At 53.5% G+C, this 57,671-nt stretch carries 54 protein-coding genes and 1 other RNA gene (1 of these 55 running past the window's edge); 19 read left to right on the plus strand and 36 right to left on the minus strand.

What is annotated here, in order from left to right:
• The 5 genes from JRI89_06200 to fdhF form a co-directional block, all read right to left on the minus strand.
• Nucleotides 1–837 (minus strand): glycosyltransferase family 1 protein (locus JRI89_06200; protein ID MBW2070832.1); only part of this gene is annotated, 837 nt, incomplete at its 3' end.
• 177 nt (nt 838–1,014) lie between these two features.
• Nucleotides 1,015–2,442, minus strand: a complete 1,428-nt coding sequence (pyk, locus tag JRI89_06205) for a pyruvate kinase (GenBank protein MBW2070833.1) — start codon at nt 2,440–2,442, stop codon at nt 1,015–1,017.
• Nucleotides 2,443–2,668: 226 nt separating this feature from the next.
• A complete protein-coding gene (locus JRI89_06210) occupies nt 2,669–4,417 on the minus strand; it encodes an aldehyde ferredoxin oxidoreductase (GenBank protein ID MBW2070834.1) in 1,749 nt (582 codons plus the stop codon).
• Nucleotides 4,414–4,866 (minus strand): 4Fe-4S binding protein, encoded by a 453-nt coding sequence (locus JRI89_06215; GenBank protein ID MBW2070835.1) that lies wholly within the window; start codon nt 4,864–4,866, stop codon nt 4,414–4,416. Before JRI89_06215 ends, JRI89_06210 begins: the two co-directional genes overlap by 4 nt.
• 149 nt (nt 4,867–5,015) lie before the next feature.
• Entirely contained in the window at nt 5,016–7,070 is a 2,055-nt protein-coding gene (fdhF, locus tag JRI89_06220) for a formate dehydrogenase subunit alpha (protein ID MBW2070836.1), read from the minus strand.
• Nucleotides 7,071–7,312: 242 nt separating this feature from the next.
• On the opposite strand from fdhF, the gene moaA reads away from it, so the two are divergent.
• Nucleotides 7,313–8,305: a GTP 3',8-cyclase MoaA gene (moaA, locus tag JRI89_06225; protein ID MBW2070837.1), complete on the plus strand. Its 993-nt coding sequence runs from the start codon at nt 7,313–7,315 to the stop codon at nt 8,303–8,305.
• 116 nt (nt 8,306–8,421) lie between these two features.
• A complete protein-coding gene (locus JRI89_06230) occupies nt 8,422–9,507 on the plus strand; it encodes a PAS domain S-box protein (protein ID MBW2070838.1) in 1,086 nt (361 codons plus the stop codon).
• A gap of 55 nt (nt 9,508–9,562) precedes the next feature.
• Here JRI89_06230 and JRI89_06235 read toward each other — a convergent pair whose 3' ends face one another.
• The 11 genes from JRI89_06235 to JRI89_06285 all read right to left on the minus strand — a co-directional run bounded on the left by JRI89_06235 (nt 9,563) and on the right by JRI89_06285 (nt 21,635).
• Complete coding sequence (locus JRI89_06235) at nt 9,563–10,150, minus strand: helix-hairpin-helix domain-containing protein (protein MBW2070839.1); 588 nt, start codon at nt 10,148–10,150, stop codon at nt 9,563–9,565.
• A gap of 234 nt (nt 10,151–10,384) precedes the next feature.
• Complete coding sequence (locus JRI89_06240) at nt 10,385–11,980, minus strand: citramalate synthase (protein ID MBW2070840.1); 1,596 nt, start codon at nt 11,978–11,980, stop codon at nt 10,385–10,387.
• A 103-nt stretch (nt 11,981–12,083) separates the two neighbouring features.
• A complete protein-coding gene (locus JRI89_06245; GenBank protein MBW2070841.1) occupies nt 12,084–13,325 on the minus strand; it encodes an aspartate kinase in 1,242 nt (413 codons plus the stop codon).
• 650 nt (nt 13,326–13,975) lie between these two features.
• Entirely contained in the window at nt 13,976–14,455 is a 480-nt protein-coding gene (tsaE, locus tag JRI89_06250) for a tRNA (adenosine(37)-N6)-threonylcarbamoyltransferase complex ATPase subunit type 1 TsaE (GenBank protein ID MBW2070842.1), read from the minus strand.
• 128 nt (nt 14,456–14,583) lie between these two features.
• Nucleotides 14,584–16,143 carry an NAD(P)H-hydrate dehydratase gene (locus JRI89_06255; protein MBW2070843.1) on the minus strand — a complete coding sequence of 520 codons (1,560 nt, stop codon included), beginning with the start codon at nt 16,141–16,143 and terminating at the stop codon, nt 14,584–14,586.
• A 6-nt stretch (nt 16,144–16,149) separates the two neighbouring features.
• Nucleotides 16,150–16,527, minus strand: coding sequence for a holo-ACP synthase (locus JRI89_06260; protein ID MBW2070844.1), 378 nt, complete (start codon nt 16,525–16,527; stop codon nt 16,150–16,152).
• Nucleotides 16,524–17,267 (minus strand): pyridoxine 5'-phosphate synthase, encoded by a 744-nt coding sequence (locus JRI89_06265; protein MBW2070845.1) that lies wholly within the window; start codon nt 17,265–17,267, stop codon nt 16,524–16,526. The genes JRI89_06260 and JRI89_06265 overlap by 4 nt, the downstream gene beginning before the upstream one ends.
• A 99-nt stretch (nt 17,268–17,366) precedes the next feature.
• Nucleotides 17,367–17,810, minus strand: coding sequence for an rRNA maturation RNase YbeY (gene ybeY, locus JRI89_06270; GenBank protein MBW2070846.1), 444 nt, complete (start codon nt 17,808–17,810; stop codon nt 17,367–17,369).
• Nucleotides 17,710–20,202, minus strand: a complete 2,493-nt coding sequence (locus tag JRI89_06275; protein ID MBW2070847.1) for an HDIG domain-containing protein — start codon at nt 20,200–20,202, stop codon at nt 17,710–17,712. Before JRI89_06275 ends, ybeY begins: the two co-directional genes overlap by 101 nt.
• On the minus strand, nt 20,199–21,164 hold the full coding sequence (locus tag JRI89_06280; protein ID MBW2070848.1) for a PhoH family protein: 966 nt from the start codon (nt 21,162–21,164) through the stop codon (nt 20,199–20,201). The genes JRI89_06275 and JRI89_06280 overlap by 4 nt, the downstream gene beginning before the upstream one ends.
• Before the next feature lie 39 nt (nt 21,165–21,203).
• A complete protein-coding gene (locus JRI89_06285) occupies nt 21,204–21,635 on the minus strand; it encodes a YjbQ family protein (GenBank protein ID MBW2070849.1) in 432 nt (143 codons plus the stop codon).
• A 345-nt stretch (nt 21,636–21,980) separates the two neighbouring features.
• Between JRI89_06285 and JRI89_06290 the strand changes: the two genes are divergently transcribed.
• Together JRI89_06290 and mazG are read left to right on the plus strand one after the other, a co-directional pair.
• A complete protein-coding gene (locus tag JRI89_06290) occupies nt 21,981–22,553 on the plus strand; it encodes a CvpA family protein (GenBank protein ID MBW2070850.1) in 573 nt (190 codons plus the stop codon).
• A 59-nt stretch (nt 22,554–22,612) separates the two neighbouring features.
• Nucleotides 22,613–23,365 (plus strand): nucleoside triphosphate pyrophosphohydrolase, encoded by a 753-nt coding sequence (gene mazG / locus JRI89_06295; protein ID MBW2070851.1) that lies wholly within the window; start codon nt 22,613–22,615, stop codon nt 23,363–23,365.
• Nucleotides 23,366–23,497: 132 nt separating this feature from the next.
• On the opposite strand, the gene ffs is transcribed toward mazG, so the two are convergent.
• The 5 genes from ffs to JRI89_06320 form a co-directional block, all read right to left on the minus strand.
• Nucleotides 23,498–23,758: signal recognition particle sRNA large type (gene ffs, locus JRI89_06300), an RNA gene on the minus strand.
• Nucleotides 23,759–23,856: 98 nt separating this feature from the next.
• Nucleotides 23,857–24,597, minus strand: coding sequence for a hypothetical protein (locus JRI89_06305; protein MBW2070852.1), 741 nt, complete (start codon nt 24,595–24,597; stop codon nt 23,857–23,859).
• A gap of 2 nt (nt 24,598–24,599) precedes the next feature.
• A complete protein-coding gene (locus tag JRI89_06310; GenBank protein MBW2070853.1) occupies nt 24,600–24,908 on the minus strand; it encodes a J domain-containing protein in 309 nt (102 codons plus the stop codon).
• Nucleotides 24,908–25,624 (minus strand): HAD family hydrolase, encoded by a 717-nt coding sequence (locus JRI89_06315; GenBank protein MBW2070854.1) that lies wholly within the window; start codon nt 25,622–25,624, stop codon nt 24,908–24,910. The genes JRI89_06310 and JRI89_06315 overlap by 1 nt, the downstream gene beginning before the upstream one ends.
• Nucleotides 25,617–25,916 (minus strand): hypothetical protein, encoded by a 300-nt coding sequence (locus tag JRI89_06320; protein ID MBW2070855.1) that lies wholly within the window; start codon nt 25,914–25,916, stop codon nt 25,617–25,619. The genes JRI89_06315 and JRI89_06320 overlap by 8 nt, the downstream gene beginning before the upstream one ends.
• A gap of 222 nt (nt 25,917–26,138) precedes the next feature.
• On the opposite strand from JRI89_06320, the gene nadB reads away from it, so the two are divergent.
• The gene (nadB, locus tag JRI89_06325; protein ID MBW2070856.1) at nt 26,139–27,767 is read left to right on the plus strand and encodes an L-aspartate oxidase; all 1,629 of its coding nucleotides are present in this window, start codon (nt 26,139–26,141) and stop codon (nt 27,765–27,767) included.
• Nucleotides 27,768–27,790: 23 nt separating this feature from the next.
• On the opposite strand, the gene nrfD is transcribed toward nadB, so the two are convergent.
• The 4 genes from nrfD to JRI89_06345 are packed head-to-tail and all read right to left on the minus strand — an operon-like array spanning nt 27,791 to nt 32,831.
• Nucleotides 27,791–29,023 (minus strand): polysulfide reductase NrfD, encoded by a 1,233-nt coding sequence (nrfD, locus tag JRI89_06330; protein MBW2070857.1) that lies wholly within the window; start codon nt 29,021–29,023, stop codon nt 27,791–27,793.
• 44 nt (nt 29,024–29,067) lie between these two features.
• A complete protein-coding gene (locus JRI89_06335; GenBank protein MBW2070858.1) occupies nt 29,068–29,817 on the minus strand; it encodes a 4Fe-4S dicluster domain-containing protein in 750 nt (249 codons plus the stop codon).
• An 8-nt stretch (nt 29,818–29,825) separates the two neighbouring features.
• Nucleotides 29,826–32,228: a molybdopterin-dependent oxidoreductase gene (locus tag JRI89_06340; GenBank protein ID MBW2070859.1), complete on the minus strand. Its 2,403-nt coding sequence runs from the start codon at nt 32,226–32,228 to the stop codon at nt 29,826–29,828.
• Between the two features lie 39 nt (nt 32,229–32,267).
• A complete protein-coding gene (locus JRI89_06345) occupies nt 32,268–32,831 on the minus strand; it encodes a cytochrome c3 family protein (protein ID MBW2070860.1) in 564 nt (187 codons plus the stop codon).
• 500 nt (nt 32,832–33,331) lie between these two features.
• On the opposite strand from JRI89_06345, the gene JRI89_06350 reads away from it, so the two are divergent.
• Nucleotides 33,332–34,207 carry a LysR family transcriptional regulator gene (locus tag JRI89_06350; GenBank protein ID MBW2070861.1) on the plus strand — a complete coding sequence of 292 codons (876 nt, stop codon included), beginning with the start codon at nt 33,332–33,334 and terminating at the stop codon, nt 34,205–34,207.
• A gap of 96 nt (nt 34,208–34,303) precedes the next feature.
• Here the strand turns inward: JRI89_06350 and JRI89_06355 are convergent, their stop codons facing one another.
• Together JRI89_06355 and JRI89_06360 are read right to left on the minus strand one after the other, a co-directional pair.
• Nucleotides 34,304–35,179, minus strand: coding sequence for a DUF89 family protein (locus JRI89_06355; protein ID MBW2070862.1), 876 nt, complete (start codon nt 35,177–35,179; stop codon nt 34,304–34,306).
• 66 nt (nt 35,180–35,245) lie between these two features.
• Complete coding sequence (locus JRI89_06360; protein MBW2070863.1) at nt 35,246–35,695, minus strand: iron-sulfur cluster assembly scaffold protein; 450 nt, start codon at nt 35,693–35,695, stop codon at nt 35,246–35,248.
• A gap of 386 nt (nt 35,696–36,081) precedes the next feature.
• On the opposite strand from JRI89_06360, the gene JRI89_06365 reads away from it, so the two are divergent.
• From JRI89_06365 to rsmG, 8 genes are all read left to right on the plus strand, one after another.
• Nucleotides 36,082–37,053, plus strand: a complete 972-nt coding sequence (locus tag JRI89_06365; protein MBW2070864.1) for a hypothetical protein — start codon at nt 36,082–36,084, stop codon at nt 37,051–37,053.
• A 357-nt stretch (nt 37,054–37,410) separates the two neighbouring features.
• Complete coding sequence (gene rpmH, locus JRI89_06370) at nt 37,411–37,545, plus strand: 50S ribosomal protein L34 (GenBank protein MBW2070865.1); 135 nt, start codon at nt 37,411–37,413, stop codon at nt 37,543–37,545.
• Nucleotides 37,546–37,571: 26 nt separating this feature from the next.
• A complete protein-coding gene (gene rnpA / locus JRI89_06375; GenBank protein MBW2070866.1) occupies nt 37,572–37,970 on the plus strand; it encodes a ribonuclease P protein component in 399 nt (132 codons plus the stop codon).
• Entirely contained in the window at nt 37,963–38,190 is a 228-nt protein-coding gene (gene yidD / locus JRI89_06380) for a membrane protein insertion efficiency factor YidD (protein MBW2070867.1), read from the plus strand. The genes rnpA and yidD overlap by 8 nt, the downstream gene beginning before the upstream one ends.
• 121 nt (nt 38,191–38,311) lie before the next feature.
• A complete protein-coding gene (gene yidC, locus JRI89_06385) occupies nt 38,312–39,985 on the plus strand; it encodes a membrane protein insertase YidC (protein MBW2070868.1) in 1,674 nt (557 codons plus the stop codon).
• A gap of 59 nt (nt 39,986–40,044) precedes the next feature.
• Complete coding sequence (locus tag JRI89_06390; protein ID MBW2070869.1) at nt 40,045–40,719, plus strand: protein jag; 675 nt, start codon at nt 40,045–40,047, stop codon at nt 40,717–40,719.
• A gap of 80 nt (nt 40,720–40,799) precedes the next feature.
• A complete protein-coding gene (gene mnmE / locus JRI89_06395; GenBank protein ID MBW2070870.1) occupies nt 40,800–42,221 on the plus strand; it encodes a tRNA uridine-5-carboxymethylaminomethyl(34) synthesis GTPase MnmE in 1,422 nt (473 codons plus the stop codon).
• A gap of 1 nt (nt 42,222) precedes the next feature.
• Nucleotides 42,223–42,879: a 16S rRNA (guanine(527)-N(7))-methyltransferase RsmG gene (rsmG, locus tag JRI89_06400; protein MBW2070871.1), complete on the plus strand. Its 657-nt coding sequence runs from the start codon at nt 42,223–42,225 to the stop codon at nt 42,877–42,879.
• On the opposite strand, the gene xth is transcribed toward rsmG, so the two are convergent.
• The 5 genes from xth to JRI89_06425 form a co-directional block, all read right to left on the minus strand.
• Nucleotides 42,876–43,661: an exodeoxyribonuclease III gene (xth, locus tag JRI89_06405; protein MBW2070872.1), complete on the minus strand. Its 786-nt coding sequence runs from the start codon at nt 43,659–43,661 to the stop codon at nt 42,876–42,878. The two genes, rsmG and xth, sit on opposite strands and share 4 nt — an antisense overlap.
• Nucleotides 43,662–45,305: an AAA family ATPase gene (locus JRI89_06410; protein MBW2070873.1), complete on the minus strand. Its 1,644-nt coding sequence runs from the start codon at nt 45,303–45,305 to the stop codon at nt 43,662–43,664.
• Nucleotides 45,306–45,567: 262 nt separating this feature from the next.
• A complete protein-coding gene (locus tag JRI89_06415; protein ID MBW2070874.1) occupies nt 45,568–45,954 on the minus strand; it encodes a type II toxin-antitoxin system VapC family toxin in 387 nt (128 codons plus the stop codon).
• Nucleotides 45,951–46,196 (minus strand): type II toxin-antitoxin system Phd/YefM family antitoxin, encoded by a 246-nt coding sequence (locus JRI89_06420; protein MBW2070875.1) that lies wholly within the window; start codon nt 46,194–46,196, stop codon nt 45,951–45,953. The genes JRI89_06415 and JRI89_06420 overlap by 4 nt, the downstream gene beginning before the upstream one ends.
• Nucleotides 46,197–46,454: 258 nt before the next feature.
• The gene (locus JRI89_06425) at nt 46,455–47,645 is read right to left on the minus strand and encodes a DUF4388 domain-containing protein (GenBank protein MBW2070876.1); all 1,191 of its coding nucleotides are present in this window, start codon (nt 47,643–47,645) and stop codon (nt 46,455–46,457) included.
• A gap of 225 nt (nt 47,646–47,870) precedes the next feature.
• Between JRI89_06425 and JRI89_06430 the strand changes: the two genes are divergently transcribed.
• Nucleotides 47,871–48,815 carry a hypothetical protein gene (locus tag JRI89_06430; GenBank protein MBW2070877.1) on the plus strand — a complete coding sequence of 315 codons (945 nt, stop codon included), beginning with the start codon at nt 47,871–47,873 and terminating at the stop codon, nt 48,813–48,815.
• A gap of 66 nt (nt 48,816–48,881) precedes the next feature.
• Here the strand turns inward: JRI89_06430 and JRI89_06435 are convergent, their stop codons facing one another.
• Nucleotides 48,882–49,697, minus strand: coding sequence for a hypothetical protein (locus JRI89_06435; protein ID MBW2070878.1), 816 nt, complete (start codon nt 49,695–49,697; stop codon nt 48,882–48,884).
• A 220-nt stretch (nt 49,698–49,917) separates the two neighbouring features.
• Here JRI89_06435 and JRI89_06440 point away from each other — a divergent pair, with 220 nt between their 5' ends.
• On the plus strand, nt 49,918–50,172 hold the full coding sequence (locus tag JRI89_06440) for a hypothetical protein (GenBank protein ID MBW2070879.1): 255 nt from the start codon (nt 49,918–49,920) through the stop codon (nt 50,170–50,172).
• Between the two features lie 400 nt (nt 50,173–50,572).
• On the opposite strand, the gene clpB is transcribed toward JRI89_06440, so the two are convergent.
• The 3 genes from clpB to JRI89_06455 all read right to left on the minus strand — a co-directional run bounded on the left by clpB (nt 50,573) and on the right by JRI89_06455 (nt 54,587).
• Nucleotides 50,573–53,227 (minus strand): ATP-dependent chaperone ClpB, encoded by a 2,655-nt coding sequence (clpB, locus tag JRI89_06445; GenBank protein MBW2070880.1) that lies wholly within the window; start codon nt 53,225–53,227, stop codon nt 50,573–50,575.
• A gap of 49 nt (nt 53,228–53,276) precedes the next feature.
• The gene (locus tag JRI89_06450) at nt 53,277–53,513 is read right to left on the minus strand and encodes a hypothetical protein (GenBank protein MBW2070881.1); all 237 of its coding nucleotides are present in this window, start codon (nt 53,511–53,513) and stop codon (nt 53,277–53,279) included.
• 105 nt (nt 53,514–53,618) lie between these two features.
• Nucleotides 53,619–54,587 carry a DnaJ domain-containing protein gene (locus JRI89_06455; protein ID MBW2070882.1) on the minus strand — a complete coding sequence of 323 codons (969 nt, stop codon included), beginning with the start codon at nt 54,585–54,587 and terminating at the stop codon, nt 53,619–53,621.
• A gap of 510 nt (nt 54,588–55,097) precedes the next feature.
• On the opposite strand from JRI89_06455, the gene JRI89_06460 reads away from it, so the two are divergent.
• The 3 genes in view from JRI89_06460 to JRI89_06470 are tightly spaced (at most 26 nt apart) and all read left to right on the plus strand, a layout consistent with a single transcriptional unit that may run on beyond the window.
• Nucleotides 55,098–56,372 (plus strand): hypothetical protein, encoded by a 1,275-nt coding sequence (locus JRI89_06460; protein MBW2070883.1) that lies wholly within the window; start codon nt 55,098–55,100, stop codon nt 56,370–56,372.
• Nucleotides 56,373–56,398: 26 nt separating this feature from the next.
• Entirely contained in the window at nt 56,399–57,091 is a 693-nt protein-coding gene (locus JRI89_06465) for a hypothetical protein (GenBank protein ID MBW2070884.1), read from the plus strand.
• A protein-coding gene (locus JRI89_06470) for a cytochrome b/b6 domain-containing protein (GenBank protein ID MBW2070885.1) crosses the window boundary here: on the plus strand, nt 57,069–57,671 show its 5' portion. It continues 234 nt past the right edge of the window; only the first 603 of its 837 coding nucleotides appear in the window; its start codon is at nt 57,069–57,071; its stop codon lies off the right edge, out of view. Before JRI89_06465 ends, JRI89_06470 begins: the two co-directional genes overlap by 23 nt.

Raw genomic sequence — 57,671 nt, forward strand, 5'->3', positions numbered from 1 at the left:
CCGCCTCTGGTATTCGTAGCCTTCATCGCCGGCATCGTGGGAAATAACAAGCTTGGCTTTCATCCCCAGCCTGCAAACCAGTTCGATGGCATGTTCAATACCCTTGCGGTGGACGATCCTGGTAGGCTGCAATATAAAGAGCTCGTCATCCTTTATTCCCAGGGCCTGCCGCACGTCAGAAGAATAATCATCTGGAGGTGGCGGGGGATTGTCGAAATCCATTATGTTCGGTGCAACCCGTGCTGAAATACCGGTGCGAAAAGAGAGCTGCTCATTTGCATAGGAATTGATCACCACATGACGAATTGATGGCAGGTTTGCAGGAAAGGCCATATTGAGGTAATCGGAGACACTGTTTATCAGGAAGCGGTCCCTTTCCCAGTAGAAGTCGTGATGATGAGCCACCGTGGTTATATTTGTTTCAGCTATCAGTTCCGTGAGAGCCAGACCGAGGGGAATATTCATCGGAATAGTCAGAGCATTTTCTACTAGAAGTAGACCTATGTCGAATTTTTCGATGAAATTGTAAAGGTGTTCTTTGAGCTTATAGGCAAGTCGATGTATCTGGCGAGTCACAGAGTGGTGACGTGTGGTTGTGCCGAAGCATTGCCTCTGGATATCCACTATCTCCGGGTGAGTGAAGTGAGCCTCCTCGGCCAGATATGACCTTTCTGGAGGCCGCTCCAGTTCTCCGGCAAAATAGAAGCAGGTGAAGCCATGCTTTTCGAAAACAGTGGCCCATTTTTCCGCCTCCAGGGAAACCCCGTCCGTTCCAGCAAGCCTGGTTGAAATTATTCCCCAGTGCGCCAGGTTGCGCTCATTATTCATTGCAGCCATTCATCCCTCCTCGAAGATTGTTGTATCTCGCCGCCTGTATTCGCCCGATGGCTCGAGCGGCTTTCCAGTGTATCACGCTTCCATTAATTTTCTGATTCCTATTAGACTTTTGCAGCATAAGCAGACGATCTGAACTGACTTCTCGATAATCAACCTCGAGATCCGCAGCCTCTACTCCTAACGATTCAGATCAATTATTTCGATACGGTGATTGGCTTCGGGATATTTCGGCGAAGGCCCGGTAGACAGCACCACGAGATTGCCCTGCAGCTCAGCCGACTGCAGCCAGTTGCGAGCGTACCCCTTCCAGTCGTCTGGCTGCTCCGGCTCGTGCACCGGCCAGATGCCATAAGAGAACATCAGCTGCTGACAAACCTTTTCCCTGGTGCTGACAGCTGCTATCCAGACTGGCAGCCTGAAACGGGTGATGCTCCTGGCTGTCGCACCACTGATGCTCGGCACCAGCACCAAGGCGGGTGCAACTCGGTCTATCAGAGTTTCTACACTCAGGGTAAGAAGGTCCCGCATGCTGAAATCGACTTTGCCGTCGAAGGTTCTGAGAATTTCGCGCACTTTGTGGCCTGGACGAGTCGGTTCGGTAGCTGCGGCAATCTTGGCCAGCATGGCAGCAGCATCAACCGGATATTTTCCCATGGCCGACTCTTCTGAGAGCATGACGCAGTCCGTGCCGTCGAGGATGGCATTGGCCACATCAGTGGCTTCTGCCCTGGTGGGACGCCGGTTGTCGGTCATGGACTCCAACATCTGCGTGGCGGTGATTACCGGCTTGCCCAGCAGGTTTGCCCGCCTGATGATCTCTTTTTGGGCAACAGCGATCCACTCTATGGGGATTTCCACCCCCAGGTCGCCGCGCGCCACCATGATCCCGTCCGCAGCGTCCAGGATGCCGTCCAAATGCTCGCGAGCGCTGGATCTTTCCAGCTTGGCAATGATGAACGGCTCGTGTCCGAGAGAGGCGGCTGCCTGGCGAACAGCACGTATGTCCGCCGCAGACTCTACAAATGACTGGCTTATCGCATCTACCCCCTTTTCCATGGCAAATCTCAGACACTGCTGATCACGCTCGGTAAAGGCGCCGATGCCGAGATCAATGTCCGGCAGATTGAGCCCCTTGCGGGAGCGCAGTTCACCTCCCACAACAACACGGCAGTGAACCTCTGTTCCGACCGCCTTTTCCACCTCGAGCTGAATGAGACCGTCATTGAGAAAAAGGGTATCTCCCGCTTTGACTACCTGCGGCAGTCTGGGAAAACTCATGGAAACTCGTTCCTTGCTGCCGAGGATCTCTTCACTTGTCAAAGTGAGAGGGTCGCCAGGATTCAATTGCACAGGCTCTTCAGCCAGTTGACCGATGCGCATTTTAGGCCCTGGAAGATCGCCCATAATGGCCACCCGCCGGCCGGTGGCGCGGGCCGCAGTACGGATATTGGCAATGACTTTCTCATGGCTGTCGAAATCAGCGTGGGAGAAATTGATGCGGGCAATATTCATGCCCGCCTCAATCAACTGTTTCAACACTTCAACAGATTCGGAAGCAGGCCCTATGGTGCAAACAATCTTTGTCTTGTTAGCAGGAAGCCTCATGGCATTTCCCTTCTCTTTTCAGCAAGAAGTACCCCCAGAGCGCAACATGTACCGGCCATTGCCCTGGCCACGCTTGGCAATGGCCTGACCGACCATCTCTGGCAAACTGGCTATTTCGACAATTCTAACTCCCCAGATGGCGACCTGCGCAGAGCAGTACCGGTAAATCAACCTCGAGACAGACTATCACATGGGCAGTACGCGCCGCAAACAATCCTGTGACTGGTTAATCCTCTTCTGCTCTGCCCAGTTCGACAATCCGTTTACCGTACTCCTTTTGAAGAGTGTTGAGATAATTCTCGTCGATCTCGCCTTTCCAGGTGATTATTTCTTTGAATCTTTTTGGAATCTTCACGCCCCTGGGGTCAAAACCGCTGGCCAACCGGAGCTGCCAGCGCATCTTTTGGATATGCTGGGCCACCTCATTCATATTGTCGGCCAAATACCTGTAACCCAGGCAATTCAAACACTCGGCCAGCAGTTGTTCCTTGTAAATTTCCCGGGCAAAAAGGCAGGAAACCATTGATGTCAACAGAACTCGCCCCTGTTCGTCCTTCAGCAAGAACTCCACCGCTTTTTGAGGATCCTTGTCTTTCTGCTTCTGATCATATGAATAGCCGCCCGCATCCAGGTGGGAATGCCTGAAACCCAGTGCCTGCGAGGTAAAAAAGACCTCACCGGTAGCGTAGCCAGCCATCTCTTGACCGAGGACGCAGGCGAAATCTTCTCCACCATAGTGTTCCACCGCTTTCATGGTTCCCTGGCCGAGGAGTCGGTAGAAATCGTTGCTCATTGAGCCAAGATGGAGTATAGCCTCCTTGTAACCGTCGGCATCACCAAATTTCAAGGGAACCAGCGTTTCTTTCTCCGAAATGACACCCCTTGCCAGCGCCTCTGTGGCCCAGGCCAGGGCGACTCCCGCTGACATCACGTCCAGTCCCATCTTTTCCACCATGTCAATAATGGCAAGCACCTTGAACGCATTGGTCATCCCCAGCATTGAACCTGTGGCAAAGATAGGCTCGTGGTCATAGGAGATCTGCCGGTAGAGATACTGATTGGGTTCCATGAATTTTTCTCGCACAAAGCCGATGTGTATGCAGCCCACAGGGCAACCGGCGCAGGCGGTGTTGCGCAGCAAAGTATCATTGGCAAAGGTTTCACCGCTGATGCCTTCGATGTCAGGATCGGTGGTCTGCTGGAGATTTCTGATTGGCAGGGCCTTCAGTCCGTTGAGAATAGCCACGTTCACTGGAGTGCCCAGATTATGATACTTATCCATCATGTCGGTGGTAGTAAGCTGCTGATAGACTGCTTCGAAGAGATTCCTGTACGTCTTACCTTCCGGGAGATCGAAGATACCATCTCCCAGAATGGCCACGGCCTTGAGATTCTTTGCTCCCATCACAGCACCGCCGCCGAGTCTGCCGAAATGGCGGTAGGTATCCACAGTGATGCAGGCCATGGGCAGAAGGTTCTCGCCTGCGGGACCTATGCGCAGAATGGACCGGTGGCCGGCGCCGCCAATCATTTTACGAAGCATCTTGCCGGATTTTTGCAGGTCAATCCCCTTCATGTAATGCACATCTTTGAGCTCCAGTTGCCGGGAGCCAATTATTAGACAGCTCAATGCCGGGGCCCTGCCAATAATGACCAGGCCGTCGTAGCCGGCAAAGCGAAGAGAAAGGGCCGAACGGCCGCCAGCGTGACTTTCGGCATACTGATCATGATAGGGCGACTTGAAACTGCACACGGTCTTGCTCATAAGAGGAAAATATCCGGTGAGCGGTCCGATGGTGAAAATAAGAGGCTGCGACGGCTCGGTCCAGGCCTTGTCAACATGACCGTATTTCTTGAAGAGAGCTGCAGCCAGGCCGCTGCCACCCAGGTGTCTATCCCGACCATCCATCTTGACCACCTTGCCTTTGCCTGTGGCAAGGTTCACCACGAGCACTCTGAAATAGTCTCTGCTCATGAAGCCACCTCCTTCCCCTCTGCAGCAGGGGCAGCCCCTAGCGACATCTCCACCATTTCCAGGCAATGATGGGGGCAGAATGCTACACACTGACCGCAGTGGATGCAGACGAACGGCTCCCAAGTAGGGGCAAGATAAATGGCATCGACAGGACAGGCCTCAGCGCAATCGCCGCACTGGATGCACAGTTTCCTCTTGACGAGCACACCTCCACCCCGACGCTGGGAAAAAGCCCCGGTGGGGCAGGCAAGGGCGCAGGGCGCCGGATCACAGGCCAGACATGACTTGGCCTCGAAGCCTGTGGACAGACCACCGGAAGAGACAATGCGGATGCCGGCCGTATCCCAGGACAATTTTTTGTACACCAGCCGAGCGCAGGCCAACGAACAGGAGTGGCAGCCGATGCAGCGCTCCATATGAGGAGTTGTCAGAATTTTAGCTTTTTTCATAAGGTTTCCTCATCTGAATAGATCCATAGGGGATCGGCAAGATGGTCTGTCCTGCCATTTAGACATTGAATAATTCTGTCCCACGGATGGGCCGCTTTCAGGATCCGCCCAGTACCAGGACCAATATTTGTCTCGTACATTAGAGCAACTCAACAGACGTACCGTTCGATCTTTACCGGAATCACCTTTAGGGCCGGCATTCGTGCTTGGGGATCCAGAGGCACGGCGCTCATCAGTGTGTTAACGTTAGGGGTCTCGTAGTGGATAGGCATAAAAACATATCCTGGCGCTATCTTATCAGTAACTTTCAGTTCGGACAAGACGCTTCCATACGGACTGGTAAGGCGCAACGACTCTCCTGCAGACAGACCTGCCCGATCAGCATCCTCAGGGTGCATCTCCACAAATGACCTGGGGGCGACCTTCATGAGTCTCTTGGAGCGCCGTGACATCTCACCTGTGTTGAAGTGAGCGAGCAGCCGACCAGTAATGAGCACCAGAGGATAGTCCTGCGTTGGTTTTATCAAGCTTCTGGGAAGAGATGGGGGAATAAACCTTGCCCGTCTGTCGCTGAAGGCAAAACCATCATCGTACAATCCTGGCGTACCGGGATGAGATTCATGGTAGCATGGCCAGCAAATTCCTTCCATTTCCTGCAACCTGCCGTAGGTCACCCCCGCGAAAATGGGTGCGGCCCGGCGTATCTCTTCCCAGATTACTTCGGTTGAGCCGTATTGCCAGTCATATCCCATGGCTCTGGCAATATTCTGAAATATCAGCCAGTCCGCTCTGGCTTCGCCCGGAGGTCTGAGCCCTGCGGAGGTGTGCTGAATTCTCCTGCTGGCGTTAGTAAAAGTTCCCTCCTTCTCCCCTATCATAGCAGCCGGCAGTACAATGTTTGCATGTTTGGCGGTTTCCGTAAGGAATACGTCCTGAACGATAAGGAGCTCCAAGCGATCCATCATCCAGGAAACGAAAGTGGACTGGGGCTCCGACATCACAGGATTCTCACCCACTACATAAAGGGCGCGTATCTTGCCGGATGCAATTTCATGGATCATTTCCGGAGCAGCAAGACCAGGCTTGCCTGGCACCTCGCATCCCCATATGGCTCCCAGGTGAATCCTGGCCGCCTCGTCATCAAGAAGCATGTGTCCGGGAAGAAGATTGGGCATTGCCCCCAGGTCACAGGCGCCCTGGACATTATTCTGTCCCCGCAGAGGAGCCACGCCGCAGCCTTCCCTGCCAACATTGCCGGTTAATAGGGCCAGGTCTATGAGGGCAGACACATTGTCCGTACCATGAGCATGTTGTGTCAGCCCCATACCCCACAAGAAAATAGTTTTTCTGCCGTGGATCAGTTCAGCTGCTCTGTGCAGATCCTCTCGAAAAATTCCTGCCATTTCGCAGGCAGAGTCTATATCGACCTCTTCCAGAGCTTTCTGCATAGCCTCGAAGCCAATGGTACGCTCTCGGCAGAACCTCTCATCGTGCCAGCCCTGCAAATAGATTATCTTGCTAAGAGCCTTCAGCCAAAAGATATCCGCACCCGGTTTCACCTTGAGATGAACCTGGGCGTATTTTGCCAGGCCTGTGGTCCGGGGGTCCACCAGAACAAGGCTAATTTCTCCTTTACTGGCCCTCTTTTTGAGTCGCTGCCAGATAATCGGATGAGTGGTACTGGTGTGAGCCCCCACTATCACTATGGTTTCCGTGGCCATGCCGTCCCTGTAAAAGGTGCTGACTGCTCCATATCCCAGCTGCTTCTTGAGCGCCACCTCTGAGGGTCCGTGACAGAGGCGAGCACAGTTGTCCAGGTTGTTATTGCCAATTACAACCCGCTGAAACTTCTGGCTGAGATAGATTTCTTCATTGAGAACCTTGCTGCTGGCAAGCATTCCCACGCTTTCCCGGCCGTAAGTTTTCATAACCCTTTGTAAACTCTCGGCTGCCTGGTCGATGGCTTCTTCCCAGGCAGCTTTCTCTAGAGTGCCATGGCGGCGCACAAGGGGATGAGTAAGTCGTTCTTGACTGCTCACAAGTTCATGGATGGAGAGGCCCTTGACGCAAAGGTACTTGTCGTTGACCGTCTTGTTTCTACCCGAGGCCCTGCTTTTCACGGGAACGCCTTTGTCGTCGAGCTCCAACTCCAGATTGCAACCCACCCCGCAGTAAGGACAGATGATGTGAATTTGTTCCAGCATAATTACTCCTTTGGCTTGGAAGGTATGTTTCGCCGATCAATCCCTGTGTGCTTGGTGGAACATCTGATGTGGGGCACCTTTGCACCTACCTGACAGAATGTAAGTTTTCCTGAGGCCATTCTTCCCCTTGACATCAGGACTGCTCTTTTTTATTATGGGATAGTTGTCATAACAAGATGCCATTGCAACTTCAATCGACATCACTCCTCCTCAAGGAAATATTCTGGCTCGAGTGCATCATAATGACACCTCCCATAGACCATTATCACCGCCCCATCGACTACTTGCGGGTGTCCATCACTGACCGCTGCAATCTTCGTTGTGTATACTGTGTGCCAGCCACCGGCGTCCACAAACTCAGCCACCACGATATCCTCACCTATGAAGAGCTGCTTCGCCTTACACGCATTGCCCTGGATATGGGTATTTCCAAAGTGCGCTTGACTGGTGGCGAACCCTTAGTACGTAAAGGGGTGATCGATTTTTGTCAGCGGTTGGCCCGCCTCCCAGGCCTTGACAGCCTCAGCCTGACAACAAACGGGGTACTCCTGGAGCAGTTCTGCAGCGATCTCTACCATGCTGGTATGCGACGCATCAATATCAGCCTAGACACTCTGCAGCCGGAAAAATTTGCCAGGATTACCCGCTTCGATCTCTTCGAGCAAGTATGGCGGGGCATCAGAGCCGCTGAACAGATTGGCTTTGCCCCGATAAAACTCAATGTTGTAGTCATGCGGGGCATTAATGACGACGAAATCGTAGAGCTTGCCCAACTGACCACCAGGCACGCCTTCCATGTCCGTTTCATCGAGTTCATGCCCCTCACTACTGACGACACCTGGGTCAGACGCCACTACGTCAGTGCCGATGAAATCCTGGCAACGCTTTCCGGGAGAGGGCCGCTGGAAAAGATTACCGTCGAACACACCAATGGCCCGGCTCGCCATTTCCGCTGGGCCGATGCGCCCGGGGTCATTGGCATTATTAGTCCCATCAGCCACCATTTTTGTCCTTCCTGCAACCGCATAAGGCTCACCGCCGACGGCAACCTGAGAAACTGCCTGTTCTCTGATCACGAAGTGGACATCAAATCCGCCATGCGCCAGGGCGCCACCGACAGCGAACTTGCCGCCATTTTGAGGCAGTCCATTGCTGAAAAGCCTAAAAACCATTTTCTGCAGTCAGACCTCTTTCACAAGTGTCACAGCCGTCCCATGGTTGCCATAGGGGGTTAGCAACAAGCAGTTTTCGCCTGGCACTCCTGTCCCAGTTGACGGAATGAACTTTGCATTCTAGAATCAGTCCCGAATTGAATGCCGTGGCCATTACCTTGCCATATTGGACACACACCATGCCCGATAAGCTGCTCACTCATCTGCCCCTGCTGCAGGCAATTCTCAAGTCTATGCCTCATGGCTTGCTGCTGTTCAACCCTGATGGCATCGTGCTCTTCGCCAATGACAGTGCAGAATCTATGCTCGGCTACAACTCCGGGTCCTTGGCTGGTAGTAACATCGGGCAAATTTTCATAAAAGATGACTGCAGGATCCTCCTGCCTAACATCATAAAACTGACTATGTCCGAGGGACAGTTCAGTGGTGAGGTCCTCCTGTGCGGCAAGAAGGGCCGCATCTTTGCCCACATCCGCACTCGGCTTTTTAAAGAGAAAGACTCACAACTCATTGTAGCTCACATCGAAGACATCAGCCCATTCAAGACCTTGCAGAAGAGTTCCCGAGAGGCGGACCGCGTTCTCTGCCTCGGCAAAGTAGTGGATCGGATGGCGCATCACATAAGAAATCCCATTGCAGCTATAGGAGGTTTTGCCGCCCGCCTTATGAAAGAGGGTGTCGCAGAAGAGCACAAACGATTGTACCAGGAAATCATTTATCAGGAAGCGAGCCGTTTGGAAAGTCTGCTCAGGAGTCTCGCCGACTTTACTTCGCTGCCTTATCCCTCCCTTGCCAACACATCTCTGGACAAACTCATGGCGAGAATCAGAGAACTGCTGCCGGAAGAGTTGCAGGAACGAGCCTCTGCCTGGCACGTTCCCTCACCAGAAATCTGTCGCTCCCTGCACGCCATTATGGATCTGGAGCTCATGTCTCAAGGCATCGCCAATGTGCTCACCAACGCACTCGAAGCAGCGAATCCAACCGTGGCTATTGCTATAGAGGCATTTTCACAAGATGGCAGCCTGCAGCTCAGCGTTAAAGACACTGGAACGGGCATTTCTGCTGAGGACCTCCCCTTTGTGTTCGACCCGCTTTTTACTACCAAGACACATCACGTGGGGCTCGGGCTGACAATCAGTCAACGCATCATTGAAGACCATGGCGGTAGCATCGATATTAAAAGCACACCAGGCCAGGGCACCACAGTAACAGTGGCAGTGCCTGTGGAGAGAAGAAGAGCAATTCGTTTGAGGAGGCTTTGATCAGGGCATCTCCTAGATCATGCCCTGGCCATCTCCGAAAGCATCCAGCCCAGAGCTAGTGATTTCCGTACCCAACGCTGCCCACCGTGAGATGCGGCCGCACCTTTTTCAGAGTCTTGGGGCCCACACCTTTCACCTTGAGCAATTCTTCCAGATGTCGATAACCTCCACAGCGTTGGCGTTCTTTCACAATGCGCTCGGCCACTGGACGGCTGATACCGGGAAGACGCGCCAGTTCAGCCTTGCTCAGTCGATTTACATCCACCTTGCTCCCTAGAGCCAGCAAAAAGCCAACCATCATTCTTTCCACTCGGAGCCGTGGTTGGCCGTTTCTATTGAGGCTCACTCGCAACCAGTCTCCATTCTTGAGTTTTCTGCAGCTCCAGAGATCTTGGATCTCGCCGCCCGAGTCCAGACCGCCCGCCCTCTTTATTGCGCGCTGGATTGATACCGGCTCTGGAAAAGAAAAGATGCCTGGATTGCGAACATGACCTCCCACCTGGATAAATGTAGGAGTTGGCCTGCAGGTCCCTGGTTTTCCCCCTGTGTCCCACGGCAACCACTCCTGCAACAGGTGGTAGGTTACCAGGAGAAAGGCGAACAGTAACACCACCGCTAATTGACGACGAAGGAAAAATTTCATAGCATTTTTGGCCGCTTACCCTTGAGAGATGGCCATAGTCTATGATTGGCACCCCTTCGGCAGCATCAAATGGTGGGTTGTCCCTGAGTAGGCAGCGCCATGCAGGTCATCAGGCAGGACAGCGCCAACAGAAACTATATCAGTGCCCCCGGTGATTCTCTATCACGTTCATGCCTGCAGCAGACAATAGATCCTGAAGCAGCCTCTGACCCTATCTAGGGATCAGGTTCAGCATCAGCTCTCTGAGGCCCTGTCGCGTTCCTTCTCGTCTTTGAACAGCTTGTAATTGACGCTATCCACCAGCGCCAGCCAACTTGCCTCCAGGATGTCCTGAGATACGCCTACGGTACCCCAGGTACTGGTAGAATCGGCAGATTCAATGAGGACTCTCACTTTGGCAGCAGTTCCTCTGTCACCAGGCAGGACCCTCACCTTGTAGTCGCTCAAACGCATGTGAGCGATTTCTGGATAGAAACGCTCCAGGGCCTTGCGCAGGGCCTTGTCCAGGGCGTGGACCGGCCCCACACCTGTGGCCGCCGTATGTTCTACCTTACCGCCAACCTTGAGCATTACTGTTGCTTCCGCCACAGATGGCTGGTTTTCCTGGATCTTGGAGACCAGTACTCGGAAGCCGATAAATTCGAAGTAACGCTTTACCTGGCCTACGGCTCGGTGCAGAAGGATCTCGAAAGATCCCTCAGCAGCTTCGTACTGGAAGCCTTCATTTTCAAGCTCTTTGAGTTCTTCCAGTATCTGCATGGCAACCGGATCTTTAGTGGAAATTTCGATGCCATATTGCTTCGCCTTGCGCTTGATGGTGCTCCTGCCGGAGAGGTCAGAAACCAGAATCCGTTGCATGTTGCCAACGAGTTCTGGTCGGATGTGTTCATAGGTCTCCGGGTTTCGCTGCACAGCACTGACGTGGATGCCGCCTTTATGCGCAAAAGCGCTTCGCCCCACGTAGGGCTGATATTGATTTGGCCTGATATTGGCAACCTCCAGAATATAGCGAGACGTCTCGCGCAAGAGAGCAAGCTGGGCATCGCTTATGCAATCCATGTTCAACTTCAGCTTTATAGCCGGTATGATGCTGCAGAGATTGGCATTGCCGCAGCGCTCTCCCACACCGTTCATTGTACCCTGGACATGATTCGCCCCCATTTCTACTGCAGCCAGGGAGTTTGCCACCGCCAGCTCAGCATCGTTGTGAGTATGGATGCCGAGAGCAGCCTCGGGAAATTCTTTTTTTACCTTCCTGATAATCTCGCGCAGCTCGCTGGTAAGTGTGCCACCGTTGGTATCACAGAGAACCAGACATTCTGCACCGCCCTCGATAGCCGCCTTTAGGGTTGCCAGAGCATAGGTAGCATCATCTTTGAACCCGTCAAAAAAGTGTTCGGCATCATAGAAAAGTGTAGCCACGTGAGGTCTCAGAAAGGCAAGCGAGTCGCGAATTATTTCCAGATTCCTTGCAGGACTGGTGCGCAGGGCGTCACGTACGTGAACCGTCCAACTCTTGCCGAATATGGTAATGACCTCAGTCTTGGCCTGGAGCAGTGCTGCAAGATTCTTGTCTTTTTCCGCTGAACTCCGGGGATTGTGTGTACTGCCAAAGGCGGCAATCTTGGCGTGTTTCAGTCTGTAGTTCTGAATCTCTTTGAAATAGCGCACATCCTTGGGATTAGATCCTGGCCAGCCGCCCTCTAGATAATGGATGCCTAATTCATCCAGTTTTAGAGAAATGCGGATTTTGTCCTCGAGAGAAAGATTAAATTCCTCAGCCTGAGTGCCGTCTCTTAAGGTCGTATCATAGATTTCTATTTTTCTCATCGTCTGATCCTATTCTGTTATGGTTTGCTCATTCCATCCATTACGGTGAAAAACACTTTTTTTAACCACTGTTGACTAATTTCGCTGGCAGCAAGGTCACTTATTACTTGGGAATCTCGTGCTGCAAAGGTTTGTCGAGAGCAAAGGCATCGTGCAAGACTCTCACTGCCTTTGCTGTGTAACGATCGTCGATGACGCAGGAAACTTTGATCTCAGAGGTGCTTATCATATGTATGTTGATATGCTCTGCTGCCAGGGCCTGAAACATTTTGGCTGCCACACCGGCATGGTGTCGCATTCCTACCCCTATAACGGAGACCTTGGCAATGTTTTCGTCACTGGAGATTTCCAGATGGGGCCAGTCTGCCTTCATGGCCTGGAGAATCTTGATGGCGGCGTTCCGATCAGGACGGGGTACCGTAAAACTGAGACTGGCATTGTCGGTCTCTCCAGTGCCCCCCTGAATTATCATATCCACAACAATACCTTCCCTGGCGATTTCTGAAAAGATCCGCGCAGCCACGCCTGGGACATCAGGAAGTCCTGCCAGGGTGATCCGAGCGTCGCTGTCTGAATAGGTGACGCCAGAAACCAACACCTTTTCCATGCTTTTGTCCTCCTTCACCACCATGGTGCCTTGTTCGTCCACGAAAGAGGAGCGCACGTGGATGGGAACATTGTACTTCATTGCGAACTCTACTGAGCGGATGTGCAATATCTTGGCACCTGTGCTGGCCATCTCCAGCATTTCCTCGTAGGAGATCCGCTGCAGCTTTCTGGCCCGCTCACACAGGTTGGGGTCTGTGGTATACACTCCAGCCACGTCGGTATAAATTTCGCAGACATCAGCACTGAGAGCAGCTGCCACTGCCACAGCAGTAGTGTCTGAGCCCCCTCGGCCCAGGGTGGTGATATTTCCCTTCTCGTCAAGACCCTGGAATCCGGCAATTACAGGAATGCGGTCTTTATAGAGATTGTGCCAGATGGGCTCTGTCCGTATCTCGCTGATTCGAGCCCGACCATACGAGTGATCCGTAAAAATCCTGGCTTGATGACCAAGCAGTGACTGTGCTTCATAACCCATGCACTTCACCGCGATACTGAAAAGAGCAATGGTCACCTGTTCACCAGTAGCGAGCAGCACGTCCAGTTCTCTCGGATCAGGCTCATCCGTAAGCTCGTGGGCCATCTGGATGAGCTTGTCTGTCTGGCCGGCCATGGCTGACAGTATAACCACCACATCGTGACCGGCCTGGCGCGTCTTTATCACCCGCTCGGCAACCGCCTTGATCCGTTCGATATTGGCCACAGAAGTGCCGCCATATTTTTGCACAATCAGGCTCACTGAGATACCAAGCTCCCGACTTTACTCATATTGTCGCGCTCAAGGATGCCGGCTAAACATCCCTGCAGAGACAAGCGCCTCTATTCTTCAGTCCATCCTGGAGTGAACTGAGTTCACTGTTTGATAAAACATATAGCATGACCTAGAGTATTAAAACTGTCAATCAAAAAAGAACTGCTCTTTTCGGTGCAGGGTTGATGGCAAAATGAAAGTGCACCCCTTTCACTAGCCGATTGCTGGCGGCCAACCTGAAGAGTGAGTCAGCGGCCAGCATTACAATGGCGCCATGGTGCAATTGCTCGCCGGAATAGATATCAACACAGGACAACGCAGGCTGAAGCCTGCGGCTACCAACTCCTTGTCGTGCCTCCAATCCCCTGTCACGCCTACCTGACGATACTGGTTATCAGGTGCACTTTCATTTTGCCATCAACCATCTTTCCGGTGCAGCATTAGTATCATTGTCTTATCCGCCCTCTTGATGGGGCCGAGCTCCGCATCAGTCCACACTCGCCTTGCATATCCAGGCAGCTACAGAGCGGCACGCCAAAAAATCTTGCTTTGTTCACGCAGCTCACTGACGGCGGCAGGATACCATTTCTCCAGGAAAGAGCTTTCCCGGGCAGCTCTCTAGCGAATCTATGCCTGGATCATCCGTGTTTGTGGACAAATGCCAGGAGTTTCTGAAGCCTCTGTTCCGCCCGCCGCCCTCGGGCAATAATGATGATGTTGCGGCTGCTCTCATCTGCAAAGGAAAGCTGAACTTCCAGGTATTCCTCCGGCAGCTCCTTTGTTATACGCTCCGGCCACTCAATGGCTACTGCGCCCTGCCCGTAAAGAATCTCCACCAGGCCGAGCTCTTCAACCTCTGTATCGCCTGCAACCCGGTAGAGGTCAATGTGATAAAAGGGAATTCTTCCAGGATATTCATTGACTATGCTGAAAGTGGGACTGGTAATATAGTACGACTCTGGCACCTGCAGCCCTCTGGCCAATCCCTGGGCAAATACAGTCTTGCCGCTGCCGAGTTCCCCGAACAGGGCGATCACGTCCCCGGGCTGCAGCAAGCTTCCCAGAATCTCGGCAAGCCGCCGGGTATCCTCTGGACTGGCTGTACATGTCTTCCACATGGCCGCCTTGCACCAACTATATCAGCAAGCACCTGGATCATTAGTATGGGGAAAAGGGAGGAATGGCAAGATCTGCCAGGCTGGGGAAACTCAACAAAGTCAAAGTTCACCCAAAACAGCTCCTCTGCTCAAACATCAATTTCAGCCAACCTGCTCAACACCTTCGGAATCTGCTCCAGCAAATCAGTGGCAATCATCCCCTGGCAGCCAAGATGCTCCTTTGCCTGGTCAGCTGCTGCCCCGTGGCAGAACACTCCAAGACACGCCGCTTCAAAGGCAGCCAACCCCTGGGCCAGAAATCCGGCGATCAGTCCAGTAAGCACGTCACCGCTGCCACCGCTGGCGAGTCCCGGGTTGCCGTTCACGTTTATTGCCACCCTGCCGTCCCTGTGAGCAACAATGGTGCGGGCGCCCTTGAGCACCAGGGTCACTCCGTACTTGCGGCTGAAGGATCTGCTGAGCTCGAGCCGCTGCTCCTGTACTGCCGCAGCCTCGAGACCCACGAGTCGGCCCATTTCTCCAGGGTGAGGAGTAAGAACCAGCGGGGCTTGAGCCCTTTCGAGCACTGCCAATTGGCCTGCTAGACTGTTGACTCCGTCGGCATCAACTACCAGAGGGCAGCCACCTTGCTCCACTAGCTTGCAGACGAGGCTTCTGGTCTCCTCGTGCATTGAAAGGCCGGGGCCCAGAGCCAGCGCCTGTTTGTTGGCCAAAAGTTGTTGCAGCCTGGCCCAGGCTGCCTCGCTGATGGTCTGCGCAGGAGTCTCCGGCAACGGCTCGGTCATCACCTCGGTAAGCTTGACCTCCAGGACTGGATTGAGGGAGGCTGGAACAGCCACAGTTACCAGACCAGCACCAGCACGGGCCGCCCCCAGGCCCGTCATGGCAGCAGCACCGCTTTTGCCCACCGAGCCTGCCACCACCAGCACGTGTCCAAACGAGCCTTTGTGTGATGTCATGGGCCTTGGCTGCACCAGCGATGCAACTTCGGCTTCGTCGAGCACAACCATTGGCGGAGGAGCAGCCTCGGTCACACTCCTGGGCAGACCGATGTCTACCACCTGCAAATCTCCCACAAATGTGCAGCCTGGAGTAATCAGCTGCCCCACCTTGGCAAGACCAAAGGTGGCAGTAACATCTGCCCGGATACACACTCCTAGAGGCAGGCCAGTGCTGGCGTGCAAGCCAGAAGGCAGATCCACGGCAAGCACTGCCGCTGCCGCCCCATTTATCAATTCAATTACATCCCGGTAGTAGCCGCGTACGGGTGCATTCAATCCAGTGCCAAAAATTGCATCGACAATCAGATCAGCAGACTCCACCAGCGGCCTCAGGGCAGTGATCCCATCAGCGCGAGTCCGCACCTCGATTGGTACGCCAAGCCTCTGGATGATTGTCAGATTTGTCCTGGCGTCTCCTCGGTATGCCTCCGGCTCTTTCAGACAGCACACCACCACGTCCAACCGCTGCTGCCATAGATGGCGGGCAATGACAAAACCGTCGCCGCCATTGTTCCCTCCCCCGGCAACCACCAGCAGCCGCTTGCCCTCGAGATGCGGAAAGTGGTTTTGCAGCACTTCCGCCGCTCCTTTGCCGGCATTTTCCATGAGGACAACCCCAGGAATGCCGAGGGTGTCTATAGCAGCCCGATCCATAGCGGTCATTTCTTCTGCAGTCACCACCCTCATGACATACTACTCCTCCAGTACCACAACAGCTACGGCAAGATTGGTCTCATCTGAAAGGCTGAGCCACACCTTCCTGGCACCCACGGTTTTCAGCAATCTATGGGCCTGATCGTATAGATGCAGCACCGGCTTGCCGAGTTCATCATTGCTTACCTCGATATCTCGCCATCTGAGTCCTTGCTGCAACCCAATGCCGAGAGCCTTGGCAAATGCCTCTTTAGCCGCGAAACGGAGGGCCAGACATGAGGCTGGCCGCTGCCTCTTGAGACAGAGTTCTATTTCTGCCTCAGTAAAAATCCTTTTCAGAAAGCGCTCCCCCCACATGGCTACAGCCCTTTCCATCCGGCCCACATCAACCATGTCGATTCCCAATCCACGCATCATCTCTCTGCCCGCGGCCATGCGCCTCCACCACCGATCAGCTCAACCATATCGCGCACTGCCCTCTCAAACCCCACCAGCACAGCCCTGGCAATAATAGCAAAGCCAATATTGAACGACTCTATCTCTACCAGATCTACCAGCCAGCCAATGTTGTGGTAGTCTAGACCATGGCCGGCACTCACGCCCAAGCCGACTTTATGGGCCACTTTAACCGTGTTGTAGATCTTGTCGTACTCTTCTTGCCGTTGTCGCAGGGTACGGGCTGCACAAAAAGGACCGGTGTGCACCTCTATGAAATCAGCCTCGAGCCATTGTGCCGCCCGTATCTGATCCAGGTCCGGGTTTATGAAGACGCTAACCGCAATGTCTGCATCTCTTAACAGCCGAATCGGTTTTTTCAGTTTTTCCTTGTTGAGGTGAACCTCAAGAGCTCCCTCGGTGGTAATCTCTTCGCGGCGCTCCGGCACGAAAGTCACCATATCTGGCTTGACGCTGAGGGCAATCTTGAGCATCTCTTTGGTGGGAGCCATCTGCAGGTTGAGCCTGCTCTTCACCGTGTGTTGCAGTACGTTCAAATCACGCTCCTGGATATGGCGACGGTCTTCACGCAGATGGATGACAATGCCGTGTGCCCCGCCTAGCTCCGCCAGCACCGCCGCAGCCACTGGATCCGGCACTGATGCCTGGCGCGTCTGTCTGAGAGTCGCCACATGATCTATCTTGACTGCAAGTTTGGCCACACCATCCTCCTCTTTTTCAGGAGCCCCCCATTTGCGGGACCACCAAGCTGGTATCGCTGTAGAGTGTGTAGCGGATTGTCTGCACCTCTGCCGCGGTTGTCACTCCATGGCTGCCAACCTTTCCAGGAGTTCTCTAGTCTTTTCGGCCATCTGCCTCTCAGAATCCTCGTCCCCCTCATGGTCAAAACCCAGAAGATGCAAAATCCCGTGAACCAACAGCCGGGACAGCATGGCATCCAGAGAAATACCAGCCTCCACCGCCTGTCTCGCTGCTGTGGGCAAAGAGATCACCACGTCTCCCAACAGTTGTGGAGACACATCGCCAAACTCACCTTCCCGCATGGCAAAAGAGAGGACATTGGTTGCTCCTTTTCGCCGGCGATACTCCCAGTTGAGAGAGCTCATCCTCTCATCGTCAACGAGGGCTATACTGAGCTCTGCTTCACGACATGCCAAGACGTCTAAGATCTTCCTTGCTTTTGCCTTGATCTTCTCTAGATCCGTTCTGATCTCTCGCTGCAGGTCTACTACCCTGATCTCCATCTTTTCGCACCTTCCCCTCAGCACCTTTGGCGGCAGCCTCTGGGTATTCGATCCGCTGGTGAAAAATGCCGGAGAGAATTTGATTGAAATTCTTGGCAATCTGATGCAGGTCCTTGAGAGTCAATTCACACTCGTCGAGCTGGCCGTCTGAAAATATTTTGTTGATGATTTTCTGCACCAGCCCCTGAAGCCTCGCAGTGGTGGGTTCTGCCAAGGTGCGAGAGGCAGCCTCAACTGCGTCGGCCAACATTACCAGGCCAGCCTCCTTGGTCTGCGGCTTTGGTCCCGGGTAGCGGTAGTCTTCCACCAGCACCGAAGATGTCTCGGCTGACCTGGTATTTCTAGTCTTGTCGTGCTGTTCAAGTGCCTTCTGATAAAAGTATGAGATTACGCTGGTGCCGTGATGTTGTTGAATGATATCCTCTATAGCCTGTCCGAGCCGATGTTTCTTGGCCAGTTCTACGCCTTCCTTCACATGGGAAATCAGGATAAGGCTGCTCATTGAAGGCGCCAGCCGTTCATGTCTGTTCTCGTTAGCCCTCTGATTCTCAACAAAATAGGCGGGTTTGTTGATCTTGCCAATGTCGTGGTAATAGGCTGCCACCCTGGCGAGCAGAGAGTTGGCGCCAATAGATTTGGCCGCTGCCTCGACCATGTTGCCAACGATCAAGCTGTGGTGATAGGAGCCCGGAGCCTGCACCATCAGCTGGCGCAGCAGAGGCTGATCCATACTTGCCAGCTCCAGGAGCCTGACGTCCGTGGTGTAGCCGAAAATCATTTCCACCAGAGGTAACAGACCGGTAGTAGTTACCCCACTCAATAACCCTCCGGTAACACCGAAAACAAGGGCAACCCCAGTGCGAACGCTGAACATCTGTTCGTTCACCATAGTTAGAATGATGATCACCACAGCGTTGGCCAGGCTGACTGTAAGGCCAGCCTTCAGTGGTGTACTCCGATCCCGGCATTGTTCCACCCCATGAATGGCGACCAGGGAGCCAATGAGATAGAAAAAAAGCAGGCTCAACTGCTTTTCGAGCACCAGTGTTACCAGCAATGACTGCACGAAGGCGAAGAGCATGCCAGTGGCTGGATTGAAGAAAATCGTCACCAGCATTGCCCCTGAGGCCAGGGGGAGCAAATAGAATATCGCCTCTCGTGACACCAGAGGGAAAGCACTGCTCAAGGCCTCTGCCACGCCCATGGAAATCTTGCCGATTCCCAGGAAAAGGCAGACTATGACAGCGAGAAACAGCAAATCTTTACTTTTTTGCGGGAATTGCCTGATGTACCTGTCTCCCACGTACACGCTCACCCAGATAATAAGACACCCCAGCAGGGCCACCCCAATGGTGGTAAATATGGCAGCCCATTCCACCTTTCCCTGAGCCTGCATTTTCAGTTTCAGCAGCTCTTCTTCACCGAGACGCTGACCCTCCCGAACAATCATCTCCCCTTTTTTCACCTGGAAAAGTACTGGCTTGACTGCCTCGATCGCCTGCTGTCTTCGCAGTTCCGTCTCACTGCGATTGAAGGTAATATTCGGCTGCAGCATTTTCAAAGTGAGATGGACGACAGCGTCTCTGAGAGCCCGAGGCTCGTTGTCGAGAAGCATTGTTGCTCGCAAGCGAATCTGCTGCTTGGCCTCCTCGAGACTTAGAAACCTGGTTGGGTCCGTTATATGAGACTCGGTGCCGGTCTGAACGCTCCGCAGCAGGATTCCCTTCTGGACCTGACTCAACACCAACGATTTATTGCCGACAACGCCAGAGGACAGTACAGCTTCAGCGAGCCGCACCACTTCCTGCTGCACTCGGCCATCAAACTGCGCCTTTACCAAGGCGGCGAAATCCTTGCTGGACACCGAAATACCGAGCAAGGCTTCGAACTGCTTCTTCGCTTGCGGTATAGCTTCCAAAGGAGATTTGTACTCGGCTTCTATATTGCCACTGGCACCATCTTGCTCATTGCCTGCTGTTTCCAGTGGAGTCTGCATCATGGTGCGCATTGTTTCAAAGGCAGGCGCCAATCGTTCTTTCAACTTTTGCACCGCCTCCTCATCGAGGTCATAAACAGCCAGCGATTTTCTTGCCGCCTCTTCCCTTTTCCTGGCTGTAGCAGCTTCATCCGTGACCAGGAAGTCCTTGCTCGCCTTGATGTCTCGATCAACCACATCTCCAAGTTCATAACGGGCAGGCAGTCCCAGGTATCCGGGGGTTACCAGCAAGGCCAACACCAGGCTCACCCCGATAAGAATCAAGGCCCTCTTCCAGCGTGCTTCAGCTGCTGACTCGGAGCTGCCGCCCCTTTCCAGAGGTATGGTTCGCTTTTTGGCCGCCTCACTGGAACGACGGCGAACCTTTTTCAAGATTTCCGTGGTCTGCCTTGTCATGCTCTGTCGCCGCTATCCTCTTCTGCTTTATCATATGCCTTGATAATGTCCTGCACGAGACGGTGTCTGATCACGTCTCTTTCACTGAAGTAGACGAATTTCAACCCTTCGATACCCACCAGAATTTCTCTAGCCACAACCAGGCCCGAGCGAACACCATTAGGCAGATCAATCTGAGTAATATCACCGGTTATTACTGCCTTGGAACTGATGCCTAACCTGGTGAGAAACATTTTCATCTGTTCCGAGGTAGTATTTTGCGCCTCATCGAGTATGACAAAAGAATCATTCAAAGTTCGCCCCCGCATGAAGGCCAGCGGCGCAACTTCAATTACTCCCCGTTCCAGCCACTTGGACGTTTGACCAAAATCTATCATGTCATGCAGTGCATCATAGAGGGGCCTCAGATACGGGTTCACCTTTTCCACTAGGTCTCCTGGGAGAAAACCCAGTTTCTCCCCAGCTTCAACCGCCGGCCGCACCAGAATTATGCGATTTACCTGCCCAGCATTGAGCCAGGAAACTGCCATGGCCATAGCTAGATATGTCTTGCCTGTGCCTGCCGGGCCAATGCCAAAAACAATGTCATAGTTGCGCATAGCGTCAATGTACTCTTTCTGGGCGATACTTTTGGGAGCAATAAGCCGTCTCTTGGCTGTGATGTAAACTGCGTCCAGAAAGATATCGCGCAGACTGGCCCGGTAATTGCTGCTGAGAATCTGAATGGCGTGAGTAATATCGCTGGGATACAGGGGGTAGCCTTCCTGGAGGAGGCCGTAAAGTTCTTCCAGGAGCCGCCGAGCCAATTTGACGCCGGCCTCGTCCCCAACCACTGTGATGGTATTTCCCCGAAGGCTGAGTTTTACCTGCAGGGCTCCCTCAACGGCCTTGAGATGAGCGTTGCGACTGCCGCAAAGACTTAGAAGCAGGCTGTTGTCGTCGAACCGGAGCACAGTCTCCATCAACTGTTCCGAACCTACCTGGGCGGCTGCGGCCAAATCTTACTCCCTTTCCCCAATAACCTGCAAGATCAGGCGGCGACGTCTGGGACGATTGTCAAAATCCAGCAAAACCACCTGTTGCCAGGTACCGAGACACAATCGGCCATCTACCACAGGAATATGAAGGGAAGGACCCAACAGCGCAGCTCGAACGTGCGAATAGCCGTTGCCGTCTCCCCAGCGCCGGTCGTGGGCATAGACAATGTCACGAGGGGCCATCCGTTCGATGGCATCCCTGAGGTCCTGGAGCACACCGCTCTCATATTCGATAGTTGTGAGGGCCCCTGTAGACCCGGGTACAAAAAGAATCATAGCACCATGCCGCACCTTACTTTCAGCAAGGTGATCAGCAACTATCCGAGTGATATCCACAATATCAGTGCCGCCGGTTGTCTCCAGTTCAGCCGTTGTCGTCAACACTGTGGTGGGCATTTTATCACTCCCTGGCCGCCAGGTGCTGAGGCAAGCTATAAGAAGTTTGCCGCCAGCGACCTTTTCTTCATCTCTTTCGCTAGAGCGCCCGTTGACAACTGCCCTAGAATAGCTTGGACTTGTAACATAAACAGGCTTTTGCTGCAAGTCCGGCAGCCGTCAACACTTGGTTTCCTTATCTGCTCCCTTCACCCAACTGGTGCCCCTGCAACTCATTATTGCTCTTGACGCCTCGGCAATAATCTGCTAGCTGATTGCTTAGCAAGCATAGCACAAAGCAATGAAATAGTTTTTCGCCTTCGTTGACTGCCGATCTGACAATTCAGCAGGTGCGGGACATACACAATGCAGATGCCTCATTTTATTGCCAACCTGAACATTCTCGACGTCTTGCTTTTCTCCCTGCTCGCCATCTCTGTAGTCCGAGGATTTATGCTCGGCATGATTCGCCAGGTTGTCTCTCTTCTGGGAATTCTGGCTGCTTTTTTTGCTGCTGGCCGTTATTACAAAGTATTTGCTGTTGCAATGGCTGCCCACCTGCCTGCCCTGCCCTATGGTTCTTATATAAGCTATGCGCTGCTCTTTGTTGCCAGCTGGCTTCTGGTGGTTCTCCTCGGGTCCCTACTGGGACGATTTACCCGGGCGGCTTTAATGGGTTGGGCAGATCGCTTGCTTGGAACTGCCATGGGACTGGTCAAAGGAGTTCTCGTTGTGGTGGTAGTGGTAACGGTTCTCACACTATTTTTGCCGGCCCGCTCCCGGATCCTTACCACCTCACATTTGGTGCCCCGCATCCAATATATTGGCTATTACCTGGTACGACTCACGCCCACCGAGGTACGCCACCTCTATCAGAAGCGCTCTACTGCACTTTATCGTTACCTCTCTCGCCAAAAATTGAGCAAAGCTTTCCAATAGCGGCTTGCCTTGCACTCTGCCGTGAACCCTAAGCACGCATCACCTGGAGCTCTAAACCCATGATTGAGAAACTGCAGGAGATTGTTCAGAGGTTGCGAGCAGCTGACGGCTGCCCCTGGGACCGCCAACAAACGCCAGAAAGCATAAAAAACTACATCCTGGAAGAGGCCTACGAGGTGGCAGATGCCGTGGAAAACAAATCGCCTCCCCAGGTGGCTGAAGAATTGGGTGATCTGCTCTTCATGGCTGTTTTTCTGGCTAATCTGTACATGGAAAAGCACTGTTTCTCCCTGGACGACGTGCTGCAGGGAGCAAAGGACAAGATGATTCGCAGACATCCGCACGTGTTCGGTGAACAACGCCTGGAGTCCAGCGAAGAAGTAAGGGAAAATTGGGAAAAAATCAAACAACGAGAACGAGCAGATAAAACGCTGGCCTCTGCCCTGGAGGCTGTGCCGCGCACTTTGCCTGCATTGATGCGGACCCACCGAGTGCTGGCTAAATTCCGCAGGGCACTCCACCGGCCCCTCGGCAGGGAGCTTCTTGCGCAGGAACTGGCCGAGGCCGTCGCAGCAATAACAGCATCAACCACTCATGAGAGCAGTAGCCCAGCAAAGCTATTAGGGAAGGCTCTCTTTCTGGCAGTGGCATTACACCTGGAAGCAAAAATCAAGGCTGAAGAAGCACTCAGCAAGACGGTCAGCGGCTTTTCGAAACGGATTGGCCAACTGGAAGTCAAGTTGCAGGAGAGCGGCAGAACTTGGCAGGATTTTTCAGAAAAAGAAGAGAAAGATCTTTGGCACAGTTTGTAGGTTACTGATCTTCACAGAAGCACAGTTAATTAGAAGCACCGGGCTTTGGTGCAAGGCACAGGACGAAACGATCCTCTTAAGCCGTCCAGCATAACCAGTGACCGACAACCGCAAACAAAATAAGATCCTTGACCGTGCACCCTCCCTCGAATTCTGCCAGTGCCGGAACTGACAGCCTGGAAGCCATGATTAGAGAGAACTGCGACACAGACTGCAATACTTACCGCTGCTTCCTCCCGGACCTGACGGGGTTCGTATCCGTCTGTTGCGCAGTGTCCAACCAGATCCAAGGACTGCCAGACTCCGACATTGCATGGACCCTCAGGAGGGGATTCAACCCCGCATAAGCGGCTTTCGGGTTACAGGGCACCGCTAGCTCCCCGTCTAGCACGGCCAAGGAATCCTCAATTTTGTCGATGTGCATAGCATAACACAAAACTCAGCTGAATCTCAAAGCATCTTTGCTGGCGAGCGTTCTTGCAGAGCCCCTATCACGCAGGGAGCTCTTCCCCGGTTGACAACAACACCCTTCTGGGCTCAAGGTGGAGGAGGCGCTCATAAAGTGTATCAGCCGCTGTAGGGTGCAGCAGATGCTCCCAGCCTCCCACATGCAGTAAGCAGCCAGAGTTCAACTGTCTGAACACCAGCTCCACTGCAGCAGCCATGCGGGCTTCCCTCTCTTGCCAGGTAGAGTCAGCCTGGCAGCCTCTACTATAGAAGTATGACAGCGGACCTCCCTGCCCATTGAGCAATTTCCCAGCAAGATGGTATTCCTGCCGCACCTTCGAGGGCATATCCTCAGGCTCTTCACCGAGCAACGCCTCTATGTTTCTGCTGCTGAACAGTTGCGGCCACTGTGAGCTGATCAACCTTCTGCTCCATTCCGAGGAGTCCACGCACTGGATGATCGCCCCATAGTCGTGGCCGTATTTCTCTGCCGCCTCATATTCAAATGGCACCTCGATTTGAACCAGCATAGCCTGAATCTGTCCCCACGCGCGCCAACACTTCCCTAGAGCTTCTGCCAGCTTCTTTGCTCTTGCCTGCACGATTCTAGCCTGGCGCCGACCGTACCTTTGCCGGTACCAGAGACCATAGGGACTCAGTTCCACTGTCACGGCAGCAGGACGCACTTTCTCGAGCAGACGGCGCAGCTTGCCTGCTCCGTCTGGATCACGATGCACCGTACCTACGAGCAAGAGCCCTTTGCCCCTGAGTCCCGTAGCAGCCATTTTCACTCGCGCGAGCGGATATTGTTCCCGAAACGTCGGAACCACCACTTTTCAGGATCAAACTTTTCAACTTTCTCCTGGACGAAAGAACATGGATAGAGCTGACAGTAATCGAGAAGCAAACGGTAGGCTGCATTCAGATCCTGCATTTTGGCCACGCTGGCTCGCTGGCTCCTCTGCCGGTCAGGATGCCATTCCTTGCAGAGTCGGCGATAGGCTGCCTTTATCTCTCTGATGCTGGCCCTCTCTTCCAGGCCTAGAAGTCTTCGAGCTCGGTCTATGTCAGCAAAACTGAAAGGTAACTGCTTCATTATTCCTCTACAGTGCCCGGGCTGCTGCTCAGCTTGCCTTTTCCAGGCTGAAAAGCCATGCGCTCCAACAGCGGCACAAGCTGCGAAAAATGACTCAGGTGGTAGTCGGCCTGCAGTTCTCTATTCCGATAGGCAATAAAGCATACGCCTGCCCGGAGGGCTGTTTCCTGGTCAACAGCCGAATCTCCCACATAACAGGCTTCCTGTCTGTCGATTTGGAAAAAAGATATGATCTTATCTATAGATTCGGGATGAGGTTTGGGCTGCGAAACATCCAAAGAGGTGACAACCATGTCGAAGTAGGGTTCGAGGGCAAAGCGGCGCAGCAAGCCTTTCATGGTGGTAGTTCGATTGGTGGCCACAGCAATGTGGTAGTTGCCATGCAGCTGCCGCAAACACTCTCGCAGCCCAGGTTGCAAAGTCAGCAGCGCCAGGATCGGCCCATAGTCCATATTTTGCCAATACTGCAAGGCCTGCTGGCGATGAGCGCTGTCTTTGAAAAGGAAAGCCAGGGACTGCTCCAGTGTGTGGGAGTGTACATAGGAAAGCTCCTCCTCGGTGAGAGGCTCCCTGTTGAAGTGGGAGAGAATCGTGTTATAAAAGGCAGCGTTTGCTTGCCGTGATTCAACGAGTACGCCGTCACAATCGAATATCACCGCGCGTATTCTCGAGCTCCCCCTGCCATGCTGCTCTTCCAACATCCTGTGGTCAGCCATCCTCCCCCGTGATTTTTTCCTGTCTGACGCTTTCTATGAAACGTTGATTGCTGCGCCGATTTCGCTTCACCTGAGCCAGAAATTTCCTCATCTCTCTGTCAGGAAACATGGCATTCAAGTCAAGTTCCGACTCACCAAAAACTCTATTGAGATCAATGGCATCCGCCTCGCAGTCGCTCTCCGCCTCCTGTGGCACATGTGGCTGCTGTTCCTCCATCTCACCTCTCGCCTGGCTGTTTCCCGAGGCAACATTTTCGCCAACCTCTCGAGGGGTCGAACATCTGATCGCCACTGTCAACGCTCCTCTTTTCTAGGCAGTAATTAAGACCATTCACTTGATCTCCTACCACATTCCCACAAAAGTTACTTTTCTTATTTCAACAAGTTAGTCACGAAGAACATTCTCCTTCTTTTATCCGCCGACTAATATATAATATCATCCAGAATGTCAAGCATTGCAGAGCTCCACAAACGACTCTAGGGAGGCAGTGAAGTGGCTCGGCCTGAAACTGAAATATTCGACATCCTGGTCATCGGCAGCGGCATAGCAGGACTCAGTTTTGCTCTCAAAGTGGCAGAAGAGTGCCGGGTTGCCGTGGTCACCAAGAAAGAAAAAGTGGAAACCAGCACCAACTATGCCCAGGGAGGCATAGCCTCCGTGCTGGGTCCGGATGATTCCTTCGATCTTCACATTCAGGACACCATTCAATCAGGCGACGGTCTGTGCCATGCAGATGTGGTGGAGATGGTAGTAAAAAACGGCCCGGCCCGCATCCAGGAACTGGCAGAGATGGGGGTTCACTTCAACATGGGCAAACGCGCCAACAGCTCCTTTGACCTCGGCCGGGAAGGAGGCCATTCCCGCAGCCGAATCGTCCATGCCCATGACATGACCGGCAGAGAAGTGGAAAGAGTTCTGGTGGCTATGGCCGAGGAGCATCCAAACATCGAGATTTTCGAAAATCACATTGCCATTGATCTTATTACTGAATGCCACTTCTTCAAGCGCGGCCTTCTAACCACCAGACGGAGGGTGCGGTGTTGGGGCGCCCATATCCTGGATATTCAGGGAAACAGAATCGTCACCTTCCTCGCCCAGAACACTCTGCTCTGCACCGGAGGTGCCGGCAAAGTTTACATTTACACCAGCAACCCTGACGTGGCCACCGGCGACGGTGTGGCCATGGCCTATCGCGCCGGGGCACTGATCGCCAACATGGAATTCGTCCAGTTTCATCCAACCTGTCTCTATCATCCCCACGCCAAGAACTTTCTCATTTCCGAAGCTCTGCGGGGCGAAGGCGGGCGGTTAATCGACAGACGCGGCCACCGCTTCATGGATAAATACCATCCCCTCGGGGATCTGGCCTGCCGCGACGTGGTGGCCCGGGCGATCGATACGGAAATGAAGCAGAGCGGCGATGATTGTGTCTACCTTGACATCAGCCATCGCGAGGCTGATTTCCTCGAGAAGCGTTTTCCCAATATCTATGATAAATGTCTATCGCTGGGAATCGATATGACAAGAGAACCGATTCCCGTAGTCCCTGCAGCTCACTATATGTGCGGCGGTATCCTTACTGACAAACAGGGCCGCACAAGCATCGAGCATCTCTATGCTCTTGGAGAGTCAGCCTGCACTGGCCTCCACGGCGCTAACCGCCTGGCGAGCAACTCCCTGCTCGAAGCCCTGGTATTCGCTCACAATGCTGCCCTGGATATCAACAGGCGAACTGAGACCGCAAAGAAAGAGCCGTTGCCCGAAATTCCACCGCTGGAGATGGACTTTCTCAGCAACAGGAGTGAGATGGTGCTCATTGCCTACAACTGGGACATAATTAGGCGCCTGATGTGGAATTATGTGGGTATCGTCCGCACAAACAATCGCTTGCGGCTGGCTCAGAACCACCTTGTCCAGATCCACCGGGAGATAAATGAACACTACCCAAATATCAGTCTCAACAGCGATCTCATAGAACTGCGGAACCTGGCAACGGTGGCACAAATCATCGTCACCTGTGCCCGGAGCCGCACCGAGAGTCGCGGTCTGCACTATAACCTCGATCATCCGCGCAAAGACGACGAGCATTGGCTGCACGACACCGTCACTCGCCTGGGGGACCAGCAAATGTTCTCGGGATAACAGCCTCCTCAGGAAATAAGGGCTCAGTCGCTCGGATTGAGCTCCTTTTCCCTGGGAAACATTGGCAGGTAACGATAGGAAAGAGAAATAAGCAGCGCCCCATATGCCACCAGGGCTACCGTGGGGGCCCACTCCTGCCAGGTGGGGATGTAGACCTGCCACTGATCAAAGGGCAGCACCGGTACAGCCAGGGTCTGCACGGTAAAGACGAAACGATTGAGCAAAATTCCGGTGCAGTCGAGCACACAGGCAGTAAGCAACCAGACGTCATCTTCCCTGCACCACGGACAGAGCAGCATCAGGGCCGGGAGCACGCCACAGACGCCGAGCTCGGCAACCAGCAGCCATTTGCCATAGGGCGACATGTAGAAATCACTGAGGTTGAACCCCTCACTCGGCGCCAGCTGACTGGCCCAGTACCAGGTGTCAGCGATCTTGACCACCATGTAGAAGGCCAACAAGTATCCGGTGATTCTGGCCAACTCAGAAAGAACTTCACGCCGGACCAGCTTCTTGCGGGTGATCTCCTGCAGCAGATAGCAAACCAGAATGGTGAGCGCCGGCCCTGAGGCTATGGCAGAGGCCACAAACAGGAAGAAAGTCCAGGGCCAGATAAAAAAGCCCTCACGGAAGGCAAAAGGCCTGCCGAACAGCACGCCGTACAATCCTCCCAGGGACCCCTGGTGGAAGAAGCTCAAAAAAGTCCCGGTGGCTGCAAACACCACCATGATCTCGTGCAGATTGTGACTGAAGTAGTGGAATTCAGGCACCCGATCCAGGACTCTGTTTTCCAGAATTAACGGCAGGTATTCAATAACGAGCACAATAGTGTAGCAGGTGATGCAAAAGACCACTTCCGTGAGCATGGAGTGGACATTTGGATGCCAGAATGTGAACCAGCCGCGCAGTGGTTGGCCGATGTCCAGGAGAAGTACGAGCTGGGCTCCAGTGTAGCAGATAAAGCCAATCACCACTGCCAGGTTAATGATGTCCTTCAGTTCCTTCTTGCCGATGACGTACGTGAGAAAGCCGGTAAAGAATGCCCCTGCTCCCAAGGCAATAATGCCAAGATCAGCCGTTATCCACAGGCCGAAGCCGAAATAATCATTCAGGCCGGTCTGATTGAGGCCTTTCCATAGGACCAAGAAGCCCGCCAGCAACCCCCAGCCGAGGAAAGCGAGAATCACCAGTACCCAGAGGGCGAACTTCTTGAACGAACAGCGTCTAACTCCCTCAGGAATGAGTGCAGAGTCCATGCTTATCCTCTCTTCTCCGTGGTATTTTGCCAACCGTTATCGACTCATATAAAGTTATCAGCCTGCTTGCGAATCCAATCCTGCTTGCTCAGATAGATTATCTTGGGGTGCGTCCCCAGCTTGGCCAGAAGCCGAAAAGCGTGAGGGCTCTTGGCCAGTTTGGCCACCTCACTGTGCGGGTCGTGAAGATTGCCGAAGGTCATTGCTTTTGTGGGGCAGGCCTCCACACAGGCAGGTACGTATTCTCCCTCCTCCAACTCGCGTCGTCCTTCCATAAATGCCTTGTCTTTAGCTCTCTGAAGCCTGTGGACACACATGGTGCATTTTTCCACCACACCCCGCATCCGTGGTGACACATCAGGCGTAAGCATCTGCTCCATCGGTTTCGGCCACTTCGGGTCCCACCAGTTGAAATAGCGGGCATGATAAGGACAGGCGGCCATGCAGTAACGACAGCCGATACAACGTACCGGGATCTGGTTGACAAGCCCATTTGCCTCGTCCCTTTTGGTTGCGTTCACCGGGCAGACAATGGTGCACGGGGAGTCATGTGGTGAGTCACAATGCTGACATGGCCTCGGCAAATACGCCTGTCGATGCTCAGGGTAAGGCTTGCCATTGTCCAGGTAAAACACCCTCAGCCAGGTGATGGAACGCAGCTTGTTACTCTCGTCCTCCCTGAAAGAAATGTTGTTTTCCTGCTGGCAAGCAACAGCACAGGCCATGCACCCGGTACATTTGTCGAGATCAATGACCATGCCGTAACGAACTCCACCTGTCTTGTGTTCGCTCATTTCTTACCTCACGCTCTGGAGATTTTTACTGGCGTTCCCCACCAGCTTGCAAGCCCGGTTAACGGCTCTTGCAGAACAGCGAGAACCTCATTGGCGTTCGCACCTTTGCCCCGGATGTACCTATCGAAGGCAGAGTGACCCAGTCCGAGCGGTATGAAAATTACCCCGGGTCTGGCAGACTCTGTCAGATGGAGGCGAACCTTGACAGAACCGATTGCCGTGGTCAGCTCCACGCGGTCACCCTCTCTGAGGCCCACTTCTTTTGCTGTTTTGGGGTTGATTTCAACGAAACTGTCTCTGCCCTTCAGCTCAAAATCAAACAGCATCTTGGTCATAAACGGCTGGTTTGCCAGAGGGCCATTCTCGATAATCATGACCTCATAGGGCATGAGCAGGTAAGGATATTCTTCTTTTCCTCCTGGAAGGTCAGCTGGCTGATAGTGCGGCAGATAGGTCGAATCCGAGCCAGTCACCCCAGCCTCTTTCAGAGCCTGGCAATAGAACTCGAACTTGCCGGAAGGAGTCTTGAAGGCAGAAGACAGGGAAGGCATGCTCTGAGAGGTGTCATACCAGCAGCCATGCTCCTGGAGCATTTCCCAGAGTTCATCTGCGGAGCCATAGTTAGGCGCAAGCCGCTCACCCAGGTGGCTCCATGGCTGCAGACCTGGCTCATCCGCCACCCTGCCGCTAGGAGCCGCAGCCAGTCCCTGAATTCTCGCCTGCAGCGCTTCTTCATAGTTGTCCCAGGGAAAACTGGCGGCCACACTGCCACCGAGCATTTTGGCAAGTTTGATTAGGACATCACCTGGATGGCGACACTCGAATCGGGGCTGCAGCACCGGCCGGCTCAAACCGAAGTAGGCGTACTGGAGCCCCCTGTCACCTGATACATCTTCGAAACGTTCCAGAAAGGTTGGTGCTGGCAAGATCAGATCGGCCATGACTGTGGTCTCATCCATAAAGGAGGAAAACGATACTACAGTGTCGATCTTTTCGAGGGCCTTGACAAAGAGATTCACATCGGCCAGATCATGCGCGGGGTTCGCCTCGTACACCCAGAGCATCTTTGTTGGATAGGGCTTCCCCTTGGGCACATTCTCGAGAAAATTGTACAGGAGGTGGCCTCCCAGAGGAAGGTCTGGTCCCCCGGAGCCGTCAAGCCTTTCTGAGCGCAGGCCATTACGGCTGGTACTATCCTGAACCACCTTGGGCCACGGTGCCAGCGGTGGCGTCACTGCCCAGCTCACACCACCTGGTCGATGCACACTTCCCACCAGTGCATTCAGACTCAGGACAGCAAGAAACTCATAGAGGCTGCCGTCCATCTTGCCCTGACCCCGGCCGCTCACTGCCAGAGCCGGCTTTGTCAAAGCAAAGTTCCGGGCCAGTTCAACTATTTTTTCCTGCTGAACACCGGTAATTTCGGCAACTCGAGCGGGGGTATACTCCTCGAGAAGCATAGACTTGAACCCCTGGTGGCGGCGACCCTGGCTGTCAGTCCAGTCATCGAAACCATGGGTGTAATTATCTACAAAAGCCCTGTCATAAATCTTCTCGCGGACAATTACATGGGCAAGACCCAGAGCGAGAGCAGCTTCTGTTCCAGGTGCTACGGCAAGCCATTCGTCTGCCTGGGAAGCGGTCAGTGAGCCGCGCGTTTCTATTTGAACCAGCCGGGTTTTCTGGCTGCCGCTCTTACTGCGCCACAGCCTGAACGCGCTCATCATTCGGCAGGGAGCACCCCATCCTTCTATAAGGTCAGCACCAAAACTCAATATCATTCTGGCATTTTCAAAATCATATGAAAGGGGAGTTCTCACACCCTGGCTCAGAAACACTCCAAGAGATTCCGCCTGCGCCGCAGCAGGCATGGTCAGGTAATTCGGCGACCCATAGGCTTCGAGGAAGCGGGAGAAAAACTCACTGACAGTTCCGTTCTGCTTGCCGCTCAGGCATACCAATCCTTGGGGTTGCGCCCGTAAGGATTTCAGTTTGGCTGCAAGCAGTGCCACTGCTTCGTCCCAGGTGATGGGCTCCAGGGTTTTCACCTCTCCCCGGGTACCTTTCTGTTTGAGGGGACTCTCTATACGGCTGATGCCGTAGTGGTATTGCAGGCCGGTGGCACCCAGAGGGCATATGCCTCCCTGATTGAGAGGATTGTTGGGATTGCCGTCTAGCCGTACAGCCCGTTTGCCATTGATAAGTCGAACTCTGATGCCGCAACCGCCAGGACAGAGTTGACAGACAGTATTGACCATAGTGGCCTCGCCCCGTTCAGGCGAAGGCCGCCAGGACCAGTTTTGTGACCAGATGGCAGAATCATCAGCCAGCTTCCACGGCAATGGTGACAGTAAAGTCCCCCCAATACCGCCAGCAATCAACTTGACAAAGGCCCTTCTGTCTACTTTCATGAGTAGCTTCCCCTTGAGCGATTGACCTTGTTCGTTCGTCTACTTATGACAGACGTCACAGCCGTTGTGCACACTTGCACGCGCATGGCAGTCCTCGCACTTATACATCTTCATAATCCCCTTGGGATATCCGGTGAGGCGATTCACCTGCACTGGTGGCGTCTCTTCCTCCTGGGAGGCGTCCCGGTGACAGGAGGTACACTCCATTTCGGCCATGAGCACATGAGCAGCGTGAGAAAAAAATACGTTATCCGGCTGCCTGGTATAGGAAAGCCAGGGGATCTCCTTGCCTGGCTCGACAAATTCTGTCACCAGTTTTGCTTCAGCCTCACTCTCGGTCATGGGCTCCTCGTGACATTCAGCACACTTCTCCACCTGGGGGATACCCACGTATGAGCCGTCCTCCCTGAAGCCATGGCAGTCTTCACAGGCCATGTCATTCTCCATGTGGACGGCGTGGTTAAAATTCAATGGCTGCTGCTGGGTAGAGTAGAGCAGCTTTGGGAAAACGACCCAGCCCACAAACAAGGCACCCACGAAGCCAACAACAAAGAGGGTCCAACCCAGTGCACCAGACTCCCGCTGTGTATGCTCTCCGCTCATGAAACGCCTCTATTCTCTATTTGATGTTGTAGGGTGAATGGATTGTCAACGCGCGTGATTTTCCGGGTCACGGTCAGCAGCACCCGGCACCACTCTTGAAAAAGCTTTTTTTCACAAATTAAACTGCTCCCTTTCTAGCGTGTTCATTTTCCTTTGTCAAGTGAAAATGTGTGCAATATCTTTATGCTATAGGTTTTTTCTTCTGTAAGGCCGCCGAACTTGACAGAGGAGGCATTGCTTTCTAAGCTGCACTGGACTTCTTGCCTCAAAGCCAGCAAGCAAAGCCCTTGCTGTGAATGACTATTTTCAGCAGCAGCGGCCTGCCAGGTGGTCGGCCTCTGCCATAGTTGGTATGATCACATAGAAAAAATCGCCGAGCGGCCGAGTAAAAGAGGCGCGGTTCAATTCGGAGCTCAGACAGTTTACTCATCGTCCTGCTGTTTCTAGCATGATCGTACCCCCAGCAACATTCCCCATTCCGCATTTGAAAGGTTTTGCCCATGGATCTCCACAAACTAGAGATCTTTTGTAAGGTTCTGGAATTGAAGAGTTTTTCCAAGGCAGCCGAAGCATGCCTTCGCTCTCAGCCCACGGTGAGTGAGCACATTCGCTACCTGGAAAATCTTTTAGCAGTGAGACTTTTTGATCGTTCAGGACGCGAGGTGACTGCCACAGCCGCAGGTGAAATCCTTTACACTTACGCCCGCAAAATGCTCAACGTCAAGCGTCAGGCCGAGAGGGCACTGCAACTTCACCGGGGCAAAATGGCCGGCACACTGGAGGTCGGAGGCAGTACTATACCTGGCCAGTATGTTTTGCCTGCCATTATTGGTCGTTTCAAGAAACAGTATGCAGAGATCCGCATCAAACTGCTGATCGATGATACCATGAAGATCAGCCAATTAGTTCTCGATGGCACTGTCGAACTGGGAGTGGTGGGTGCAAGAGTCAACAACGGCAAACTAGTCTTCAAAAAACTTTTTGAAGACGAGATGGTCCTGGCTGTGCCGCCTGGACATGCCTGGGAAGGGCAAACCTCAGTGAAACTCGAGCAGCTCACTGCTGCCCCTTTTATTCTGCGGGAGCCTGGCTCGGGCACCAGGATCATGACCGTGAAACTACTCGAAGATGCCGGCTTCGGCACTGATGCCACTCGTCAGGGCATAAAAGCAGGGGTAGGAGTATCAATCCTCTCAAAGATGGCCATCCGTGACGATGTACGCTTTGGTCTCATTGCGCAGGTGCCGATCAGAGGACTAGACCTGCGCCGCAGTTTCTATCTTGTAACACACAAGAGACGTTCACTTTCCCCACTTGGACAGGCATTCGTTGACTTTCTCTTTGAAATTCCCCAGGGAAGCGATATGTTTCCCTGAAAGGAGATTGCCCAGGAGCAGACCTCTCGAGGCGTCAGGTAGCGGCAACAGATCTCTTCTTCACCCGGCCATCTTGCCTGGCCTCTCCCCAGCGCTTTACTCAGAACCATGATCAGCCCTGTCGGTGCTGACAATGACCTGCTCCCCCATCTGCCGCCCGAGGCGCCGGGCAATCACTGGACACTTCACCTTTAACAGGAAAAACACGGGCGCCGCAACGTCACACAGTGTTTCGTAGTTTCCCTGGCCCTTGGCTATTATTAGATCTGCTCGCCAGAACAGTTCCTGGAAAGATGGCGAACAGAATTCCAGAATAGTGCCGGGCGCATTCGAGCCGTTGTCAACCACCTTTACCAGTTGCTGCAGCCCTGCTGCCTCGGCATCCTCTATGGTAGCATCGTTCAACACCGGCCCGCCGCGAACAACAAAGACTGTTTTTTCCGGAACCATTTGCTCGATGAGCAGCCGGTCGAAGACTATCTCGCCTGCATTGTCTCCCAGATAAACTATCCTTTTTGCTCGGGCGACAGCAGAGCGCAGAGAAGCAAGCATTGCAGTCGGCAGCTGCTGCACCATGGCCTGTTTGATTCCCTCCACCACCTGCTGCCTCTCAGGGGTGTAGCCCTGGCCAAAGTCTATGATGTTGCCGGCAATAGCCAACCGCACCGCGGTCTCAAAAGGATCAGCTGAATCATTTACCTGCTGCCGCATCTGTTCATACAACTCGAGGGCCAGCAGGTTGGACCTCTTTTTCACCTCTCTGTAAGGGTCTTCGCTACCAAGTTCCTGGCGAATCTCTGCGTGGATAATAGTGGCCAGTCGAGGCGGCGACTGCTGGAAGCTCACCTCGGCCAGCCGCAATAATACCTTCCTGAGTATCCTCTCCTGATCCCCCTCATCCACCTTTGCCAATCGCACCACTTCCATGGTTTGCCGCAGGAAGCAAGGGATACACTCCAGAGTCATGTTCATGAGAACCCCACCGTGGCCGGCTTGTAGCCCAAAGTCCTGATTGTTGGCGGTCTCCTGCCACAATGTTCAGTGCCTTTTCTGATGAGCTACATTTTTAATCATCCAGTTGTGAATAGCAGCCTGCAGCGTTTCTGCCGCCAGAGAAGCACAATGACGCTCTTCTGCTGGCATACCTTCGAGAACCGCAAGTATGGTATCGGCCGCAATTTGCGCCGCTTCATCTAGGTCTTTACCCGTGGCAAGTTCAGCAGCTACTGAACCACAGATCATGCTCGAGGCGCAGCCGTCTGTATAGCAACGGGCCTCCAAAATGTGGTCGTCTCTGATCTGCAGATACATTTCCATGGTATCACCGCAAGAACCCTTCAATCGAGCAAAGCTCGAGGCATTTTCAATTTTCCCCAGATGACTAGGGTGCAGCCATCTTTCCACAGCGGCCGCTCCATAGGTCTTCTTCGCTTGGGCAATTATCTCCTGTTGCAAATGTTCGGCAAATTCATCCAATGATCCACTCATGGCACTTCTCCTTCTCTTCCAGCAGCAACTTTTTTCCTTCTCAGATCAGACCTGACCCTCATGGCTGGGCGGCAAAATGCCGCTGTCATGGCCTGCGCAAACAATCGCGCCTTTCATGTTATGACGCCCCTCTTACAGATTACCCGCAAAGAGCTACCTCAACAGCGGCAGTATGCTCTTGTGCCTAATTTAACAATTGCCTTCCCTGTAAGCAACCATCTAGTTGTGACCAGCAGCATGGCATGGACCTACATCTTCTAAGCCTGGATGTCTAGTGGCCTGGCTAATTTCTATATTTACATTCCTACAAACTGTGATGTATTGTGCTTTTGGCTGTATCCGAAGTCTCGTTCAACAGGAAAGTTTGAGGAATGATGCCCTTCCGTATGAAAACCATGCTTTTTGTTTGCGCCGTGTTCCTTGCGGTCATGTCTTTGCAGGCCTTGGCCAACGCCGAAGGCGTGATCATCGACCACAACTGCACCGATCTGGGCAAAATCCCCTCCTACTGGATCGCCAAGGCCAAAACAGATCTTCACATTGCTTACCAGCATACATCTCATGGTAGCCAGTTGATCACTGGCATGAATGCACTGGAGAACTATCCTCTGTTTGGAAACAGCTACGATTGGGAGGACGATGGCTTGCCGCAGGAAGCACTTGACCTTGATGATTATGGTATCCCCGGCTGCCCTGATCTCAGCCAGGGGGACTATATTGACGAACATGGAGTAACCCCCTGGGTAACTGCCACGCGCAAATTGCTGGACAACCCGGCCAACAGCCACATCAATGTGGTGATGTGGTCCTGGTGCAGCATTAATTTGCACAATGCGCAAAGATACATCAATAACATGGAGATCCTCATTTCTGAATACGCGAATGTCACCTTTGTTTTCATGACAGGCCATGCCGAGGGACAGGGTGAAAACCTTTACGATGATCCCCAATCCGACGGGAGCGGTCACGTGCATTATAACAACGAGCTCATTCGCAATCACTGTCGAGCGAACCACCGGCTGCTTTTCGATTTCGCTGACATCGAGGCGTATGATCCCAATGGCGCCTATTTCTGGGACAAGGCTATGCTCGACAATTTGAATTATTCCGGAGGCAACTGGGCCGTACAGTGGATTGCTGCAAACAGAGGCTCTGAATTGGAAAGACTTACCACGGGAAATGACGTTTCAGGATACGATGGCTGCACAGGCTGTGCCCATTCGAGCACACCTCATGAGGCAAACATCAATTGCATCTTGAAGGCTAGAGCTGCCTGGTGGATGTTCGCACGGATCGCTGGCTGGCTTAGGCCTAACAGCTCTTCCCCAGCCGTTCTGCAAATCCTTCTATCCGAGTAACCTCTCTGCTACCTGTCATTGCCTTTGTCAACGCTAACATCCTCATGCACATGCGCTTCTCCCTGGAACGCTTGCGGACGCCGGCCCACACCGTCTCCAGCCATCTTCTGCAAACGAGACAGCTGGGAGAGGCGGCACCGAGACAGTGATGAACAACCTGGTTTACAAAGGCAGCTTTAATCTCTCCACTGAAAAAATGGCAAAGGGATTGCTTGTTTGATCTTGACAAATGACGGCGGTTATGTTTAATAATACCGCCTTTATGGACTATGATTTTTCTGCATCTCATAAACAACACAAAATTCTAACCCAACCTGTGAGCAGATAAGGGAGCGGCTCACATAGGAACGAGAGCAGATGAAACGTACCTATCAACCAAGCAACACCCGGAGGAAAAGAACTCACGGCTTTCTTGTGCGGATGCGATCCAAATCGGGTCGCAAGGTCATCAGCCGCAGACGGGCGAAAGGGAGAAAAAGGCTGGCTGTTTGAAGCAAGTTGACGAATAGGCAAGACGATTGAAAAAAAGAATCCTACCGGGTTCAGAGGTGCCGGGATCGAGTGGCAAAAAGAGATATTCTTTTAGCAAAGATGAGAGGTTACGCCGGCGCAACGATTTCCAGATTGTATTTCGCCAGGGAAGACGCCGCTATAGCAAGCATTTCATAGTCATTACGCGGCCAAATGAATTGCAGTTTTCACGTCTGGGCATCGCGGTCGGCAAAAAGGTGGGAAAGGCTGTAAAGAGAAATCGTCTGAAAAGGTGCCTGCGGGAATTTTATCGCCTTCACAAGCATGTATTGCCTGCCTCTCATGATCTGGTCATTATCGCGAAACAGGGTTCCGCAGAATTGCGCTACCATGAAATTCGCGAGGAGTTAACGTCCATTTTATTGGACGACAATAATCATGCTTAAGGATCTTTTACTCGGATGTATTCGGGTCTATCAGCTGGTAATCTCGCCATGGATCCCCCCGGCCTGCCGTTTCACCCCGACGTGTTCTGAGTTTGCCCGTCAGGCCATTCAGGCTTTTGGTGTGAGACGAGGCCTCGCCCTTGCCTTCTTTCGTCTCCTTCGCTGCCACCCACTTCACCCCGGCGGCTATGACCCAGTGGAAAATCATCGTAGGTCCTAGTGTTGCTCTCTTTTTTGCCCACGGAACCCGAGAAACAAGGTGCGCCGGACAGAGCATATCGCCGCAGGCTTTCTGTAGATGAGGACGCTCTTCATGCTGCCCGGCTCAGGAGTTTTTCATAATGGACAAACGAGCTTTCCTTGCTGTCATACTCTGCCTGTTGGTGCTCGTCCTGTGGCAGGCATTCTTTGCGCCCAAGCCTCCTCCACCAGCAGCAAAGAAGGGTCCTGCCGCGGAAAAGGTGGCCAAAAGAGCTCCCGTGCCAAAGGAAGAAAAGGTTGCCCCACAAGCGAGCCCTCGGGTTGACAATGCCCGAATGGCGCCTCCTGGCCTGCCCGCCGCCGCCAAGCAGACGAGCCGCGACATCACCGTTGAAACGCCACTTTATCGGGCGGTCTTCACTGAGACAGGCGGACGTCTCAAGAGCTATACCTTGAAACGCTATCGCGAAACTATTGCCAAAGATTCGCCCGGCATGCAGTTGGTAAGAAACCAGAAAATCGAGGAGCTGCCCCTTGCCTTCAACTTCCTCAGTCATCCGGTGGCAGCCCTGAATCTGGCTCACTTTTCCGCCGATCAGACAACTTTGAAAATCAGTGAGGAAGGCAAACCCAAGAAGCTCACCTTTACCTACGAGGCCCCTGGCTGGTTGAGGATTGTCCGAGAATATCTCTTCCATCCGGACAGTTACCTCATAGAGTTGAACATCGCAGTAACCAACCTGGGATCTCAACCGTGGGAAGATTCCCCCACCCTCAGCCTGGTGAACGTGCCATTTTCCGAGAAGGCCGGGCGGTACAGCTTTCAGGGGCCTGCTTTGCTAGTGGACAATAAACTGGATGAAATCAAAGTCAAAAAGATAGAGGGCGAAAAGGTCATTCCCGGACCGGTAGAGTGGGTGGCTTATACCAATCAATACTTCATTATGGCGGTGGTTCCTCAAGAACAAGCGCCAAATCATGCCCTCCTCAAAATCTTGGAGCCAGCCACGCACATGGTTGAAAGCACCTTCGTCGGCCCCAAAAGTTTGATTCAGCCAGGTGCCAGCAAATCTTTCCACTACACCCTTTATATGGGGCCAAAAGATGTAAAAACCCTGAAAGCGGCCAACCTAAAATTGGAAAAGGCGGTGAACTTCGGCTGGTTCGATGTCATTGCGCAGCCTTTACTGGTATGCCTGAAATTCTTCAACCGTTTTACGCACAATTATGGTGTCGCCATCATTCTGTTGACAATCTTGATAAAAGTACTGTTCTGGCCTCTCACCCGGAAGAGCTACGAGTCCATGCAGGCCATGAAAAAATTGCAGCCCAAGATGGCGAAAATACGGGAGAAGTATAAAGACGACAAGGAACGAATGAATCAGGAAATAATGCAGCTCTATCGTACTCATAAAGTCAATCCTCTGGGTGGCTGCCTGCCGATGGTGCTGCAGATACCGGTATTCTTCGCTCTTTATCGGGTGCTCTATAGCTCGATCGCCTTGCGACATGCACCATTCATGTTGTGGATCAACGACCTGTCAGCACCTGATCGCTTGAACATAGGCTTCCAGATCCCCTATCTCGGTGGTCTGCCTGTATTAACCTTGCTCATGGGAGTCTCCATGTTCGTCCAACAAAAGATGACCCCCACAACAGGCGACCCCCGACAGGAAAAAATGATGCTTATGATGCCCGTTGTTTTCACCTTCTTGTTTGTCAACTTTCCCAGTGGCTTGGTGCTTTACTGGTTGGTAAACAACATTCTCCAGATCGGGCAGCAATACTTTATTAACAAAAAAGCACAGACCTGATGAGGAATTGTGGCTGAGCCCCGACTCCAATGCCGCCAGTCTTCGAAACGGAGGAAACAATGTCTGGTATTGAAATCGAAGCAAAAACTGTGGAGGAAGCAATTGCCAAGGCCTGTGAGCAGCTTAATCTCACTGCAGACCAGCTCAACATAGAAATCGTTTCACAAGGGTCTCCCGGTATTTTCGGACTCGGCACCAAAAAGGCGAAAATACTGGTCGCCCCCAAAGAAGTGGAAGATGAAGTCTTCCTCACCAGAGCAAAGGAAATTCTGGAGCAGATTCTCTCTCACATACAAGTTCCAGCCACGGTTAGTGCCAGCTGGGTAGATGGTCAGATAAAACTCGATATCTCCAGCAATGGTTCAGGCCTGCTCATTGGCAAGAGAGGTAAGACCCTGCAGTCCCTGCAATACATTGTCAACAAGATGTTCAACAAGAGATCTTCCAGAAAGGTCCATATCCTTATTGATACAGAAAACTACCGGGAGCGAAGGCGCCAGGCTCTTACGGAGGTAGCCCTTCAATTGGGTGAGCGAGTCAAGAAATCAGGCAAGCCAGCAGCAAGCAGCCCCATGAGTGCCTATGACCGCCGAATATTGCACCTCGCCCTCAAGGACGACCACGAATTGAGGACCAGAAGCAAAGGCGAAGGGGAGTTTCGTAAAGTCGTTGTATTCCCCGTGAAAAAGCAGGAAAGCAACAGAGAGAATCCTGCCAACAACAGTACCAGCTGAGATGCTCACACCAAGGGCTGAGGTCGACACCAGAATGCCGCTGTAGACAACTGGCAGGCCTCTGAGGTCGCCATCTCAGGATGATCCCGGCAGCCGCCGCCGTCAATATGCGTGCTTTGAAAACCCCTGAAGACACTATCGCTGCCATAGCCACTCCTATAGGGACTGCTGGCATAGGTATCATAAGGCTCAGCGGTCCGCAGGCATGGGCCGTGGGCCAACGATTGTTCCGCCCCCGAAAAGATCGACAACATCTCTCTTCACACCAGCTCTACCTGGGGCATATCATCTGTCCGGAGACCGGCAAAGCAGTGGACGAGGTCCTTGTCAGTTTTATGAAGGCGCCTCACACGTACACCCGAGAGGACGTGGTTGAGATCAACTGTCACAGCGGCCTTGTCGTTCTGGAAAGGATTCTCCACCTCATCCTTTCGCACGGGGCTCGCCTGGCAGAACCCGGAGAATTCAGCCGACGCGCCTTTCTGAACGGCCGCATCGATCTCACCCAAGCGGAAGCGATTGCCGATCTCATAAATGCCAAAACTCATAAGAGTCTCGAACTGGCCGGTGAGCAGCTCCAAGGCAGAATGCACCAGCTGATCGCCAGGATCAGAGGTGATCTGCTCGATCTGCTGGCGTATGTGGAGGCTGCCATCGATTTTCCGGAAGATGATGTAGAGTACCTGAATCAGACGGATTTCACCGAACGGCTTCGCAGTCGGGTATATGAGCCTGTGAAACAACTTCTGCAGCGGTATGAAGACGGCCGTATTCTGCGCGAGGGGTTGAGCGTCATTATTACTGGTAAACCCAATGTGGGCAAATCGAGTCTGCTCAACAACCTGCTGAATTCAGAGCGGGCACTGGTTACTCCCATACCCGGCACTACCAGAGATCTCATCGAGGAGGGCTGCAGTCTGCGGGGCATCCCTCTGCGTTTGGTAGACACAGCTGGTCTTCATCCTTCTGAGCACCCGGTTGAGCGGCTGGGAATCGAACGCGCCAGAGAACGACTGTCCCGAGCCGACCTCGTGCTCTTTCTCCTGGACCGCAGCCAGCAGTTGACCAAGGAGGACGCTCACATCTATCAAGAGATCTCGAGCAAACCCCGACTGCTGATTGTGAACAAAGTGGATCTGCCACCGCATCCTGACTTCAGCGAGCTGACAAAGCACTTCCCAGGTGAGCGGTTTCTGCAGGTATCCGCCCTGCGAGGAGACGGCGTCGAAGAACTCAAGGATGCCATCTTGGAAACCATAATTGGTGAGCGCCTTGACACTGAAACCTCGCTGGTGGCTCCTAACCTGAGGCACAAGAAGTGCCTGGAAAGTACGCTCGAAGCCCTGGCGCGTAGTCTCAATCTGCTGGAATCAAATGGCGCCCCAGAATTGCTCGCCGTTGAACTGCAGGAAAGTCTGGCTCACCTGGGTGACATCATTGGTCAGACTACTAGTGAGGATGTCCTGGACCAAATTTTTAATCAGTTCTGCATCGGCAAATAGGGTGGACAAGAAAAGCCTCCTACACCTTCTGCGAAGAAGCTGTGACCAGATCGGCGTTGAGCTCATCCCTGATCAGGCAGAGCAGTTCTGGCTCTACCTGCAAGAACTTCTGGAATGGAACCAGAAGTTCAACCTCACCGGCATCACTCAACCGGAAGAAATACTGATAAAACACTTCGTTGATTCACTCACTCCTCTTCCTTATCTGGCCGGAGCCAAGGGTCTCCTCGACATCGGCACCGGCGCAGGGTTCCCCGGCATCCCTCTCAAAATAGCTGCTCCTTTTATGCAGGTGCACCTGGTGGACTCACGCAGAAAAAAGATCACTTTTGTGCAGCACATCATTCGCAGCCTCAATCTGCAGAAAATTCTTGTCAGCCATGGGCGAATAGAGGAGATGCCGGAGGTGGTGCCCCGCTATCAGATCGTTATCAGCCGCGCCTTTCAGCAGCCAGAACAGCTGTTCCATTTGCTATCCGGGCTGCTGGCGCCGCAGAGTGTGCTAGTGGTCATGCTCGGCCCCACGAACTCTGGAGATCGCTCCAGGCTGCAGAAGCTTGGCGCCGCTAGCAGGCTGGTGCTCAGCCGTGTGGTGTGCTTGCAGCTGCCGCATCGCAGTGGCGCTCGAACCCTTCTCTTTTTCAACAAGCGATATTAGTCTCTCTCGGGTTCATAGGCAAAAGTGGCCCACACAGGTATGTGGTCTGAAGGCCTCGGCCTGGCTCGCAATTCCTTTACCATGCCGCACTCTCTGCTGAGCGCTGCCATTGGTGCAGTAGCCCAGATATGATCTATCCGCAGTCCCATGTTGCGGCGAAAGGCATTGGCCCGGTAATCCCACCAGCTGTAGTGGCCCCTTTCCTTGTGATGACGACGGAACACATCCTCCAAGCCCCAATTTTTCAATTCTGTAAGAGCTGCCCGCTCCTTCGGGTGAAAACCTATCTGTCCTTCCATGGCCTGCGCATCGTAGACGTCTCTTTCTTCCGGGGCAATATTGAAGTCGCCAACAAGCAGCAGATGGTCGGCTGGTGAGTGCAACCTCTCCAGATACCTGCGGAGTTCCGCAATGAATTCCAGTTTGTAGATGAACTTTGGAGAGGCGGGCTCAGCTCCATTGGGGATATAGGTGTTCAACAGGCGCACTTTGCCCACGGTAGCAGCGAGCAAACGTTTCTGGCCCTCCGCCTCGTAATCAGGAAAACCTGGCAGGACATCCACAAGTGGATATCGCGAGATGATGGCCACGCCATTGTAAGTCTTCTGGCCGCTCACTGCCACTTCATAGCCGCGTTCACGAAAGACCTCGCCGGGGAAAAGTTCGTCTGGCACCTTAATTTCCTGAAGACAGAGCACATCTGGCTGTTCCGCAGCCAACCACTCAAGTACTGCTGGCAAACGCACCCTAATTGAATTCACATTCCAACTGGCAACCTTCATTCAAATCTCCCCACCTCTAGAGCAAGCCGTTCTTGCTTGCACCCTTTGGCGCCAGTACGCTTCGGCAAGTAGTTCTCCGAAACTTTCTGCCAGGCTCTGGTCTGTCCTCAGCCGCAGGTGAACTTCCTGGGGCAGCTCATCCACCTCTTCGAAGGCCAAACCTTGAGCAGCCATGTGCTGCAGCCGAGCGTCGCTATAGAGCACCTGCCCCTGGCGTTGCGCAAGCCTCTGTCGCCGCACCTCCTCAGGACAAAGACATTCCACAGCTATCAGGCAGGCATCCATCTCTGCAGCCACTTGTCTCGCCCGCTGCCTCTGGTGCCGTTTACCGAAAGTCGCATCCAGGATACAGGAGTTGCCCTGTGCCAGCTGCCTGCGTGCTGCGAGAAGGAGCTGGTCATAGGTGCTCTCCGTGGCAGCTTCACTGTAGATGCCTTTGCCAAACTCTGTGACCACCCCGGTATGCGGCTCAATGCCGTGCAGCTTTTTCCGGATTACATCCGAACGCACTACCTTCACCTGAAAGCACTCAGCCAGTTCATCGGCAATCCTGCTTTTGCCGCTGCCGCTCAAACCGCACATGAGCCACAGGGTCGGCCGGCTGCAGGTGGCCGCATAGAGCTTCCCCAGGTCCAGGTGCCGCTGAATCTTCTCGATGACCTCCTGGCGCTGGCGCTGTTGCAGACCCCCTTCTGCCAGCCTGAGGCAGTCCACCTTGCACCGCACCAGGGCCCGATAGCATTTATAGAAATCCAGCAGAACAAACACCTCGGGATCATTTGCCGCGCTCGCATAGGTGCGCACCAGTGTGTGGCTGAGATCTTCTCTGCGGTAAAAGTCGAGTCCTTCGCCCAGAAAGGCCAGATCCGCGGTGACGTCATTGTTGCGAAACCGGTCATTGAACTCGATGCAGTCTATAACCTGCACAGTGTCCAGAAAATAGACATGCTCCAGCCGCAAATCACCGTGTCCGTCGCAGATGTGGCCGTGGGCAATCCGCCGGTCGAAGAGCACTTTCCTGTGCTCCAGGAATTCTCTCACATTGTGCCGAATATACAGAAACGGTTCAGCTGGCACTACTCGGCTCACAAAGGGCTCGATCTGGGAAAAGTTCTCTTCACAGTTTAGCCTCACAGTTTCAACCGTTCCCATTTTATCGATGGATTGCCCGTGCCGAGCCTTCCTGTAAAAGTTAGCAAGAAGTACTGCCAGTTCCGCCACCAGTCCTTCATGCAACTCACCACGACGGAGGAGCTCCAGCATGGAGCGCTCTCCGGGGAGCTGCCTCATTTTGACTGCATATTCCACCACCTCTCCTGGCCCGTCCAGTTCATAACCGCCAGCCTTTCGAGTGACAGCCACCACACCGAGGTATATGTTGTGACTGAGCCGCTGATTGAGATGAACTTCGCGCTCGCAGAAATGGCGCCGCTTCTCCAGGGTGGAAAAATCCAGGAAGCCAAAATTGACGGGTTTTTTCACCTTATAGGCGTAGCCGCCTGTGAGAAAAACTTTGGAGATGTGGGTTTCACAGCAAAAAATCTCTTCCACTGCATGCGGATACAAGGATGGCTTCAGAAAAGCCGCCTCTATCTCAGGAGGAATATCCCCTATTTGCTGCAATGTGGAATTCTCGCCCGCCACTGTGTTCACCCCTGTTATCATTGCCCTGTATTATCTTATGGTAACGTAGAACAGTTGAAACTGCCAGAGTGTACAAAGATGATCTATCAGCGAATTGTAAACCTTCTTTTTATGAGCCGGGCACAGGGGATGAGGTCATCTCTGTGGAGGTTGCAGGAGAACTCGCCCAGTGGTCAGAGCCAGCACCTGACCGGCAATCCGGGCTGATCGCGAAATGATGAGGAAGGAACCAGATGGCTATGAGCCAGGATTGCCCCCTTGCCTACCAGATGCAACGCACAGGATACTGCATGATTAGTCTGTCCGGGGTAAGAATCAGCAAACCATGCACCATTGCCTGACAGATGAGCATCCGGTCGAAGGGATCTTTATGCATTTCAGGCAGACGACTGAGGTGGAGAGTGGTTTCCTCGTCTAGAGGCAAACTAACCACACCATGTTCTTCACGCTGGGCCGGAATGAACCTCTCTACGGCCTCGGGAAGAGGCAACCGGCCTATGGCGTGCTTGATGGCTATTTCCCAGGTTGACACAGCGCTGAGGTAAACCTGGTTTCCGGGATTGACAAAGACCTCTCGCGCCACATCAGACAGTTCGGGAGCGTCGGTTATGAGCCACAGAAAGGTGCAGGTATCCAGGAGTATTCTCATGTTCCGTCAGCATGGAAGGCCGCGATCATTTCATCCGGCAGCGGTTCGAAAAACTCGGGTGGAACCCGAAATTTGCCTTTGGCAAGACCTATGGGCCGCTCCGATTCTCTTTCCCGAGGAAGAGGCCGTATTTCGGCAATGGGAACATTCCTCTTGCAGAGAATGATCGTTTCCCCCTTTGCCAACCGGCCAAGATACCTCGACAGATGAGTCTTTGCCTCATGAATGTTGATCTTAATCATAACTATCATTTAAACTATATAATAAACTAAGTCAAGATAATCTTTTATTAGAGAGCCATGAAACTGCATATTGAAGCTCAAGTTCTTACTCTTGTCGACCGCAGATAACCCTCCTGTCTTTCTCCGCAGCCATAGATCTCTGCGCCTCCCGTTGTTGCAGGTCGGTACATTGACTTCCATGCACTTCACTACCTTCAAAAGTGGGGCAAGAACTGAGTACTTTGTTTCGGAAAGTTCAGGGCAGCGTTTCTTTTCTGATTACTGCCCCTGCAAGGTTGCGGCTATCTGCGAAAGAGAGGTGCGCAGGCTGCTGATCAGTCGCGATCTAGAGTCGCTGCTGTGATATCTTTCCACTACCTGCAGCAGTTCCTGTATGCGGGCGATGGAGTGCATGGTCTGTCTGCTGCCGAGGATCTCAGTTTCCTGTTGCAGGAGGCAGGTAATCAGTTGCATGAAGGCCGCGCTGATTATCCTTTCAGCTGCCTCACCCTTGTGGCGCCGGCTTGCCACCTGAAGGGCTCGGCTCACGTTTTCATGGCCGCTGTCGCCCACCTGGTATCCGGCGAGTACTTCTTTGCTTTCCACAGGCAGAGACGCCCTGCAGCTGCTTATGAGTCTGGTGCTGTATTCCGGGCCGAGTTCTTCTTCCACGTGCTTGCTGATAGTTACCACCACATCGTGGTAGATGGGAAGGAGTCTGATGGGCTCTTCTGCCTCACGCCGACCTTTCTCAGAAGCAGCAGAAGGCAGGGGGCGAATCAGTTTGGAGCTGGCCATGGCGTAGAGAATTTTGTAAATTTCAAACTCTGAAATGCCGGTCATTTTTACCAGATCCCGTACACTTCTGCTGCCGTCCATGAGGGATGCAACTTTCAACTCCCTGGGCTCCAGGGTGACCTTTTCATTTTCAGTCCCGGGCTGATGCTTTATTTCAAAGACCATAGTGTCGCTGGGAATGACCTTCTTGATTACTGCCCACTCATCCATGCGGCGCGCTGCTTCCAGGATGATTTCCATGGTATTGATCTCGTCGAAAACTCTCTCATCAAAATCAACATGTGATTCGCGAAATTCGAATCTGCCCTCTTCCCACAAAAAGATATTGAGCACCGTTTCTCGCACCTGATAGCGCACAATCCTCTTGAGGCTCTCCTCATCCACGTATCCAAAAGCCAGCAGCACCTCGCCGACTGGTCGTGCCGTTCTTCCTGCCTGGGCAACCACCTCCCGCAGCTGCTGCCGGGAAATAACGCCCCTTTCCAGCAGCAGCTCTCCCAGACGCAGCTCCTTTAGACCACTGCTCGCCGCAATGATGGTACCGTTCTTCAGATAGATGGCCGCCTTGGCCTCCTTGCGGGCAATTTCCAGTATACCGGTCTTGCCCTCCGAAGAAAGGATCTGCAACACTGTGGAAAGGTTGAGTGACTTGAGGTCTCCCGTAAACGCCACGACAAACTACTCCCTGTTATTAACAATGAATGTTGTAACAACTGCAAGGGTGGTGCCGTTCCTTCCTGTTTATAGTGGATTGTCCACGATTCAGGCAAGAAAAAAAGAGTGTCGCTCAGGGCGCCATCCCGGGTATAGTAGTTTTGTAGCGGGAATGCCTGCTGCTAGAATGGTAGTACAAATGCCTTGTCGGCAGAGGCAGCTCATCTGGTCGAGGCTCTGGCAATGAATAAACCCCTCGCCATCGTGGCCATTGGAGGAAACGGCATCTGTCCCTCGGAGCCAGGGACAGAAATGTCCTTTATTGCCCAGCTGACCCATACCAAACGTACCCTCTGGAACATTATGGCTCTGTTTGACCGCTATCAGGTGCTCCTCACCCATGGCAACGGCCCCCAGGCCGGTCTGGTCTACGAACGTTTGCATCCAGCCACACCTTTTGGCGTAATAACCCTCATCACTACTCCCCAGATAAGTTCTGCCATCACCCGGGCTTATGAGGAGCTTATTCTGGAAAACAACCTGCAGGGTCTGCCGCCTCTGGAGCCCGTGCTCACCTGGGTGGCAGTAGACCCCGACGATCCAGGCTTCAGCCAACCGACAAAACCTGTGGGGCCGCAATATCGGGAGGCTGAGGTCACCAGCCTGCTCGAGAAGCATCCAGAATGGAAATTCGGACCTTATGGCGAGGGGCTGCGCCGCCTGATTGCCTCTCCCAGGCCCAGAGCCATCTTGAACCTGGATGACATCCGGGAGGTCCTCGCCGACGGCAAGGTACCGGTAGCCCTGGGAGGAGGCGGCATCCCGGTGTCCCTGGACCAACAAGGAAGAATGGAGATCACGGACGGCATTCTGGATAAGGATCACTCTTCAGCCCTGCTGGCAGCAGAACTCCGGGCTGATCTCTTTCTGCTTCTTACTGGCGAGCAGGGCATCTTCACCGGCTACGGCACCAAGGCGCCAACATTTCACCGGCAGCTGAATTCTTGCCAGCTCGGCAGAATGCTCGCCGCTGGAGAGTTTCCCCCGGGGAGCATGGGTCCCAAGGTGGAAGCAGTGCTTCATTTCCTTTCGGCAAATGCTGAGGGCAGGGCAATAATAGGATCAGTTGCAGAAAGAGTCGACAGGCTGCTCAGCAACGAAAGTGGCACCACTGTCGTCTCTGGTTGACGACAAGGTGCCGGTGGCAAACAGCCAACCAGGACATGCTCAGTTGGCCTGCACTGCGCAGCCTCGTCAACAATCAGGATAGCATCTGCCCTGCTGCCACAACGCCACAGCTTGCTGAAAAAGCCTGCGATAGCCAGCCGTACCGCCAAGTCCTTTTCTGCCGAAGTTGAAGTTGATCTCTATGAACATCGGCGGGCCCTGGTCTGGAAACATGAGATCAAAGGCTGCCAGGTTGATATCTGCTACCTTGCAAAACCTCGCCACAGCACGTATGCCTGCCATTTGCTGCTTGGGACGCCCGTGTCTATCGATGCGCCCGCCGCGACATATATTGTTGTAAAAACCGCCATTTCCCACGCGGAAATAGCTGACAATTCTCGCACCCACCACCACCACCCGCAGGTCTCGGCCTTGATGCTTTATCCACTCCTGAATGAGCAGGGGCTCCCCTTCCGGCAGTTTGCCGAGCGCAGCCTCGAGCTCCAGGCTGTTACAGACGGGAAACACGGCCACCCCACCGCCACCCCTGTCTCCCTTTAGTACGAAAGGATACGCAAGGGGCAAGCCATCGACTGTCTGCATCAGCAAGTGCTGTCTGTTGTGAAAGATTGCAGTCCTGGGGTGCCGCACAGCCAGGTGCTGAAAGAGCATCGTTTGTCTTGTCTTACCCGGATAGGAGAATTTTGCCTCCAGCCGGGGGAACCAGTCTCGGGCCAGGGCAGCAATTTTCCGGTAGCGTGCTGGTCTGAGCCCCGGAGGCATGACAACCCCTCGAGCACCTCTGATCAACTTCACCACAGTTGGGTCATCCAGGGGTGCCAGATTCGGTAGATTTTCCTCCAGCTCCACGAGCGGGTTCATGGAAAGGAAGTAGGAAGGCATGAGCAATCCTGGTGCAAAGATGAGAGAAAAGCCTTTTACATTTTTTTTTGCATCAAGTAATATGTGTAAAAAAACACAAAATCAATCATAGACTAAGTAACATGGTTTGATTCTGCTACAGCTGAACATAGAGCATCCTTTCTGAAAGATCTGGACCTCCCATGGGATGGTTTCGTATTCTATCACGACTCGCTGAATGCATGAAGGAGGTAAGCAGAGAATGAAGAAAGAAAACAGTATCACAGATGTGGGCGAGATGAAAGACAGGGTCATGATCGACCTGTTCAAGAGGCGCATCCGCCAAGCGAATATTGATCTGGATAAGTTGCGGGGGACATGGGCAGAAACCAGCGACATTCTCAAGGCGCACTTCGGCAAGATTACCAGAACAATGAAAAACAACGAAAACAAGCTCCGCAACCTCTACCAGGCAGCCATTGACGAACTCAAGAAAGAAAAGCGCCAGCCGAACTGAACCGGCCGGCGCTCAGCAGTAGTGCTCCACATGGCTATCACCGCCCAGAACCCTGACCACCCCGCAGGGAAGGCGGCAAAACAGTAGACATTGGGCACTGGATAAAGGCTGTCCCTGGATCGCTGCCGACAACCAATACCGCTCAATGCAAAATGAAGGTCCACTCCCCTCCACTGCACGTTCGGTAGTAGCAACCTTCAAGTTGCGCCTGCGGCCATTATTACCATTATTACAATGATGCCATGGCGCAATTATTCTTCGGAATCGATATCAACACAGCGCAATGCAGGCTAAAGCCTGCGGCTACCAGCTCGTTGCCGTGTCTGCAGTCCCCTGCCACAACCGTTAGCCGATAACCCTGCCCCCGTTTCCTGGCAGCCCGCAACTTCTACCTCAGCTGTTAGCTTGCCTCGACCGCCTCCAGCACCACTTCCTCCTGCTCTTCAGGTGGGATGATCTGGAAGGCGATTTCCTGATTTTCCACTACCGCCTTCACTTTACTGCCATCTGCCACCTCACCGGCCATGATTTTTCTGGCCAGTGGTGTCTCCACCAGTTTCTGAATCACCCTTTTCAGAGGTCGGGCACCGTATACCGGATCATAGCCCCGTCTGGCCAATAAATGTTTGGCCTCCTCACTGAACTCCAGACTGATGCGGCGATCCTCGAGCCTGCGCTGCAGCCAGGCCACCTGGATCTCCACGATTTTGGCTAGCTGTTCTTCAGTGAGGGAACGAAACACCAGAATCTCGTCCACCCTGTTGAGGAACTCGGGCCTAAAGTGCTGTCTCATTGCCTCCAGCACCCGGTCTCGCATACGCTCATAGCTCGCCTCGTCCGTGCCGGTAGTGTCCAGGATGTACTGACTGCCGATATTGGAAGTCATGATGACGATGCAGTTCTTGAAATCCACGGTTCGACCATGTGAGTCGGTCAGCCTGCCGTCATCCATAATTTGCAGAAAGATATTGAAGACATCCTGGTGTGCCTTTTCGATTTCGTCAAAAAGGATGACAGAGTATGGTTTTCGACGAACCGCTTCTGTTAGCTGGCCTCCCTCCTCGTAGCCCACGTATCCTGGCGGTGCTCCGATCAAGCGGGCCACTGTGTGCTTCTCCATATACTCGCTCATGTCAATGCGCACCATGTTGTTCTCATCATCGAAGAGGCTTTCCGCCAGGGCCCGAGCAAGTTCCGTCTTGCCAACACCTGTAGGGCCGAGAAAGATGAAGGTGCCTATGGGACGATTCGGGTCTTTTATGCCGGCCCTCGAACGCAGCACTGCTTCCGCCACTGCCTGCACAGCCTCGTCCTGCCCCACCACGCGCCGGTGCAGGTGTTCTTCGAGCTTCAGCAGTTTCTCCCGCTCACCTTCCATGAGTCTGGTGACCGGAATATGAGTCCACCGGGAGACGATCTCAGCAATCTCCTCATCGGTCACCTCTTCGCGCAGCAGTCGGCCCGTACCCTGCTTGCTGACGAGGATCTCCTCCTCTGCCTTGAGCTTTTGCTCCAGTTCGGGGAGCCTGCCATGCTTCAGTTCCGCCGCCCGATTGAGATCGTAGTGGCGCTCGGCCACACTGATCTCGTGGCGCACCTTCTCGATTTCCTCACGCAGAGCCTGCACCTTGTGAATGGCCTCCTTTTCCGCCTCCCATTGGGCTCGCAGGCCGTCTGCCCGGTCTCTGAGTTCGGCCAATTCTTTGCGCAGGGCAGCAAGCCGCTCCTTGCTGGCTTTGTCTTTCTCTTTCTTGAGCGCCGCTTCCTCGATCTCGAGCTGCATCACCCGTCTGGTCACTTCATCCAGTTCAGTGGGCATCGAGTCCATCTCCGTCCGAATGGTGGCGCAGGCTTCATCCACCAGGTCGATCGCCTTGTCCGGCAGAAACCGGTCGGTGATGTACCTGTTGGAAAGCACTGCTGCTGTGACAAGGGCGCTGTCCTGAATGCGCACTCCGTGGTGCACCTCGAAGCGCTCCTTGAGACCCCGCAGGATACTGATGGTATCTTCCACGGTTGGCTGGTCCACCATCACTGGTTGAAAACGTCTTTCCAGGGCCGCATCTTTCTCGATATACTTGCGGTATTCATCCAGGGTGGTGGCGCCAATGCAATGGAGCTCGCCGCGGGCCAGCATGGGTTTGAGCATGTTGCCCGCGTCCATGGAACCTTCGGCCCGGCCTGCGCCCACGATATTATGGAGCTCATCGATAAAAAGCAGGATGCGCCCGTCGCTCTCCTTGATCTCTTGCAGCACGGCTTTCAAGCGCTCCTCGAATTCGCCTCTGAATTTGGCTCCTGCCACCAGGGCGCCCAGGTCGAGAGCAAATATGGTCTTGTCCTTGAGACCTTCCGGGACGTCGCCCCGCACGATGCGGTGCGCCAGTCCCTCAACAATAGCGGTCTTGCCCACACCGGGCTCGCCAATGAGCACCGGGTTGTTCTTGGTCTTGCGCGACAGAATTCGGATGACCCGCCGAATTTCGCTGTCCCGGCCAATCACCGGGTCCAGTCTGCCCTTTTTGGCCTCTTGCACCAGATCACGGCCGTAGCGCTCTAGGGCGTCGTAAGTGGACTCTGGTGAAGCGCTGGTCACCCTCTGGTGGCCGCGCACCTGGGTGAGCGCCTGCAGCAGTCGATCACGGCTTATATTGAAGTTCTGGAAGATGCGCCCAGCCGCTGTGCCCGAACCTTCCTCGATGAGCGCCAGGACCAGATGCTCCACGGAGATATACTCATCTTTGAGTCTCCTGGCCTCTTCATCGGCCCTCATGAGAACGCGGTTTAACCTCTGGGTCACATATATCTTGCCTGCCTCCATACCCGGACCGGTCACCCTGGGGCGTTTCTCCAGCTCTTCCTGTACGGCAGCTTTCAGAGTGTCTACCGGCACATCCATTTTGTTGAACAGACGCGGCACCAGTCCATCCTCCTGCTCCAGCAGAGCCAGCAGCAGGTGTTCACCATCAACTTCCTGGTGACCATAGCGCAGCGCCAGTGTCTGTGCTTGATGGAGCGCCTCCTGTGATTTTTGCGTCAGTTTGTTCGGATCCATATATTTTGTTCCTCCTTTTTCTCAACTGTGGTGCCCGCAGGAAATAAACTTAAAGCCTGTTCCTTACCCAGGCTAGCTCCCGTTCCAGTTCTTCGATCCGATCGAGTAGATCCAGCACCAGGCCGATTCCAGCCAGATTGATGCCCAGATCTCTCCTGAGTCGGATGATCTTCCAGATCCTCGGCACCAGGGTGTCAGGAAAGAGCTGCTCAGGCTCCTCCACTGCCGGCTCCAGCAAACCCCACCTGATAAAGACTCTGATCATATCTGGATGCATGTGGGCCATGCGGGCCAGCTCCTCCGTGGTTACCAGTTCTCCCGAAAGGGGGACTCCCTCACACTCGTAATGCACTATGTGATAACGCCTGGAACTCACATCCTCCTCCCCTTTCTACAAAAGCCGTCTAGGGTCAAAGGTGGACACTCGTGCCAGTTCAGAAAAAAGTTCTTTTTCTTTGGCAGTTAATCTCTTGGGCACAGTGATTTTAACTTGGGCTAGCAGATCGCCTCTGCCGCCCCCTTTCTTGGGAAGCCCCTTGCCGCGAAGCCTCAGCTTCTGGCCGCTTTGGAAACCGGCAGGAATCTTGAGGCTCACCGACCCATCGATCAGCGGCACCTTTACCGTGGCCCCGAGGGCCGCCTCCCAGGGAGCCACCGGCACTTCGACCAGCACGTCATGGCCATCGACTTTGAACCGCGGGTGCGGCTCAATATTGACCTTGAGGTAGAGATCTCCGGGAGGGCCGCCTGCCACTCCCTCTCCGCCTTTGCCCCTCAGTCTGATCCTGCTGCCATCCGTAGTTCCCGGTGGAATACGAACCTGGTATGTGTGGTTAACCGGCCGCAGATAACCCTTCTCGTCTACCTCGTGCGTCTGCAGCGTTATGGTTTTGGTGGCGCCACGGTAGGCATCCTCGAGGCTTATTGATATCTCTGCCTCGTGATCCTGGCCTGGCACTGCCCACACAGAGTGCCGGGCTCGGGCAGCGCCGCCGCCCCCCATGCCTTGGCCAAAAAGCGCCTCAAAAAAATCGCTGAAACCATGGCCGAAATCAAAAGCCTCCGCACCCGGTCCTCTTCTGAACTCGAAGTGGACATTTTCCCATCCCGGAGGTGGTTTGAAGTCCTGGCCCGCTTTCCAGTCAGGGCCGAGCTGGTCGTAAAGCTTTCGTTTCTCAGGATCTTTGAGTACCTCATAGGCCTCGTTGACCTGTTTGAACTTCTCTTCGGCGTTCCTGTCCTTGTTCACATCTGGATGATACTTGCGAGCAAGTTTACGGTAGGCCCGCCTGATGTCGTCCTGGGAGGCATCACGCTTCACTCCCAGAATCTCGTAATAGTCTTGAAATTTGACCGCCATTGATATCTGAGATTCTCCTCCTGAAATATCGATTGGCTGGCTGCCATGACCAGCTTGTTAGGGGGCATAGGGCTCCTCTATCGGGCATTCCACCCTGACATTACTGGCAACCATATGAACTTGTGAGTGAATTTCGTCTCAGTTCCCTCTAGAAGTTAAGATCTTTCCCGTAATTTTCAAGATAGGCAGGTGAAATTGTCTGCGGGGAATCAACGGTGGAGAGCGAACTTGTGAAAAAGTTCTTTAAGTAACTTTGCGCTTGACAATTTACTAGTAAACAAATATGAATAATCTAACTGACGGCCAGCTTTGGCAAATATTGGCACTGAATATGGCCAGGGCACCAGCAGGTTGCCGCATTCTCAGGTTATCTTCCTAGCTCTTCAGATCTTAGCCGGCCGGCAACAAATGAATTCCCAAACTACGAACTAAAAGACGACACCTTTTTACTTCATTTACTTTTGGCCATCTTTATCAGATTTCTTTCTCCACTCGGAACAGGAGGATGCTATGAAGGGCGGGAGTGTAGCAAGGGTTGTCATACTTGTTCTGGCACTTGCCGCCTTGGCTGCTTGCACCGCAGAACAGCCGATTGACCTCAAGGCCATCGAGTCCCAACCCAAAATGTACGTGGGGTCCAACACATGCAAGCAGTGCCACCTGGAGCACTACGACTCCTGGAAGATGACCATGCACAGCCGCATGACCCAGGATGCCCAGAAAAACAGGGATGCCATCATCGTTCCCATAGATGAGAAACGGATCAGGGCGGACCTGGCAAAGCTGGAAAAAAAGCTCAAGGTACCTGCCGACAAAATCTATGTTCCCAAAGTGGACGAGATCCTCTACACCATTGGCAGTCAGTGGAAGCAGCGTTTTATTGTCAAGAAGGATGGCACCCTCTACATCTCACCCATCCAGTACAATGTGGCAACCGATTGCTGGGTAAATTACCATGAGAAAGACTGGGACAAACGACCATGGCTGCTCAAATGCGGCGGCTGCCACGCCACCGGTGTGGATCTGGAGAAACAAACCTTTGTAGAACCGGCAGTGTCCTGTGAGGCTTGCCACGGACCGGGCTCCTGGCACGCTGCCCTGCCCAAGACAGCAGTCTTCGAAAAGCGGCAAACTATAGTAAATCCTGCCAAACTCACCATGGGAGTGGCGGTACAGATCTGCGGCTCTTGTCACAACCGGGGGCATGCAACACAGGTGAAAGGGGCTGGCTGGCCAGTAGGCTATCGCCCTGGAAAGGCACTTGAGGCATACTACAAGTCCACCTCTTATGCGGCCGGAGATACTAAACATGTCTACGCCAACGAATTCTCCAAAGGCCATCACCAGCAGTACATCGACTGGGTGCAGTCACAACACCACACAGAGGGGGTAACCTGCACATCCTGCCATTATGTTCACCAGCTCGGGGTGCCGCCCACCCGTTCGCAAACTCAGGTAGCTGGGTCCAAGCAGTGCTTTCAATGTCACGTCCAGATAAACAAAAACATGGCCCACTCGATCCACTCATTTGCCAACTGTGTGGGCTGTCACATGCCGAGAATAGCCAAGAGCGCGGAATCAGGAGATATCCGCAGCCACGTATTCGCTACCCTGTTGCCAGAAGATACCCTGAGGAATCCGAAAATTCCCAATTCCTGCCAGACCTGCCACCAACACAAAAAAGAGGATTTGAAGAAGCTCGATGCCAAATGGAAGGCCCTGGCCAAGATACCAACGCCTGTGGGCAAACCTATTGAACCCATTGAGTATGAATACACCAGGTGAGAATAACGTTGGACAGGGAGCGGTTCATGCCTGCAAGCAAACTAAGGTTCATGGCCCTTGGCATCACGGTGTTTCTGGCGCTGCTCATTCTGCCTGAAGTGGTTGGTGCTCAGGAAGAGGTGGCTTCGGCCATCCGGCGGTACAAGGAACGCGAGGCCAGCACTGGCTACTACGAGGAATATGAGGTGCTGCCGCGGCGGCAGCGCCCCCTCGTGGGCGTACCTGGTATAAGTAGAGGCCTTTTCCCCTACAGCCCTTCTGCAGCTGAGGTGCGGGTTCGGACCAGGCTGGCGGACTCGCATCGAGGAATAAAGTTTTACCGGCGGCGGCGGTGCGAGGACTGTCATATCATTGAAACCAGGGATATTCATACCACCAGAGCCAACCTCACCTGCCGCCAGTGCCACGGCGGGGAGCCTATAGCAAGCATCAATCACTACTACTCGCCATTGAACCCCATTCGCAGACATGCCTATGTGTGCAGCAAATGCCATCAAGGCTCCAGTGCCTCCTTTGCCTCTTACGTTGTGCATACACCAAATCCCACGCTGGTCAGTACCAAGAAGACCTTCCCTGCGCTCTTCTATGCTTTCTGGATAATGGTAGTTTTGGCAGTAGGCACATTCGTGGTTTTTCTGCCGCATACGGTTCTATGGGGTATTCGCGAACTTTTTGTGAGAAAAGGGAAAACTGAAGGTGAGTCAAAACAGCAAGACTAGGATCAGGCGCTTCACCCCGGGGCAACGGCTTTTTCACCTGCTTCTCATTCTCACCTTCTTGCTGCAGGCAGCCACAGGCCTCGCTCGCCTGTACATTCAGACCCAGTGGGGTAAGAGTTTGGCCTGGGTATTTGGTGGCTACGAAGCTTGTCGCACTGTCCATATATATGGAGGAATTTTCTTAATTTGCCTTTTTTTGGTTCACATCCTTCATATACTAATTGTCAAGCTCGACTGGAGCAACTTGCCTGGCAGTCTGTTTGGCCCCGATTCCCTCATTCCACGGCCAAAGGATATCAGAGACTTCTTTTTGCACCTGGGCTGGTTTCTGGGCCTGGCAAAGCACCCAAGGTTCGATCGCTGGGGATACTGGGAAAAATTTGATTACTGGGCTGTGTTCTGGGGAATACCTTTGCTCGGCATCACTGGCCTGCTCCTGGCGTATCCTCTGTATGCAAGCCGCATCATACCCGGCTGGGGCCTTAACGTGGCTCTCTGGATCCACAGAATTGAGGCCCTTCTGGCCATGTGCCACGTGTTCGTCATTCACTTCTTTATCGCTCACTTTCGCAGACAAAAC

It is taken from the genome of Deltaproteobacteria bacterium (assembly GCA_019309045.1).
Classification (GTDB): domain Bacteria; phylum Desulfobacterota; class Syntrophobacteria; order BM002; family BM002; genus JAFDGZ01.

What these genes read in the sequence shown, in the direction of transcription:
- pyk (MBW2070833.1), bottom strand. Translation starts at nt 2,442, where the DNA reads ATGAGGCTTCCTGCTAACAAGACAAAGATTGTTTGCACCATAGGGCCT.
- JRI89_06210 (MBW2070834.1), bottom strand. Translation starts at nt 4,417, where the DNA reads ATGAGCAGAGACTATTTCAGAGTGCTCGTGGTGAACCTTGCCACAGGC.
- JRI89_06215 (MBW2070835.1), bottom strand. Translation starts at nt 4,866, where the DNA reads ATGAAAAAAGCTAAAATTCTGACAACTCCTCATATGGAGCGCTGCATC.
- fdhF (MBW2070836.1), bottom strand. Translation starts at nt 7,070, where the DNA reads ATGCTGGAACAAATTCACATCATCTGTCCTTACTGCGGGGTGGGTTGC.
- moaA (MBW2070837.1), top strand. Translation starts at nt 7,313, where the DNA reads ATGACACCTCCCATAGACCATTATCACCGCCCCATCGACTACTTGCGG.
- JRI89_06230 (MBW2070838.1), top strand. Translation starts at nt 8,422, where the DNA reads ATGCCCGATAAGCTGCTCACTCATCTGCCCCTGCTGCAGGCAATTCTC.
- JRI89_06235 (MBW2070839.1), bottom strand. Translation starts at nt 10,150, where the DNA reads ATGAAATTTTTCCTTCGTCGTCAATTAGCGGTGGTGTTACTGTTCGCC.
- JRI89_06240 (MBW2070840.1), bottom strand. Translation starts at nt 11,980, where the DNA reads ATGAGAAAAATAGAAATCTATGATACGACCTTAAGAGACGGCACTCAG.
- tsaE (MBW2070842.1), bottom strand. Translation starts at nt 14,455, where the DNA reads ATGTGGAAGACATGTACAGCCAGTCCAGAGGATACCCGGCGGCTTGCC.
- JRI89_06255 (MBW2070843.1), bottom strand. Translation starts at nt 16,143, where the DNA reads ATGAGGGTGGTGACTGCAGAAGAAATGACCGCTATGGATCGGGCTGCT.
- JRI89_06260 (MBW2070844.1), bottom strand. Translation starts at nt 16,527, where the DNA reads ATGATGCGTGGATTGGGAATCGACATGGTTGATGTGGGCCGGATGGAA.
- ybeY (MBW2070846.1), bottom strand. Translation starts at nt 17,810, where the DNA reads ATGGAGATCAGGGTAGTAGACCTGCAGCGAGAGATCAGAACGGATCTA.
- JRI89_06275 (MBW2070847.1), bottom strand. Translation starts at nt 20,202, where the DNA reads ATGACAAGGCAGACCACGGAAATCTTGAAAAAGGTTCGCCGTCGTTCC.
- JRI89_06280 (MBW2070848.1), bottom strand. Translation starts at nt 21,164, where the DNA reads ATGGAGACTGTGCTCCGGTTCGACGACAACAGCCTGCTTCTAAGTCTT.
- JRI89_06285 (MBW2070849.1), bottom strand. Translation starts at nt 21,635, where the DNA reads ATGCCCACCACAGTGTTGACGACAACGGCTGAACTGGAGACAACCGGC.
- JRI89_06290 (MBW2070850.1), top strand. Translation starts at nt 21,981, where the DNA reads ATGCAGATGCCTCATTTTATTGCCAACCTGAACATTCTCGACGTCTTG.
- mazG (MBW2070851.1), top strand. Translation starts at nt 22,613, where the DNA reads ATGATTGAGAAACTGCAGGAGATTGTTCAGAGGTTGCGAGCAGCTGAC.
- JRI89_06305 (MBW2070852.1), bottom strand. Translation starts at nt 24,597, where the DNA reads ATGGCTGCTACGGGACTCAGGGGCAAAGGGCTCTTGCTCGTAGGTACG.
- JRI89_06310 (MBW2070853.1), bottom strand. Translation starts at nt 24,908, where the DNA reads ATGAAGCAGTTACCTTTCAGTTTTGCTGACATAGACCGAGCTCGAAGA.
- JRI89_06315 (MBW2070854.1), bottom strand. Translation starts at nt 25,624, where the DNA reads ATGGCTGACCACAGGATGTTGGAAGAGCAGCATGGCAGGGGGAGCTCG.
- nrfD (MBW2070857.1), bottom strand. Translation starts at nt 29,023, where the DNA reads ATGGACTCTGCACTCATTCCTGAGGGAGTTAGACGCTGTTCGTTCAAG.
- JRI89_06335 (MBW2070858.1), bottom strand. Translation starts at nt 29,817, where the DNA reads ATGAGCGAACACAAGACAGGTGGAGTTCGTTACGGCATGGTCATTGAT.
- JRI89_06340 (MBW2070859.1), bottom strand. Translation starts at nt 32,228, where the DNA reads ATGAAAGTAGACAGAAGGGCCTTTGTCAAGTTGATTGCTGGCGGTATT.
- JRI89_06345 (MBW2070860.1), bottom strand. Translation starts at nt 32,831, where the DNA reads ATGAGCGGAGAGCATACACAGCGGGAGTCTGGTGCACTGGGTTGGACC.
- JRI89_06350 (MBW2070861.1), top strand. Translation starts at nt 33,332, where the DNA reads ATGGATCTCCACAAACTAGAGATCTTTTGTAAGGTTCTGGAATTGAAG.
- JRI89_06355 (MBW2070862.1), bottom strand. Translation starts at nt 35,179, where the DNA reads ATGAACATGACTCTGGAGTGTATCCCTTGCTTCCTGCGGCAAACCATG.
- JRI89_06360 (MBW2070863.1), bottom strand. Translation starts at nt 35,695, where the DNA reads ATGAGTGGATCATTGGATGAATTTGCCGAACATTTGCAACAGGAGATA.
- JRI89_06365 (MBW2070864.1), top strand. Translation starts at nt 36,082, where the DNA reads ATGAAAACCATGCTTTTTGTTTGCGCCGTGTTCCTTGCGGTCATGTCT.
- rpmH (MBW2070865.1), top strand. Translation starts at nt 37,411, where the DNA reads ATGAAACGTACCTATCAACCAAGCAACACCCGGAGGAAAAGAACTCAC.
- yidD (MBW2070867.1), top strand. Translation starts at nt 37,963, where the DNA reads ATGCTTAAGGATCTTTTACTCGGATGTATTCGGGTCTATCAGCTGGTA.
- yidC (MBW2070868.1), top strand. Translation starts at nt 38,312, where the DNA reads ATGGACAAACGAGCTTTCCTTGCTGTCATACTCTGCCTGTTGGTGCTC.
- JRI89_06390 (MBW2070869.1), top strand. Translation starts at nt 40,045, where the DNA reads ATGTCTGGTATTGAAATCGAAGCAAAAACTGTGGAGGAAGCAATTGCC.
- mnmE (MBW2070870.1), top strand. Translation starts at nt 40,800, where the DNA reads ATGATCCCGGCAGCCGCCGCCGTCAATATGCGTGCTTTGAAAACCCCT.
- xth (MBW2070872.1), bottom strand. Translation starts at nt 43,661, where the DNA reads ATGAAGGTTGCCAGTTGGAATGTGAATTCAATTAGGGTGCGTTTGCCA.
- JRI89_06415 (MBW2070874.1), bottom strand. Translation starts at nt 45,954, where the DNA reads ATGAGAATACTCCTGGATACCTGCACCTTTCTGTGGCTCATAACCGAC.
- JRI89_06420 (MBW2070875.1), bottom strand. Translation starts at nt 46,196, where the DNA reads ATGATTAAGATCAACATTCATGAGGCAAAGACTCATCTGTCGAGGTAT.
- JRI89_06430 (MBW2070877.1), top strand. Translation starts at nt 47,871, where the DNA reads ATGAATAAACCCCTCGCCATCGTGGCCATTGGAGGAAACGGCATCTGT.
- JRI89_06435 (MBW2070878.1), bottom strand. Translation starts at nt 49,697, where the DNA reads ATGCCTTCCTACTTCCTTTCCATGAACCCGCTCGTGGAGCTGGAGGAA.
- JRI89_06440 (MBW2070879.1), top strand. Translation starts at nt 49,918, where the DNA reads ATGAAGAAAGAAAACAGTATCACAGATGTGGGCGAGATGAAAGACAGG.
- clpB (MBW2070880.1), bottom strand. Translation starts at nt 53,227, where the DNA reads ATGGATCCGAACAAACTGACGCAAAAATCACAGGAGGCGCTCCATCAA.
- JRI89_06450 (MBW2070881.1), bottom strand. Translation starts at nt 53,513, where the DNA reads ATGGCCCACATGCATCCAGATATGATCAGAGTCTTTATCAGGTGGGGT.
- JRI89_06455 (MBW2070882.1), bottom strand. Translation starts at nt 54,587, where the DNA reads ATGGCGGTCAAATTTCAAGACTATTACGAGATTCTGGGAGTGAAGCGT.
- JRI89_06460 (MBW2070883.1), top strand. Translation starts at nt 55,098, where the DNA reads ATGAAGGGCGGGAGTGTAGCAAGGGTTGTCATACTTGTTCTGGCACTT.
- JRI89_06465 (MBW2070884.1), top strand. Translation starts at nt 56,399, where the DNA reads ATGCCTGCAAGCAAACTAAGGTTCATGGCCCTTGGCATCACGGTGTTT.